Raw genomic sequence first — 56,802 nt, 5'->3', positions numbered from 1 at the left:
CCGCCGCCGCCGACCCCAATAACCTTGATGACTGCTGTCTCGCTACACATATCAATTAATTCGTATTTCATTTTCGCTGCACCTTGTATATGCCAACACTGTTAAAAATTACCCTGAAACCAATTTTTCATTTTAAAGAGCCATCCATAACCTTCAGAATCATTACTTCTGCCCAGGCCCTGATGCTCTTTTCCATAGATTAACAATCCGACCCCGGTAGAATGAATTGGATTTTTTACTACTTCAGTTAATCCTGTAACGTTTTGCGGAGTACCCATTCGAACCGGCATATGGAAAATTTCTTCCGCCAGTTCGATTAATCCCATCACTTTTGCACTACCGCCGGTCAAAACTATTCCGGCAGCAATTAGTTCTTCATAACCGCTGCGCCTGAGCTCCGACTGAACCAGCAGGATCAATTCCTCATAACGCGGCTCTATAATCTCCGCCAGGTTTTGCGTGGAAATCTTGCGCGGCGCTCTATCGCCAATGCTCGGCACTTCGATAACCCCGTCAACACTTGCCAATTGCGTTAACGCACAGGCATATTTGCGTTTAATGTCTTCTGCATTTACCGTAGGCGTCCGCAAGGCCACAGCGATATCATTAGTAACCTGATCGCCGGCTATCGGAATTACGGCGGTATGCTTTATCGCCCCTTCAACAAAAATGGCGATATCCGTGGTGCCTCCCCCGATATCGATCAGGCACACACCCAGTTCTTTTTCATCTTCCGTGAGCACGGAATTACAGGACGCCAGTTGCTCCAGGACAATATCTTCAACCTCCAACCCACAGCGCCGGATGCACTTGATAATGTTCTGCGAGGCGCTGACGCTGCCGGTCACCATATGCACCTTTGCTTCCAGACGAATTCCCGACATGCCGATCGGTTCTTTAATGCCGTCCTGAAGATCGATAACAAACTCCTGCGGCAGAATATGCAAGATTTTCTGATCGGCCGGAATAGCGACTGCACGAGCGGAATCAATAACCCTGTCGATATCATATTGCGTCACTTCCTTGTCCTTGATGGCTACAATGCCGTGAGAGTTAAGGCTTCTGATATGACTGCCGGCAATGCCTGCAAAAACCGACTTAATCTGGCACCCTGCCATTAATTCAGCCTCTTCAATAGCTCTTTGTATGGATTGCACAGTGGATTCAAGATTAACAACCACCCCTTTTTTCAGGCCGCGCGACGCTGATGAGCCAATGCCTATTACTTCAATATTGCCGTCATGGGTGATCTCGCCTACGATAGCTGCGACTTTTGAAGTGCCAATGTCCAGTCCGACAATTAAATTACGTTCTGTTTTTCTTGCCATTTTGCCTACTTTCGGCCGCCTTTTTTAAGTGTGCATCGATTTTATTTTCCGGTTTTGCAATATTTTTCCAGTCAATTTCTTCCGATCCCGGTCTCCATGAAACCGCATAGCCGTTGGGATATCTCAAATCCACTATCGCCATCGTATCAACCCGCTCTTGTCCCAATACCGGCAGCGTTTTCAAAAAACGCTGCAATTTCTTTAACTGATCATTTCTTCCCAACAATATCTCCATGCCGGTTGCCAACCGGATTCGCCATGCCCATCGATCGTTGATGCTAAAATCCGCAAGCTCCAGGGCTTGATCTGCTAATGCTGTTTTTACTCCCTTCATTATTTCGAGCACTTTCTTTGCTTGCAGTGCGGGTCCTGTAAGTAAAGGCAAAGCCTGGAACTGGCTGACATTCCTTGGGCTAAAAATCTCGCCGCGCTCATTTAACAAACTGTGTTCCCCCCAACGTACATAAGGCTTTTTTTCCCGCACCTTGATAACAATCGCATCAGGCCAGATGCGCTTGACCGTAACGGTGTCAACCCACGGCAATTGCAGAACCGCTAACTGTATTGCCTCCATATCTGCAGAAAAAAATCCTGTCTTCACCAAAGGCTGTAAGGCAGTTTTTACTTCATCCTTGCCGAGATATTGAAATACGCCCTCAGTCCTGACATATTTAATAGGGATGGCCCTGGAACCATAATTCTTGAGGTCACTGCCATAAAGCCAAACCAGTCCGATCGCCAGCAAGACCACCACCAAAATTTTTGCTGCCCGCATTACTCATTATCCGAGACTTGTTTCCAATATACGCCAGACCAATTCTTCAAAATCAATGCCAGCCTGTTTAGCCGCCATCGGTACGAGGCTGTGATCGGTCATCCCAGGTACGGTATTAACTTCAATCAGCTGATACTGCCCCAGGTTATCGATAAATACATCCACTCTTGCCCAGCCTTTAACGCCCACGACCTCGCCGGCTTTTACAGCCAGTTCCCTTAATTGCAGTTCGCGGTTCTGGCTCAAGTCGCACGGACAATGATATAGAGTAGTCGTAGCATGATATTTTGCTTCGTAGTCATAAAACACGTGAGGCGTTTCCAGACCTATGACCGGCAACGCTTCGCCATTCAATAGCGCCACGGTATACTCCTTGCCCGATACCCAGGCTTCGGCATACACATCACAGTGATAGTCTGCCGCCACCTCCAGAGCCTTCAGCAATTCCTCGCGATTAGTCGCCTTGCTCATGCCTATGCTGGAGCCTTCCTGGGCCGGTTTGACAATCACCGGAAAACCCAGCTTTTCCATACAGGCATCGAGATCATTTTCATCTTTCAATAAATACCATTCAGGCGTAGCCAATCCATAGCCCAGCCAGCACAGTTTGGTGCGAAGCTTATCCATAGTCAGCGCAGAGGCCATCACACCGCTGCCGGTATAAGGAAGCCCCAGGACTTCGAGAACTCCCTGAAGTACGCCGTCTTCACCACCGCGTCCGTGAATGATATTAAATACCCGGTCGATTTTTAAGCCGTTTAGGGCTTCAATTGGACTGCCGGTAACATCAATGGCAACAGCATCCACGCCTTTGTTTTTTAAGGCGTTATAGACCGCCATGCCGCTTTTTAAAGAAATTTCCCGTTCAGCAGAGCCACCGCCCATCAACACAGCAACTCGCCCAAATTCTTCCGGTTTTTTAAGCACTGATGACCTCACATGTTTCACCTACTATACAAACCTCAGCCTGCAACTCCACACCTTTGTGCTCTTTAACCTTCATCTGAACATAATTTATTAAGGCTTCAATATCCGCCGCCGTAGCCTTGCCGACATTCACAATAAAATTTGCATGTTTTTCAGATACTTGAGCTCCGCCAATAGTAAAACCTTTCAAACCGGTCTGTTCTATTAATCTTGCCGCATAATCGCCTTCAGGATTTTTAAATACCGATCCGCAACTGGGCTGATTTGTCGGCTGTGTTCTTGCCCGTTGTTCCAGTAACTCCCTGATTTTTTGCTGGCTTGCCGCCACATCTCCACTCTGAAGCGTTAAGTGCGCAGCCAAAAACCATTCTTTCACCATACCTTTTACCGAACGGTAACTTATTTTAAAATCCTGCGGATTTCGAACAGTTACCTTGCCCGATGCATTTATCATCTCTACCTGATTGACAATATTCCAGGTTTGTCCGCCAAAAGCGCCGGCATTCATTTTTAATGCTCCGCCCATAGTCCCCGGTATCCCTGCCAAAAATTCCGCACCGGTTAATCCGTGCTCTCCGCAAAACCGGGCGACATGGGCGCACGGAACTCCTGCCTCTACATAAACCGATGCATTCCCGGCAAGTCTCATTTCCTTTAATCGACTCCTGGTATTGATTACAGTGCCGCGTATACCGCCATCCCTGATTAATAAATTACTGCCCAACCCCATCCAGAGCACCGGTTCTGACTCCGGCAAGGTCTTGAAAAATTCACACAGATCCAGGCGGTCAAAGGGCATATACAATTGGTCAGCCGGGCCGCCCACCCGCCAGCTGGTATATTTAGCCAGTGTTGCATTTTTTAATAAACGACCTTTCATGTTGTCCGGGTCAGCGGTAGCGTAGCCCGATACTCCAGCGCTTCAGTCAATAATTCCGGCAGCTGCGCCGCGATCTGCCCGACATTTCCTGCGCCCATCGTTAAAATCACATCATCAGCTCTTACTATCCCGGCCAATATGTCGGGTAACTCTTCCCGGTTTTCGACAAATACCGGATCAATCTGTCCACGCATACGGATTGCCCGGCTTAACGCCCGACCATCCGAGCCTGGAATCACCGCTTCCCCGGCTGAATAAACGTCCATCAGAACCAGTACATCAACGCTAGAAAGAATGCGTACAAAATCTTCAAACAAATCCCGGGTACGGGTGTAACGATGCGGCTGAAAAACAACCACGGCGCGTCTGTCCGGCCAGGCTTGACTTAAAGCTTCAAGGGTGGCGGCAATTTCCCTGGGGTGGTGCCCATAGTCATCAACCAGAGGCAGTGAGCCCAGGGTGGGAAGACTAATCATAGTATGTTGAAAGCGTCGGCCTACGCCTTTAAATATGCCCAGGCTTTTTATGATGGCTTTATCATCCACATTCAACTTCGTCGCGATAGCGATAGCCGCAAGCGCATTAAGCATGTTATGCCAGCCTGGCATATTCAAAGTAACCTGCAAATCAGGATAATCCCCTCTTCGAATTACTTTAAAAGAGGTATGCATGCCTTCCTGCCTGATGTCCTCGGCGCGTATGTCCGCCTCTTCATGAATGCCATAGGTAATGACCGGCTTGGATATTTCCGGCAGGATTTCCTGCACGCCTTCATCATCCAGACATAGCACAGCCAGACCATAAAAAGGCAAATGATGTAAAAACTCTATAAAGGTATCTTTCAAGCGCTGAAAGCTGCCTTGATAAGTTGCCATGTGATCCTGGTCGATATTGGTGACCACTGCCATCATCGGCTGCAAATATAAAAACGACGCATCACTTTCATCGGCTTCGGCAACCAGATAATGGCCCAGACCTAATTTGGCATTACTGCCCGCGCTATTTAACCGGCCGCCGATAACAAAGGTTGGATCAAGTCCGCCTTCAGCCAGCATGCAGGCCGTCAAACTGGTCGTTGTCGTTTTGCCATGAGTTCCCGCGACTGCTATGCCAAATCTGAAGCGCATCAATTCCGCCAGCATTTCCGCCCGGGGGATGACCGGGATTCTGTTACGATGCGCTTCATCGATTTCTTCATTGCTGCGATCAATTGCACTGGAAGCAACTACGACATCGACATTAGTGATATTTTCCCGTCTATGCCCGATGGTGATACTCACGCCCAGTTTAGACAGTCTTTGCGTCACCGGACTTTCTTTTAGATCGGAACCGGAAACCTGATAGCCCAGATTTGTTAAAACCTCGGCGATGCCGCTCATGCCGGTTCCGCCTATGCCGACGAAATGTATCCTGTCGATACTTCCTAATACTTCGGTCGGCATCTGGCTATTTGGAAAGTTCATGCGCCCGCCTCGTCTATGCAGTAACCGGCCACAACTTCGGTTGCATCCAGGCGGGCGCATTGTTTTGCCGCTTTACCCATCACCTCCAGTTGTTTAAAGACGCGGGTTATTTCTTCTGCCAGAATTTTTGGATTCATCTCTTTTTGCAGCAAACAGACCCCGGCGCCGGCATCGGTTAAATACCGCGCGTTAGCGACTTGATGGTTATCAATAGCATGCGGAAACGGTATAAAAATTGCCGGGACGCCTATTGCGGCAATTTCGCTGACCGTCATCGCCCCAGCTCTGCAAATTACCATATCCGCCCATTGATAAGCCGCTACCATATCCTCAATAAAGGCGTTAACTTCCGCCTTAATGCCCAAGGCTTTATAGCGACTCTTCACCTGCTCATACATTGCCATACCGGTTTGATGCCTGATTTGCACGTTTTTTAATTGCGCCACTGCTTCCGGAACTATTTCATTTAAAACCTTGGCGCCCTGACTGCCGCCAACGATCAGGATGCTGATATCCTGGCCAGTCTCCCTGCCTGCGCCGCTTGACAGGTTTAAAAACTGCTTTCTTAAAGGATTGCCTGTGCATTTGGCATTTACTGACTTTTTAAAACTGCCTGGAAACGCCTCCAGTATCCGGTTGGCTATTCGCGCCAACAGCCGGTTAGTTGTGCCGGGGATGCGGTTTTGTTCATGAATTATCAGGGGTATGCCTAATAGCTTTGCCATCAATCCGCCAGGGCCTGCAACAAATCCGCCCATTCCCAGCACCACGTCGGGTTTGCGCCGGCGCAATATGCTTGCGGCCTGCAAGCAGGACTTTAACAGCATAAATACGGCCGTTAGTTTCGCTGCCAGGCCTTTGCCGCGCATGCCGGCCACGGATAACCAGTCAATTTCAATACCTTGTTCCGGGATTACCCGGCTTTCCAGACCGTTGTGTGTGCCTAGCCAGCTGACCTGCCACCCTTTTTCCGTAAGTGATTGAGCAACAGCCAGGGCTGGAAATACATGTCCGCCGGTGCCGCCGGCCATGATGACTATGCGCTTGTCCATTCCGATTTTCCTTTTGGCGTATTGGCATTTATCTCGGCGACTTCATTATGCACCCGTAATAACAAGGCCACGGCGCAGCACATAATTATCATGCTGCCTCCGCCGTAGCTCATCAGCGGTAAAGTCAATCCCTTGGTAGGCAAAATGCCCATATTGACGCCCATATTGACAAAGGATTGAAAACCGAACCAGATGCCAAGGCCATAAGCAATAAAAGCGGAAAATCTTTGGCCGGCCTTTTCCGCCGCCGCTGCTATTTCAAAAGCGCGCCATACCAGGAGTGAAAATAAGCCAATGACAGTAATCACGCCCACTAACCCCAGCTCCTCGGCTATGACTGAAAACAGAAAATCGGTATGCGCCTCAGGCAAATAAAACAATTTCTGTATGCCGCTGCCCAGACCTACTCCCAGCCATTCTCCTCGCCCAAAGGAAATAAGCGCCTGTACGAGTTGAAAACCGGTATTTAAAGGATCGGCCCAAGGGTTCATAAAGCTCATTACTCTTACTAGCCGGTAAGGTGAAAAATACACCAGCAATGTGGCCAGCATGGCCACTGACAGCAATAAAATTATAAATTGCGATAACCTTGCTCCTCCTAAAAACATAATGCCCATGGCTATCATTAAAATCACGATTGCTGATCCGAAATCTGGCTCCAGCAATAGCAACACGCAGGCCAGCGAAAACAATAATAAGGGTTTGAGCAATCCGAAAGCGGATTCGCTTATAGACTGGTAATGCCGGTTTACATAACCAGCCATATAAATTACCGCAAAAAACTTGACCACTTCGGATACTTGTATTCTTAATCCGCCTATCGACAGCCAGCGGACGCTGCCGTTAACCTTTATTCCCAAGCCGCGCACCAGCACCCCGATCAGCAGTAATAATCCCACTATAAATAACCAGGGCCCTGCCTTTTCCCAGATGCGCATTGGCACCGTTGTAAGAGCTGCCGCCAAAATCAGTCCAAGGCTGATATGCATTAACTGTTTGAGGGGATAATACAAGCTGTTTCCCGCCATAGTAACGCCTAAATGCATGGACGATGACGCGACCATGACATAGCCGATGAGCAACAAACTGATACAGACTGTAAGCAACAGCCGATCAAAATGAAACTCACTTATTGGGGACAATTTGAGCCGGAAGTTCATAAGGCCAGCCCCAATACGGCCTGGATAAATTTATTGCCGCGATCCTGGTAATTCCTGAATTGATCGAGGCTGGCACAGGCGGGAGAAAGCAGCACACTCTCGCCGGGATCAGCAAGAGCGGCGGCAATCTGTACCGCTTGAGTTATATTTTCAGCAAAAAAAACCGGTACACAACCATTCAATGCCTGTTTTATCAAGCCGGCATCTTTTCCCATAACCACAACGCTTTTTGCTTTTTCTTTTATCGCCGGTATCAGGTCATTCATATCCGCGCCCTTCGCATCGCCGCCCGCAATAAGCACCACTTTACGCTCATAGCCCTGTAAAGCTGCAACACAGGCGCCGATATTGGTTGCCTTTGAATCATTAACCCAGATGACTCCGCGTATTTCGGCAACATGCTGCATCCTGTGCTCCAGGCCTTTAAATTTTCGCAAGGCATTACACATGGCCTGCTCATCCAATTCCACAGCCGCGCCTAAAGCCAATGCAGCCAGAGCATTTGCCGCGTTGTGTTTGCCTTCAAGCGGTAATTCCGCCACCGGCATTAGATAATTTTCCTGGTGCATCAGATATTCAACATTAGCTTTATGAGCCAGGTGAAAATCAGCGTTTGTTTTAATCGAGAATGTCAGAGTATTCCTATCTGCTTTCTGCATCGCCTGGACAACAGGATCATCGATATTAATTACCATAACCCCATTACCCTTAAAAATTCCTTTTTTTTCTTCTGCATACTCTGCCATATTCGCATGCCGGTCCAGATGATCGGGGCTAATATTGAGCACGGTTGCAGCAGTTGCATTCAATGCCGAGGTTCTTTCCATTTGAAAGCTTGAAAGCTCCAGTATATACAGTTCCTTGCGTTCAGAAGAGTTTGCATCCAGTTCCAGCAAATCCAGAGCCGGCGTACCGAGATTGCCGCCAACGCCCGCTTGCCTGCCTGCCGCTTTTGCCATTTCACCGAGCATTGTCGTTACTGTGCTCTTGCCGTTTGAGCCGGTTATGGCAATGACGGGCACATCAACCGAACAGGCAAACAAATCAATATCACTGATAATCCGGGAACCGTTAGCACTGGCTTTGATTATCGATTTTTCATCAAGTGAAACGCCAGGGCTGACAATCAGATGCGTAGCTACCCTGAAAGCAGCTTCATCGAAACCGCCGGTAAAAACCGGTACATCAGGCATTTGCTGAAAAAATTCATCGATTAGCGGCGGTTTATCGCGACTGTCGGTAATGGCGAAATCAAACCCGAGTTTTTGCAAATAACGGGCAGCCGAAAGACCTGTTTTTCCAAGACCCACAACCAACACCTTGGAACTTTTCGGAACCAGAGCAAAAGTCTTTTTTAACAATGCTGTAATTGCTGCATTATCCATTTTATTTCACAACAATATGCCAGACCGGAACTTGCAAAAACTCATTTTTTTACCCTGTATTTTTCTCATCGAAGTTTTAAGGTCGCCAACCCAATCAGTACCAGAATGACGGTAATGATCCAGAATCTCACGATTACGCGAGGCTCAGGCCAGCCTTTTAGTTCAAAATGATGATGAATGGGCGCCATGCGAAAAACACGTTTTCCCGTCATTTTGAAAGAGGCGACCTGAATAATCACTGAGATTGTTTCCATGACAAAAACTCCTCCCATAATCATCAGGACAATCTCCTGCCTGACCAGCACCGCCAAAACCCCTAAAGCGCCGCCTAAGGCCAGCGCTCCGACATCGCCCATGAAGACCATCGCCGGATAGGCGTTAAACCATAAAAAACCTAAGCCGGCGCCTACCAAAGCCGCGCAAAATACAATTAATTCCCCGGCATTGGGCAAGTAGGGAATAGCCAGATATTCTGAAAAAGCGACATGTCCCGACAGATAGGCAAAAATCCCCAAGCCCGATGCCACCATCACGGTTGGCATAATGGCCAGACCATCCAGCCCATCGGTCAGGTTAACGGCGTTGCTGCTGCCGACAATGACAAAATAGGTCAGAACGATATACATCCAGCCCATATCCAGAATAAAGTCTTTAAAGAAAGGCACGATAAACTGTGTCTCTATGGGCAGTACTGCCGTGTTATAAAGAAAAATAGCCACTATCAAGCTTATTGCCGATTGCCAGAAATATTTGGCTTTAGCGGATAAACCGTCACTATTGTGCCGAATGACCTTTCTGTAATCATCAATAAAGCCAATAATGCCGTAGCTTAGCGTTACGACTAAAATGACCCAGATATAGCGATTTCCCAAATCCGCCCATAGCAACGTGCTGATCGCAATCGCAATCAGAATCAGGGCCCCGCCCATCGTAGGAGTTCCCGCTTTTCCATAGTGTGTTTGCGGTCCTAATTGACGTACGCTTTGCCCGATCTTGTTGCTGGTTAACCTTCTGATCATTACCGGCCCGATAATAAAAGAGATAATCAGCGAGGTTAATGCCCCGAGGATGGCTCGAAAAGTCAAGTAATGGAAAACCCTGAAGCCTCCGTCAAAGGTCATTAAATAATCTGCCAGATAAAGTAACATCGTCTAAATCCTGTAGTTCTCAACCAGCGCTTCAGCTATATTTTCCATGCGCTGTACTCGTGACCCTTTGATCAAAATCGTCTCTTTGCCGGTAAGTTCCTGATTAAGCACCTCAATTAAATTCTGCTGTGTCTCAAAAAAAGTTCCTCCCTGGCCAAAGCACTTTACGGTATTCCTGGCATCTGGACCTATAGCCAGCAGGCGAACAATACCCCGCGATTTAATAAGCTCGCCTATCTCTTCGTGTATTTTCAAGCTTTCCGGCCCCAACTCGCCAAATGCCCCTAAAACAAGCCAGGGCTCACCTTCGCAGTCAGCCAAAACATCAAGACCTGCTTTCAGTGAGGCAGAATTAGCGTTATAGGTATCGTCAATAACAATATTTCCGAAGCGGCTTAGCAGCGGCTGCAGCCTCCCGGTTACCGGGACTACCGTTTCCAGTCCCTGTTTAATCTGCTCCAATTCAATGCCCAGCGCCAGGCACGCCGCCGTTGCCGCCAAGGCATTCATCACATTATGCCGGCCCGCCAGGTTTAAGTTCACTGACAGAAAGCCTTGCGCAGTGACTAATTCAAAGGTGGTAACAAACTGTTTATTACAAATTTCGGTTTTAATGGAGCGGGCAGTGACATCAGCGCCATCATTCAAGCCAAAAGACATAAGCTTTCTGCTTCCGGCTACTGATTTCCAATAATCGAAAAAGTCATCGTCCCGGGGAAGAATGGCAATCCCCTGTGCTTTTAGCGTCTGTATAATTTCCCCCTTTGCCCGGGCAACGCCGTCAATACTGCCAAATCCTTCTATATGCGCAGCCCCTGCATTGGTAATGACTACCACATCAGCCTGTGCATAGCTGCTTGTGTATTGAATTTCTCCAGGATGGTTAGCCCCCATTTCAATCACGGCATAAGGGTGTTGCTCATTGAGGCGCAGTAATGTTAAAGGAACGCCAATATCATTATTCAAATTACCCTGGGTAAACAATACGGTGTCATTAATGCCCAGTATTGCCGCAACCATTTCCTTAACGGTCGTCTTGCCGTTGCTGCCGGTAATGCCGACAATTGAAACCGGCATTTTTTTGCGCCAGCTACCGGCCAGTTCAGCCAAAGCCAAATGAGTATCCTCGACCCTGATGTAGGGTATGGCTGCTGCAAAGCCGTTATTAATAATGGCTGCGGTAGCTCCGGCTTGCTCTGCCTCACGGACAAACTCATTGCCGTCAAAGTTTTTGCCCTTAATCCCAATATAAAGCTGGCCCGGCTTTATAGTGCGGGTGTCAATGCTGACCGAAGTGATTACGTCATCTTCCCCGACAAGTTGTCCCTGTACGCATTCGGCAATTTCACTCAGCTTCATATTCACCGGTTCGCAGCCCGCATTTTTAATGCTTCAAGCGCAATCCGTTTATCGCTGAAAGGCAAGCGCACGCCGTTGATTTCCTGATATTGCTCGTGGCCTTTTCCGGCAATCACAATGCAATCATGTTCCGCAGCTTTTGAAATCACTTGTTGGATCGCCTGCTCTCGGTTTTGGATCACTTCAACTTTATCTGAACTGCATCCAGTCAAGATTTCCCTCACTATATCCAACCCGTTTTCAAAACGCGGATTGTCATCGGTGACTATTACATGGTCGGCCCAACGCTCTGCAATTTTGCCCATTTGCGCGCGTTTACCCGTGTCTCTGTTACCACCACAGCCAAAAACCACCCATAAATCCTCATTGCTATGCTTTCTCAAACTGGATAAAACTTTATCCAAAGCATCCGGCGTGTGCGCATAATCAATAAAAATCAGAGGCTCTTGCTCTCCAAACAGCCGTTCCATACGACCCGTAACGGCTTTTATGTGCGTAAGCCTGTTAACGGCATCCTTAAATGAAATACCCATAGCCAGCATGACAGTCAAAACGGTTAAAACATTCTCGCTATTAAAATCGCCATAAAGCGGCACTTTTACCCGCTGCGCATACTCCCGCCAGCGTATGTCAAACTCAATCCCGTCAATTTGGTGCACAATATTTGCTGCATTGACACTCTCCCCTGCTGCCGAGGTTTTTCCCTTAACACTCACACCCCAAATAACGACAGATTCAGGAACTGCGGCACTAATCTGCCGGCTATAAGCATCATCCAGATTTACCACTGCAAAGGCTAAACCGGGCTTTTCCAAAAAGGTTAATTTGGCCTGCACATAGGCGTCCATTGACTGGTGATAATCCAGATGATCACGACTTATATTGGTAAATACAGCGCCTTTAAATACAATGCCATTGACCCGCCCCTGCTCCAGGCCATGCGATGAAACTTCCATTGCCACTGCCGTCTTTTTATTGTTTAACAGTTCCGCCAGTATTTTCTGGATCGTCAAGGCATCAGGCGTAGTATTAAGCGTGTTATGAAGCTTTCCCCGGTCACCCCAACCAAGCGTTCCGATAACGCCGCAATCATCCAGCAGCTGACTTAGAAATTGACTGCAAGAGGTTTTCCCATTGGTGCCGGTAATGCCAATAACATCCATAGTCCGTGACGGGTAGTTATAAAAACGGGCCGCGATTTCTCCTAACTTCAAGCCCAAACCCTCTACTGCAACAAGCGCCACATCATTAATTTGCTCCGCCAACTGCGCGCCGCCACCGGCAGGATCAAAAATAATCCCGCAGGCGCCTTTTTTAACTGCCTGTTCCGTATGCATCAAGCCATGCTGTTTTGCACCATCCAGGGCAATAAACACATTCCCGGACATTACTGTCCGGCTATCCAGGGCCAGGCCAGTAACCCGCATGTCTTTGTCCACTGCCGCCAGTCCTTTCAGTAAATTTTTCAGTTGCATCTAGAACTTAAGGATCCTGCCGCGTCAGCAAAATAGGCATGGTACTTTCCTGATCCGGAGCAATATCGAGTACTCTCAAGGCGCCAGCCATTACTTTGGAAAATACCGGGGCCGAAACTAGTCCGCCATAATACTGACCTGCAGAAGGCTCATCAATCATCACGACAATGATCACCCGAGGCTTGTCGGCAGGGGCCATTCCGGCAAAAACAGCAAAATAATTTTTTCCCGTATATCCTCCTGCGCCGGCCTTTTTTACTGTCCCGGTTTTACCGGCGACACGGTAACCATCAACCCGGGCTTCATAGGCTGTGCCATCTTTCATAATCACATTTTCCAGCATTGCCCTAACGCTCCTGGCCGTTTTAGCTGAAAATACACGTTGCGCATCAATATCTTCATCCCGCTTCAGCAGACTGACTGAATGCAGGAGGCCATCATCTGCCAATGCCGTATAGGCTCTTGCAAGCTGTAAGACCGAAGTGCTCAAGCCATAGCCGAATGACAGGGTAGCCCTCTCAAAATCATGCCATCTTTGATAGTCCAGCAAACTCCCGCTGGCTTCTCCAGGAAATCCGGAGCCTGCTGCCATTCCAAATCCAAGCCGGTGATAAACATTCCAAAAATATTTTGGAGGCATTTTCAAGGCCATCTGACTTACCGCAACATTACTGGATTTTTTCAATACACCCATTAAATCCAGGCTTCCATAATTATGAACATCCTTAACCAAATGGTGGCCGACCCGATAGATCCCATGTGTTTCAAAAACCTCGCCAGGCCGGACATAACCTCCGTCCAAAGCGGCTGCAACAACAAATGGCTTAATCGTGGAGCCCGGTTCAAATACATCAGTTATTGCCCTGTTTCTGTACAAATTTTCCTTTAAACCTTTTCTTGTGTTAGGGTTGAATGACGGTTGATTCACGGCTGCGAGAATTTCCCCATTCTTGGCATCCAGCACGATCAAGGCTGCCGATTTTGCCTTGTTGGCGCTAACTGCCAGCTGTAATTCCCGATAGGCCAGATACTGGATGCGCTGATCAATGCTTAACTCCAGGTTTTTTCCTGCCACAGGCTCTTTTATATTTTCAACATCTGCAATGATCTGGCGTTGTCCATCTCTGATGATCCGCTTGCTTCCTCGAATACCTTTTAATAACTTTTCAAAACCCGATTCCAGCCCTTCCTGGCCAATATCATCAACATTGGTAAAGCCGACCAAATGTGCCGAAACTCCACCGGCAGGATAGTAGCGCTTGAATTCGCGCTCGAAGTAAACGCCTTTAAGTTTTAACGCTTTAACTTGATCGGCAAAACCGGGATTAAGCCGGCGTGCCACATAAGCAAACTGCTTGTGGGAATTTTCGTTAAGTAATGAACTGATTTTACCGGGCTGCAGATCCAGCAGTTTTTCCATTTGCTTAATCCTGGCTTTGCCAGCCAATTTCAGCTCCTGCGGATTCACCCAAATGGATTGAACCGGCGAGCTGATGGCCAAGGGTTCACCATTTCTATCCTTGATCATGCCCCGGTATGCCGAAACAGATACCTCATCTACATGCCTCCTATTACCCTGAGCCTTGAGAAATTGTTTATTCAATACCTGTAAATCAACAGCGCGGCCAATCAGCACAACCATACATGTCATCATAAAAATCACCAGAAATTTTCTTCTGTCAGAAAAATCCCCTGCCGGCTTTCTGGTTTTAGGTTTATTACGAAAATCCAACATTTACGGTTTTATATAAACAATTTTTTCACGTAGCGGCACTCTCAGCTTCAAGTTCTTCCTCGCCACCAGTTCCACCCGATTCTCTTCAGTTAAAGTGGTCAGTTCCAGCTGCAACTGTCCCCATTCCACTTCATACTGATCCAGGGCTCGTTCTTGCTCCTGAATCTTAATAAAAAGCAAACGCGAGTAGTATTTGCTATAAATCACAACCAAAGCCGATATCAGAAGCACTGTCATTAGTCCAGCCACAGTCAAAAAGCGCTTTATTGCCACTCAAATCCTCTCTGCAACCCGCATGATTGCACTGCGTGCTCTTGGATTTTGGATGACCTCCTGCTCACTGGCTTTCAATGACTTGCCTATTTTCTTTAAACAGCCTTTAGCAATATCGTTTTCCCTAACCGGTAACTTGCCGGGGTCATATTTGGCCCCGGACTCATCTTTAATAAATCGTTTTACAATTCGATCTTCGAGAGAATGAAAGGAAATGACTACTAACCGTCCTCCGGGTCTTAAAGCCTGAGCAGATTGTTGTAAGGCAGCCTTCAGTTCATCCAGCTCATCATTAATGTAAATCCGTATGGCCTGAAAAGTACGTGTTGCAGGATGTTTGTGACGATCCCGTGCAGGCACTGCCTTTTCAATCAAGCTGGCCAATTGTTTGGTCGTGGCCAGCGGTGATTCTGATCTGCTTTCAACAATAGCGCGGGCTATGCGTCGTGCAAATCGTTCTTCGCCATACTCAAATAAAATCCTGACCAGCTTCTTCTCATCAATAGTAGCCAACCATTGTTCTGCCGAAATCCCTGCCTGAACCTCCATACGCATATCCAACGGGCCCTCCCGCAAAAAGCTAAAGCCCCGTTCGGGATTATCCAGTTGTGGTGACGAGACGCCCAAATCCATCAAAATACCGTCTATTTCTCCAGCCAGGCTTTCGCTTGCGACAAGGCTTTGTAATTGGGAAAAACGACCCTGCTTTAATAGGCAGCGCTCGTCTTTAAGTAGCGTCTGGGCATAATCAGAATTAATCGCTTCAAAATCCCGATCAAAAGCCAGTAATCGACCGGATGCATTCAATTGATTTAAAATTCCGCGACTATGCCCTCCCCGGCCGAAGGTGCAATCCACATACACACCGTTCTTTTTAATAGTTAACTGTTGTAGCGCTTCAGCAAGCATAACGGGCAAATGTTCCACTGACGATCTCCCGTATTAAAAAGTTAGTGGCCCCAGATCTTCTAATCCTTCACTATCGCCATCGAGCCAATTATTTTCTTTTGCTGCCCATGCCTCTTCATTCCAGATTTCAAATTTATTAAGTTGACCGACCAATTCAACTTTTTTTTCTAACTTCGCAAATATTCTCAACTTTTCCGGCAACAGCAAGCGGCCTTGGCCATCCATCTCGCATTCGGACGCATTACCAATGACAAATCGTCTCAACTTGCCAGCCATTTTATTCAATGTAGGTAACTTGCTAATAGTCTGTTCAAGTTTCTCCCATTCAGGAAGCGGGTAAAGCCATAAACAACCGTTCTCTCCAACACAGCGTTCATTTACAGTAACCGTAACGACCATCTGACCTTCGCAACATTCCTGTAATTCATCCCTATAGCGAGTGGGAATGGCAAGACGTCCTTTATCATCCAGATTGACTAAACGCCTGCCTCGAAACAAGTTCTACTCCAAATTCCCAAAAAACCCATTTTTTACCACTTTTCACCACTAAGATTCACTATAGTTTTCAAATACCCCTGAGTCAAGGGTGATTTCATTTAAAATTTTTCTTTTCTAAGATTGCCCTGTATCAACGCGGGCAATCCTAATGAAGATCAGGATTCATAAAAATAAATTATTTTAAGGTCAATAACTTATTTATTGTTTTTGATAGGGTACTTTAAAAAATACGGTAAAAAATATCGATCTTTTCAGGTATCAGAAAGAATAAAGAAGAAGATAATGGGGCAATATTTACCGGACAGATTTGATGAGGGGTCAAAACCGGAATATCTTTAGCAGTTATCATCCAATAATAATGAATAACTCTAAAATATATAAATATCTGGAAAGGAGTGGGAAGAAAGAGTCGGCCTGTAAGCCGGGTTCTGTCGAGAACAGCCATTCATCTAGGCTGCAAGTCACCTTGCAGCTCAAGCAATCTACCCGGGAACCGCGCGGGCCGCGCGTCTGTTCCTCTATTTGATCTTGCTCCGGGTGGGGTTTACCATGCCACTTCTGTTACCAGTTGCGCGGTGCGCTCTTACCGCACCTTTTCACCCTTACCCAACCTCTGAATCATCTGGCAACCATAATCCATTATCCATATGATCTTATGGCACTAAATATCCAGGGGTTGGGCGGTATATTTTCTGCGGCACTTTCCGTAGGCTCACGCCCCCCAGGCGTTACCTGGCACCCTGCCCAATGGAGCCCGGACTTTCCTCCATTTTATCGTGGCGATAAAACAGCGACTGCTCAGCCGACTCTTTCACTGATCAGTATACTGTATTCATCTAGTCAACGCCATTCTAGAAAATATTAACGTCAATTCTAAGCACCTTATTCTTTATCGAGCGCCAACGCCGCCTGATACAATAGCTTCTTTTTAACTCCGGTAATTTCTACAGCCATTGTAACAGCAGTTTTAATCGAACACTCTCGTAACAAAACACGGAGTAAATTTCCCTGCTCAGCAGTAATAATTTGCGCTTTTTTATCCGCAACCGCCGCCCCATCAACAAGAACAACAAACTCGCCCTTCCTCATGTTCTCGTTTTGCTCTACCATTTCAAGCGCATTCCCCAAACTGGTTTTCACAATAGTTTCATGCAGCTTTGTCAATTCCCGGGCAATAACAATTGAGCGGCCTAATGGTATTATTTCCCCCATGTCTTGTAAGGAAGCCAGAATGCGATGACAGGATTCATAAAATATCCATGTTCTTGTAGACATGACTTTTTCACTAAAAAAGGCCTTTCGCGCCGATGAAGTTCTTGGTAAAAAACCTTCAAATGAAAACCGGGTAACCGGCAGTCCCGCGGCCGACAATGCAGCAATGAATGCGCAAGCTCCCGGTATTGGTACAACATCGAGACCTGCATCCTTAACCATTTTTACCAGCGGCATACCAGGATCACTTAAGAGCGGCGTTCCTGCATCGGAAACCAGGGCAACGGATTGCCCCGCTAGCAATTTTTTCAGCAAAACAGATGAGGCTTTATCTTCATTTTGCTGGTGTAATGACACCAGCTTATTGGTAATGCCATAATGCTGCAGCAGCTTTTTTACATGTCGAGTATCTTCCGCCGCAATCAAATCGACCTGTTTTAATATGTCTACCGCTCGAAAACTAATATCAGCTAAATTACCAATTGGCGTAGCAACTACGTATAATTTACCGCATTCACTTGACATTCAATGTTCTCATATGGGTAACCTTTTAAACAGTAGGTTCGAGCAAAGCTGTAAGCAGCTATTACTTTGCGCTTTGCCTTTGGGTGTGGCGATTTTTTCCGGTTGCAGTCCGGGGCCGGTCAAACGTGTTCCTCATCAAGGCGATAGCATCTTGACAAAGCCGTCTATACAAAGTACTCAGCCTGAGCAGACACCCGGATTGTACCAGTCAGTTCCTCCTGCGCTGTCTCTCGAACAAATCAATCACCGCTTGCAGAGTATCGATTCCCTAATCCAGGCTGGAGAGAGCGAAGCTGCTAAAAACACTGCGGATACTTTAGATCCATTTTACCTGGCTCCGCAGCAACGTGATCAGCTGAATTTACTTTTTGTCCAAATTATGCTCAGTTCCGGCGATGCCGAGCAGGCAATTGACAAACTGGCGTTAATACAACCTCAGCAATTAAACCTCGATAATAAAATCAAATACTTTCAATCCCAGGCATTTGCTTTTTCATTAACTGGAAATTTATTAGACAGTGCCAAAGCGAGAATAGAACTCAATTCGTTACTAACATCAGTTGAACAACGCCAGAAAAACCAAGCAGCTATTTTAGAAACATTAGGCCTGTTGTCAGACTCATCCCTGCAAGAAAAGCAACTTTTATCAATCCCTACTTTAGATGGATGGATATCATTAGCGCGAATTTTAAAGTTAAAAGGCCAGCCCGATTTTAACACTCAACTCCTGCAATGGCGTGCAGCTTACCCCGGACATCCGGCAAATTCTGCTTTTTTAGAAAATCTCCTGGAGAAGCCGGGAAGTATTCCCTTTAACTCAATCGCGATTTTTTTGCCCGAATCCGGTCCTTTTACCCAGGCAGGGAAAGCTGTACGGGCAGGGTTTATGGCCGCTTACAACTATACGGCCGGCAGGTCCCCTAAACCCGTCCTTCGCTTTTATAACAGCGAGCATGCACTGCCGGCCTTATTTAACCAAGCCGTTTCGGAAGGCGCCCAGCTGATTATCGGCCCACTCAGCAAAGAAAGCATCCAAGGCCTTGCCGATTCCGTCATATTTACTATACCCGTGCTTGCATTAAACCATATACCGGATTTGCAAAAAGATAACCTCTATCAATTTGCCCTTAGCCCCATTGACGACGTTGAAGAAGTGACCCATAGAGCGTGGGCAGATGGCTATCAGAAGGCGCTATTACTAATCCCTGATACCGCTCAAGGTAAACGCATTGCCGATTATTTTACTGAAAGCTGGCAACGAACCGACGGCACCATCATGGAAATACAAGCCTATAATCCAAAGAAAAATGACTTTTCGTCTCCCATTAAAAAACTGCTTAATTTGGATGAAAGCGAAAACCGTTACAATAAAATGCTTGAACTGGTACCGTCGCTAAAATTCACTCCCAGAAGAAGGCAGGATGCCGATGTTATATTGTTAAGCGCTTATAGCACTGAGGCACGCTCCATCAATCCTCAGCTACAGTATTATCAAGCCGGCAAACTACCTGTTTATGCGCTGCCTAATATATATACCGGTCAGCCCAATCCATCACTTGATTCCGATCTTGACAAAATAACTTTTTGTGATATGCCCTGGCTGCTTGACAAAGCCTATCTAGGAAACCTCAGCATGGAGGCTCTGCGGGACATCTGGCAACAATTCCCCAATGCTTATTTACGGCTGATTGCAATGGGTATTGATGCTTATAACCTGGCCACCCAACTATCCGATCTGAATATTAATTCCTATCCCGGCGCTACTGGCAATCTTTCTCTAACCGATGACAATCGCATCAAACGCAAACTGATCTGCGCCACATTTACAGCAGGATTACCTGAAGTTACAGGCGTTATCAATAATCCGGTTGAGAGTCCCGATGACACGGATTCTTCAGCCATTAACAATGAAATTAGCCCAGATAAAAAACCCAAACCGCCAGAAATGATGATTAACAATGTTGCTGACTAAGCTCAAAACAAAAGCGGCTCACCTGCTCCGGGGTGAAAGCGCTGAACAGCAGGCGCAAAAATTCCTTATTAGCAAAGGGCTTAAGCCAGTCTGCCGGAATTTCCGCTGTAAACAGGGCGAGCTCGATTTAATCATGACCGATAATAAAACCCTGGTTATCATAGAAGTCAGGTTCCGTAAAACAAATAAATACGGCAGCGCCCTGGAGAGCATTACCCATACAAAACAATCCCGTATAATATCAGCCACGCATATTTATTTATCGACTCTAAAAAGAGACGATCCCATCCGCTTTGATGTGGTGGCCATCTCCGGGAATGGCGATATTGACTGGATTCAAAACGCATTTCCAACCTAGAATTTACTTGCCATGAGCTTACAAGACAGAATAATCAATCACTTCTCTGACAGCATCCAAACCCAGCAGGATGCATTGACCCATCTTTCCGAGTTCATAGAGGTCGCTTCGCAACGATTGGTGGTAACCTTACTGAACGATAAAAAAATATTATCTTGCGGCAATGGCTGTTCAGCCACGAGTGCCCAGCTTCTATCATCCGTACTGCTCAACCAGTTCGAACGCGAACGACCCTCCTTGCCCGCTTTTGCATTAACTACAGATACGGCAACCATTACAGCAATAGCAAATGATTACAACTTTGATGACATTTTCTCTAAACAGCTCAGAGCGTTAGGTCAAAACGGCGATATATTAGTCGCATACAGCGCTGGCAGTCATTCCGCCAATATCGCTAAAGCTGTCAGATCAGCTCACGATAAAGGATTATCCATCATAGCCTTAACCGGTAAAGACGGCGGCATGATTGCTCCCTTACTTAATGAAAAAGATTTGGAAATTCGCGTGCCGTCAAATTCAAGCGCACGAATTCAGGAGATCCATGTGCTAATTACCCATTGTTTATGTGATTTGATTGATCATCAACTATTTGGCGGATAACCAACAAATAAGAGCAAAACCCCCGTATTTTTGATCTATGCTAAATTTAAAGCAGATTATCGCTATAAATTATACTGCTGCCATCCATATCGCCCGTCTGGTTATACAATAAGGGTTGTCCCTGGTTAAGCTTGGCCGCCCCTATCACTTTGCAGACAGCAATTTTATGATCGCCAGCATCAGTATAGTGACTGACCTGACACTCAAAATAAGCCAGACTTTCGGTTAAAATCGGTGCCCCGGTTTTGTCTTCCTGCCATTGAAAACCCATCATCTTATCTTTAATGTTTGAGCAACCAAAATGCTCTGCTACTCGGAACTGATCCTGGCCTAACACATTGACGGTACAAATACCCCCGGCCTGCAATAATTTATAAGAGTAGTGCTCTGGATTTATACTGAATGCCAGTAGTGGTGGATTGAATGATACTTGCATCACCCATGCTGCAGTAAAAGCATTTTGATGGATGCCGTCACTTACCCCTACTACATAAACTCCATGACTGATTTGCTTGAATAGCGCATCACAATTTTCGATCATTTACTTGACCAGGTTAATACGCATTGACAGATCCACTGCTTTAATATGCTTGGTTAGGGCGCCGATGGAAATATAATCAACGCCGGTTTCGGCAATTGCCCGTATATTATCGAGGTTGATATTGCCGGAAGCTTCAAGCTCTATATTTTTTTCATTCAAGGCTACTGCAGCGCGTATATTTTGTAGGCTAAAGTTATCAAGCATAATCCGATCGGGTTTGGCTGAGATAGCCTCTAGTAATCCCTTCATATTTTCAACTTCAACTTCGACAGGAACTGATGTTTTTCTCCGCGCTGACTCAATCGCCTTCCGAATGGATCCTGCTGCCATTATATGATTTTCCTTAATTAAGACACCATCATATAAACCCATTCTGTGATTATAACAACCGCCGCAAGTCACGGCATATTTCTGGGCATTTCTCAACCCCGGAATTGTTTTACGGGTATCCAGCACTTTACATCCAGTACCCGCAACTGCATCTGCAAATTGTCTGGCAATAGTTGCAGTGGAGGATAAGGTTTGTAGTAAATTAAGAGCTGTGCGTTCTCCGGTCAGCAGACTTTTGGCAGGGCCTTTTAGTGTGCAAATTATCGAATCTTTATTAGCGGTTTCGCCTTCAGCTACGATCCAGCTAATTTGAATTATATTATCAAGATACCTGAATATAGCCTCAAACCACGCTTGACCGCATAGCACCATATTCTGGCGCGTAATAACTTCGGCTTCCGCTCTTATAGTATCGGAAATAATAGTAGCCGATAAATCCCCTTCCCCTATATCTTCTTCAAGAAAAGTTTTAATTTCTGTAATTTTTAACAGATCAGACATTATAGTAATTTCAATAAATGATTAATCCATTATTAGCTAATATTTTTAAATATATTAATTAGAGCTTTTGCTTTAAGAATTTGAATTTCTGAAAACGCTTAATCAAGAGCTCAAACAGAATAAAAAAAAAGCACATGTTCTATGCTCATACGGGCTGTTTTGCGAAAGCAGCATGAGGAGGAAAAATTATCTTATATCGCTTCAGCCAGCTTTATTAAGACAACGTCAAGAAAGGAAGTTTTTAGCAGAAAAACAAGTGACAATCTTAAGAATTGTCACTCTAAATGATATAAAATGTTGTCAAATATTGCCTGCCTCAGATCGGTCGACTAGTTCGACATAAGCCATTGGCGCATCATCCCCCGGTCTAAATCCGCATTTCATAATGCGTAAATAGCCGCCTGCCCTATTCTTATAACGTGGGCCCAACTCATTAAAAAGCTTAGTTACAACTTCCCTATCTCGTAATCTGGAGAAAGCCTGACGCCTTTTGGCCACATTATCTTCCTTGGATAAAGTAATTAATGGCTCCGCAAAACCTCTTAATTCCTTTGCTTTTGGTAAGGTGGTTTTAATTAGTTCATACTTGAATAACGAATTAACCATATTGCTAAATAAAGCCTTACGATGACTGCTATTTATATTAAATTTTCTACCAGATTTTCGATGTCGCATTGTAAAAATGACCTAAAATGTTAGTTTGCTGAGTGAGCTTGATCAGAAAGGTTTTCAGGCGGCCAGTTTTCTAATCTCATGCCCAGAGATAAACCTTTTAAAGCTAATATATCTTTTATTTCAGTTAAAGATTTTTTTCCAAGATTTGGAGTCTTTAATAATTCAACTTCAGTGCGTTGAATTAAATCACCAATATAAAAAATATTTTCGGCTTTTAAACAGTTAGCAGACCGTACCGTAAGTTCAAGATCGTCGACAGGTCGCAGAAGCACTGGCTCGAATACTTCTTCAACTTGTATTTCTTCTTCCGTAAGCTCATCATTTACTTTTTCAAAATCCACAAAAACGGATAATTGATCATGAAGGATGGTTGCGGCGAGTTTTATAGTTTCTTCTGGATCTACAGTCCCGTTTGTCTCCAGTTCAATGATCAATTTATCTAAATTAGTTCGCTGTTCAACACGGGTGCTCTCAACCTGATAAGCTACCTTAACAATCGGACTGTATGATGCATCTAATTGAAGCGCACCTATCATGGGGTTATGCTCAGGATTTATTTTACGGGCGCTTACAGGCTCGTATCCTCTTCCTCTGCGCACTCTGATCTTCATGTTTAAAACACCAGCTTGCGTTAAATTCGCAATGACTAAATCAGGATTAATGATTTCAACATCATGAGGAACGGCAATATCAGCTGCAGTAACGCAGCCTGCGCCGTTCTTGGTAAGGGCGAGTTCAACCTCATCCCTTGAATGAAGAACCACTGCCAGCTTCTTGAAGTTCAATAAAATATCAATAACATCTTCCTGAACACCTTCTATAGTGGTATATTCATGAAGTACACCTTCAATTTCCACATCTGTAACAGCACAGCCAGGTATTGTAGATAACAAAACCCGCCTCAATGCATTGCCAAGGGAGTGACCAAATCCGCGTTCTAATGGCTCGATAACGATTCTGGAATGATTGTGACTCTTGCTTACAACCTCAACCAGTCGAGGCTTTAATAAGCCAGAAATAGAATTCTGCATGTATATTCCTCAGAACTGTAATTATTTAGAGTAAAGTTCCACAACCAGCTGTTCATTAATATCACTTCCCAAATCAGCGCGATCAGGCAATGAGCTAAATGTGCCAGACATGGTTTTCGAATTAACCTCGACCCAGGCAGGAAAACCGTATTGTTCTGTTACAGTTAAAGCATCAACAATTCTTTGTTGTTTTTTTGCTTTTTCTCTAATAGTCAGCACGTCACCTCGAACCACTTGATAAGAGGGAATATTAATCAGCGATCCATTTACCTGGATAGATTTATGACAGACTAACTGACGAGCTTCGGCTCTGGTAGAAGCAAATCCCATACGATACACAACGTTATCTAATCTTGATTCTAGAAGATTCAACAGATTTTCGCCTGTTGCTCCTTTTTTCATATCTGCAGATTTATAGTAATTTCTAAATTGTTTTTCTAAAATGCCATAGATTCTGCGCAAGCGTTGTTTCGCTCTTAACTGCAGGGCATAATCTGAACTCCTCGTCCTTTTGGTACCATGCTGGCCAGGCCTTTGATCCAGCTTACACTTGTTTTCCAGGGACTTTCCTCTGCTTTTTAAAAACAGATCCGTACCTTCTCTTCGACTTAATTTACAGGTAGGTCCAAGATATCTTGCCATGATGCTACTCCAGATTTTTACACGCGGCGTTTCTTAGGCGGACGGCAACCATTATGAGGAATGGGCGTCACATCAACAATATTATTAATTTTAAATCCTAGATTATTCAGAGAGCGCACCGCCGATTCGCGTCCTGGACCCGGGCCTTTGATCATAACATCAAGGTTTTTCATGCCGAATTCCTGAGCAACTGTACCGGCTTTTTCAGCGGCAACCTGGGCAGCAAACGGAGTACTTTTTCTTGAGCCACGAAAACCAGAACCACCTGAGGTAGCCCATGATAGTGCGTTGCCTTTTCTATCTGTGATAGTTATGATTGTGTTGTTGAAAGAAGCATGCACATGCACAATACCATCAGCTACTTCTTTTTTTATACGTTTCCTAGAGCGGTTTGAACTCGCCATTACTTCGACCTCATAATAAGGAATAACTTATTTTCTTATAGGTTTACGCGGACCTTTCCGAGTACGGGCATTTGTTCTGGTTCTTTGCCCTCTTAAAGGCAAACCTCTGCGATGCCTTATACCGCGGTAGCAGCCTAAATCCATCAAACGTTTGATATTCATAGAAACTTCTCGACGCAGATCACCTTCCACTGTTATCTTTGAAACTACGCTACGAATAGCTTCTAATTGCTCTTCAGTCAGTTCTTTTATTTTTACGAAAGGTAATATTCCTGCCTCGCCGCAAATTTCATTTGCAGTTTGACGACCAATCCCATAAATTGCAGTTAAAGCTATCACTGCATGCTTATGATCTGGTATGTTTATCCCGGCAATGCGCGCCATCTAGATACTCCCCTGAGTAGCATTCTAAAGTTAAGCGTCCAATTATAGCATTGCAGTAATTTTGACGCAATAAATTTTAGCCCTGGCGTTGTTTATGTCTTCCGTCTAAACAGATAACCCTAACAACACCATTTCTTTTTACAACTTTGCAATTTCTACAAATTTTTTTGACAGAAGCACGAACTTTCACAGCTAACTCCTTTGGGTTCTTGCATGATAAATCATTTTTTAAGGTTGGCTTTTTTCATTAAGCCTTCATACTGCTGAGACATAACATGAGTTTGCATTTGCGAAATGAAATCCATTACGACTACTACAATAATCAATAAGGAGGTGCCCCCAAAATAAAATGGAACATTCCAGTATACAATCAAAAACTCCGGCAATAAGCATACCAGGGTAATATAAAACGCTCCGATTAACGTCAATCGGGTCATTACTTTATCTATGTATGAACTTGTTTGAAGACCAGGTCTAATACCCGGTAAAAAAGCCCCGGATTTTTTCAGATTTTCAGCGGTTTCTTTTGAATTAAATACTAAAGCAGTATAAAAGAAACAAAAAAAGATTATCGCTGTTGCATAAAACATCACGTAGACAGGCTGGCCGGGTGACAGCATAGTGGCCACATCTCGAAGCCAGGCAAACCCTTCCGTATTGCCAAACCAGCCTGCAATTGTAGCCGGAAACAGGATAATACTTGACGCAAATATTGGTGGAATTACCCCAGCCATGTTAAGTTTCAAGGGTAGAAAACTGCTTTGCCCAGCATACATTTTTCGTCCTTGCTGTCTTTTTGGATAATTGATTAGAATCCTTCTTTGCCCTCTCTCAACAAAAACAACCAGTGCAGTAACTGAAATCGATAGGACGAACAACAGTATAATGAAAGCACTGTTCATTTCGCCAGTTCTAGCTAATTCCAAGGTACCGCCAATCGCCTTGGGCAATCCGGAAACAATACCGGCAAAAATAATAAGTGAAATACCGTTACCAATTCCCCGTTCCGTCACTTGCTCTCCCAGCCACATCAAAAAAACCGTGCCTGTAACCAGTGTAATCGTCGTAATTAGAATAAAGCTAATGCCAGGATTCAAAACAACTGAAAGTCCACCTGCGGTTTGATTTTGCAATGCCAGTGAGATACCGATGGCTTGGAATGTTGCCAATACCACCGTGCCAAAACGTGTGTATTGGGAAATTTTGCGCCTTCCAGATTCGCCTTCTTTTTTCAGTTGTTCCATTGCCGGTATGACAACAGTCATCAGCTGCATAATAATTGATGCCGAGATATAAGGCATTATTCCAAGAGCAAAAAGACTTAAACGCATCAATGCACCACCTGAAAACATGTTAAACATGTCCAGGATAGAACCGCTTTGCTGTTCAAACATAATCGCAAGCGCTTTAGGATCTATTCCGGGAACAGGAATATGGGCGCCGACTCGGTAAACAAAAAAGGCCCCTAACACGAAAAGCAATCTTGCTTTCAGTTCCGAAAAACCACCGACTTTTCCCGTTGCCTGCGTTCTTGTAGTACTCACCTATGCCTCTACTTTTCCGCCAACCGCTTCAATAGATTTTTTGGCTCCAACAGTAACTTTAATAGCTTTAATAGTGACAGTTTTGCTTAATTCACCCGATTGAATTATCTTTGCTGTTTTTGTGAAAACAGGAACTATATTGGCATCTATTAATGTCTTTAAATCAATCACATCTGTAACTAAACCATTCAATTCGCTTAAGCGAACTTCTGCTGAATATCTGCGTGATTGTGAAGTAAAACCAACTTTTGGTAATCGACGTTGCAAAGGCATTTGACCGCCTTCAAAACCTACCTTATGAAAACCCCCGCTGCGCGCCTTCTGACCCTTATGTCCTCTGCCGCAAGTTTTACCAAGCGTACATCCTATGCCGCGGCCTACACGTTTAGCTTTTTTACGTGACCCGTGGTTTGCCTGGATGGTATTTAGGTACATTATATTTCCTCGACTTTTAGCATGTATGATATCTTGTTGATCATACCTCGATTTTCACGGGTATTGAGCACCTCGACCGTCTGGCCGATCTTTCGTAAACCCAAGCCTTTTAAACACACTTGATGGCGCGGCAAGCGTCCATATTTGCTCTTTGTCATCGTAACACTTAATTTTGTACCGGCCATTGCAACTACCCAATAATCTGTTCAACTGATAAGCCGCGTTTTGCGGCAATCTGGTTAGCATTATGCATTCCGGTAAGACCATTAATTGTCGCTCTTACGACATTAATAGGATTACTCGTTCCAATACATTTTGCCAATACATTATGCACGCCAACCACTTCGAATACAGCTCGCATTGCTCCTCCTGCAATAATACCTGTACCTTCAGAAGCCGGCTGCATATAAACTTTTGCCGCTCCTGTTGTGGCCATAATAGGATATTGTAGGGTATCGCCTTTTAATGAGACTTTGCGCATGTTTTTTCGCGCCTGCTCCAGAGATTTCTGAATTGCAATTGGCACTTCACGGGCCTTACTAATACCGTAGCCCACTCGTCCTTCACCATCCCCTACTACTGTTAATGCTGTAAAACCAAAAACTCTACCACCTTTTACTACTTTTGCAACACGTCTTACATTAACCAGTTTTTCTTGTAAACCGTCAGTACTGCCTTGGGCAGGTGCTGTAGCCATTTTATTCTCCTAAAATTTCAAACCGGCTTCACGTGCAGCATCAGCCAATGCTTTAACACGACCATGGTATTTAAATCCTGAACGATCAAAAGCAACTTCCGTTACTCCAGCAGCAAGAGCTTTTTGGGCAATATGCTTTCCTACTTCTGCGGCAGCAATTATATTGCCTGTGCTTTTTAAAGCTGATTTGATTTCTGCCTCAGTGGTTGACGCACTTGCCAACGTAGCTGCTCCATCACCACTAATAACCTGAGCATAAATGTGTTGTGAAGTTTTATGAATTGATAAACGAATTATGTTTAATTTTTTTATTTTACTACGCGATCTTAACGCGCGCTTTATACGGGATTGCTTCTTGTCCATTACGCTACCTTACTTCTTTTTAGCTTCTTTTCTTACAACATGCTCTTCAGCGTATCTGACACCTTTCCCTTTATAGGGTTCAGGTGGACGATAAGCCCTAATTTTTGCAGCGATTTCTCCTACTTGCTGCTTATCACTTCCTTTAACTACTATATCGGTTGGGCTAGGGGTTTCAACTGAAATACCAGTTGGAATTTCGTAATCTACAGGATGAGAAAAACCAAGCGCCAGATTAAGAATATTGCCCTTTGACTGGGCTCTGTAACCTACACCAATCAGAGTTAATTTTTTTTCAAAACCCGCTGTTACACCAGTAACCATATTATTTATAATGGCCCTGGCAGTTCCAGCTTGAGCAGTAGCGCGCTTATCAGCCTTATTCCACTGCACATGAACTACATTATCAGCAATATCAAGGCTTATAGTTGAATTAAAAAGATATGATAGGATACCCTTGCTTCCTTTCACGGTAACAGTATTCCCATTTAATTTTATATCCACATCACCGGGAATAGTAACGGGGGCTTTTGCAATTCTTGACATAACACGCCTACCTCAGCAAACAGTACAAATAACTTCACCGCCATGTCCAATTGCACGGGCGGCTCTATCGGTCATCACACCGTTAGATGTTGATACAATAGCAATTCCCAATCCGCCAAGTACTTTTGGCAATTCGTCTTTAGATTTATAAATACGTAAACCAGGTCTACTAATTCTTTTTATCTTTTCTATTACAGGAATACCCTTGTAATATTTCAATTCGATAGTCATTTCGGTATGACTGGCGTTGGTTTCAGTAGTATAATCTGTAATAAAACCTTCCTGTTTTAATACCTTAGCAATAGAAATTTTTAATCTAGACGAAGGCTGCTTGATATTTTTTTTGCCAGCAGATTGACCGTTTCTAATACGGGTCAGCATATCGGCTATGGGGTCTGTCATACTCATTTTCTTTTCTCCAAACTTGATCTAACAATCTTACCAACTTGCCTTCACTATACCAGGCACATCACCCCGCATTGTTGCCTTTCTCAGTTTATTTCGACTAAGGCCGAACTTGCGATAATACCCATGCGGGCGACCCGTTAAATTACAACGGTTACGGGCTCTGGTTGCGCTTGAGTCTCTGGGTAATTTTTGCAGTTGTATATGAGCAGATTCTTTATCTTCGTATGATGCTTTAGGATCCCTAATAATTTCTTTCAGTAATTTACGTTTAACATCATACTTTTTAATTAATTTTTTACGCTTGTCTTCGCGTGCAATTATTGATTTTTTTGCCATGTGACGCCGCCCTTCAGTTCTTGAATGGAAAATTGAATAGCTTTAACAAAGCCAAACCTTCTTCATTGGTTTGAGCTGTTGTTGTAATAGTAATATCCATACCGCGTAAAGTGTCAATTTTGTCATAATCAATTTCGGGAAAAATGATTTGCTCTTTGACACCCAGTGAATAGTTACCACGTCCATCAAAGCTTTTAGGGCTCAAGCCTCGAAAATCTCGTATTCGAGGAATAGAAATACTGATTAAACGATCCAGAAATTCGTACATCCTATCGCTACGCAAGGTAACCTTGCAACCGATGGGCATATCGTCACGAATTTTAAATCCCGCAATTGACTTTCTTGCCAAAGTGACTATTGGCTTTTGACCGGAAATTTTCTCCATGTCACTGACCGCTGACTGTAGTACCTTTTTATCAGCTACAGCGCCGCCCACACCCATATTGAGTGTAATTTTGGTGATTCGCGGCGCCTGCATTACAGACTTATAAGCAAACTGCTTTACAAGCACGGGAAGAATTTTTTCTTTATATTCGGTTTCTAGTCTGGCCATGATTTATCTGCACCTTACGTATCAATGACTTCTTTCGTTGACTTAAAATATCTGACTTTTTTTCCGTCTTCCAGAAACTTAAAGCCGACACGATCTGCTTTTTTCGTTTGTGGGTTATATAAACCTACATTTGAAATATTAATCGGCATATCCTTAGTTATAATTCCTCCGGATATCCCCGCATTCGGATTTGGCTTTTGGCTCTTTTTTACCTGATTTATACCTTCAACCAAAACCTTATTGTCTTTTAATACTTTACTAACCCGGCCACTTTTGCCTTTATCCTTACCGGTACGAATTACCACGTCATCGCCTTTTCTAATCTTTTGCATGATCAGCCCTACCTTATAATACTTCAGGAGCCAGCGAGATAATCTTCATAAACTTCTCACCTCTTAACTCACGTGTTACAGGGCCAAAAATGCGCGTACCCAGTGGTTGTAAATTGTTATTGAGAATTACTGCTGCATTGCCATCAAAACGAATCATTGAACCATCAGATCTGCGTACGCCTTTACGGGTTCGAACAACCAATGCATTATAAACTTCTCCCTTTTTTACTCTTCCCCGAGGGATTGCATCTTTAATGCTGACCTTGATGATGTCACCAATGCCGGCATAGCGCCGATGTGACCCGCCTAATACTTTGATACACATGACCCTTTTTGCACCGCTATTATCGGCGACGTCAAGGTTTGTCTGCATCTGAATCATGATTAATTCCCAAATTATCTTCTATATATAAATAGTTTGCATGCTATTTGTCAGCACTTTCCACGACCTGAACCAGCTTAAAGGTCTTATTCTTAGATATCGGCCTGCATGATGTAATCAACACTAAATCGCCTTCCTGACAAATGTTTAGCTCATCATGAGCCATCATTTTTGTAGAGCGTTTAATGTATTTACCATACACCGGATGTTTTACCACCCGCTCTACTAGCACAGTAATGGTTTTATCCATTTTATTACTGACAACCCGACCTGTTGTCGTCCGTAATTTAACTGCATTTTCGGTTACATTTTCACTCATGGTTAGGCGCCTGCCATTTCATTTAATATGGTATGAATACGTGCCACATCCCGTCTTACTTTCTTTATTTGATCCGGCCTGGACAATTGACTTGTACCTTTTTGCATTTTAAGATTAAACTGCTCACGTGAGAGTTCAAGCAATAAAGATCCTAGTTCATCCTTAGTTTTTTGGCGTAATTCACTTGCTTTCATTACATTATCGTCCGAGCGGTGAAAAGTGTTTTCAAAGGCAATTTAGCGGCGGCCAAAGCAAATGCCTCACGCGCTAATTCTTCGGAGACACCCTGTATTTCATACAGCATTGTGCCGGGCCGGATTTGAGCCACCCAATACTCTACACTGCCTTTCCCTTTTCCCATACGAACTTCCAAAGGCTTTTTAGTAATAGGTTTATCCGGAAAAATTCTAATCCAAAGTTTGCCACCCCGTTTTACATGGCGTGTGATGGTTCTGCGGGCAGACTCAATTTGACGGGCAGTGAGTCTGCCACGACTTATGGATTTCAAGCCATATTCACCAAAACTTACTGATGAGCCCCGAACAGCAATACCGGTATTTCTGCCTTTATGTTGCTTACGGAACTTGGTTCTTTTAGGTTGAAGCATGTCTCTATCCCATCAACTATTTTTTAGTTTCTGAATTAATAGATGCAATATGTGCATCCATGTCGAATACTTCTCCTTTGAATATCCACACTTTAATGCCGATAATCCCATAAGTCGTATTTGCTTCTGCAGTTGCGTAATCAATGTCGGCTCTTAAGGTATGCAAAGGTACGCGCCCTTCCCTATACCATTCACTTCTGGCAATCTCCGCGCCGTTTAAACGACCACCGACATTGATCTTTATACCTTCAGCACCTAAACGCATTGTATTTGTAACAGCACGTTTCATTGCTCTACGGTACATGATTCTTTTTTCAAGCTGCTGAGCAACGCTTTCAGCGACCAATTGTGCATCCAATTCAGGCTTTCTAATTTCTTCAACATTAAGCTGAACAGGAATACCCATAATCTTTGATACCTCCTGCCTCAAGAAATCAATGTCTTCCCCTTTCTTACCAATAACTATCCCCGGACGAGCAGTATGGATAGTTATTTGCGCATTGTTGGCAGGCCGATTAATCTGGATATGACTCACAGAAGCGTGAGCTAACTTTTTCCTGATATAATCTCGAACGGTTAAATCCTGATGCAAAAAAACAGAGTAATCTTGACTATTTGCATACCACCTTGAATTCCAATCCTTAACAATACCAAGGCGTATGCCCGTGGGATGTACCTTTTGACCCATTTTCTGCCCCTACTCGTGTTCTGCGACTTTAATTGTAATGTGGCAGGTTCTTTTAAGGATATGATTTGCACGTCCTTTAGCTCTTGCCTTAAATCTTTTTATGGTCACCCCTTCATTAACATAAACGGTAGACACTTTTAATTCATCAATATCTGCACTTTCATTATGTTCGGCATTTGCTATAGCAGATTCTAAAACTTTTTTGATAATCGAAGCCGCTTTCTTTGAGCTGAATTTCAATATATTCAGCGCCTTTTCGACGGGAAGACCTCGAATCTGGTCACCGACCAGCCGCGCTTTTTGAGCCGATAAAGGGGCATTGCTTAATTTTGCTGAAATTTCCATCATTCGCCCTATCTAGATTTCTTATCAGCCACATGGCCTTTATAAGTCCGCGTGGGTGCAAATTCCCCTAATTTGTGCCCGACCATATTCTCGGAAATGAGCACTGGAATGTGCAACCGCCCATTATGGATGGCAATAGTCAAGCCCAGCATATCGGGGATAATCATTGATCGTCTTGACCAAGTTTTAATTGGCTTCCGATTATGGTTGCTTACAGCATCATCCACTTTTTTAAGTAGATGATGGTCAATAAATGGACCTTTTTTGATTGAACGCGGCACGTTGTCCTCTCTATTTCTGCTTACGACGTCTGATGATCATATTATCAGTACGTTTATTTTTTCGTGTTTTATACCCTTTGGTTGGCATACCCCAAGGAGATACGGGATGTCTTCCACCAGAGGTACGCCCTTCACCACCTCCATGCGGATGATCTACAGGATTCATGGCCACACCGCGAACGGTTGGGCGAACTCCTCGCCACCGCGATGCCCCTGCTTTTCCAAGAGATGCAAGATTATGTTCAGAATTTGATACTTCACCTATCACAGCTCGGCAATCCGCCATAACCTTACGCATTTCACCTGAACGCATACGGATTGTTGCGTGAATTCCATCCTTGGCAACCACCTGTACGGAGCTACCCGCACTTCTAGCTACTTGCGCACCCTTGCCCGGCTTTAATTCCACACAATGAACAGTCGTACCCATGGGTATATTCCTTAATGACATACAATTACCAGGTTTAACCGCAGCAGTTTCCGAGCAAATAATTTCCTGACCAACTTCAAGCCCTTTAGGGGCAATGATATATTTACGATCACCATCTTTGAACAAAATCAAGGCAATATGGGCTGTCCTGTTCGGATCATATTCCAGGCGTTCAACAACAGCAGGTATATCTGTTTTATTTCTTTTGAAATCAATAATACGGTAATAATGCTTATGTCCACCGCCGATATGACGAGTTGTTATACGCCCCTGATTATTACGACCGCCACTTTTGCTATTTTTACTTAGCAAAGGCGCAAAAGGCTTGCCTTTATGCAAATCTTCATTTTTAATGCGCACTACAAACCGTGACCCGGGTGACGTCGGTTTTGCCTTTACAATCGCCATGCTTTCTACCGTTTTCCTATTGATCTTTTGATTTATATAATCAAGCAGCCGAGAAATCTATGTCATGCCCAGACTTAAGTTTTACATACGCCTTTTTCCAATCGGATCGCTGGCCTACAGAACGGCCAAATCTTTTTTGCTTGCCTTTTACGTTCAAAACCCGAACTGAAGCAACCTCGACGTTAAACATGAATTCTACTGCACCTTTCACTTGCTTTTTAGTAGCTTGTTTTTGCACTTTAAAAACAAATTGTTTGTTTTTTTCCGCCGCTATAGTGCTCTTCTCAGATATAAGCGGAGCCTGCACTATACCCGCCAATTGATATTTATTAATACTCATGCCAAGCGCTCCTCTATTTGTTTCAACGCAGCAGGTGTAGCAATAACTTTATCAGCCGAAACCAATAGAACCGGACTTAAATGGACTGCTGCAATCACTTCGACATAGGGAATGTTTCTTGAAGCTAAGGCCAGATTTGCATCTATACTATCAACAACAATTAGTATTCGCTTGGCATCAATTTTTTTTAGCTTTTCACTTAACTCTTTGGTTTTAGGCGTAGCAGGAAAAATATCGCTGCTAACCACCAGGCGATCCTGTCTCAGCAACTCTGACAATATAGACCGTATGCCCACACGAAACATTTTCTTATTCAGTTTTTGATCGTAAGATCTCGGTCTTGCTGCGAAGGCTACACCACCTGTCCGCCAGATAGGACTGCGTATTGTACCAGATCTTGCTCGGCCTGTCCCTTTTTGTCTCCACGGCTTTGACCCTCCGCCGCTTACGTCAGAACGAGTTTTCTGAGCCTTTGTGCCCGCCCGGGCTCCAGCCAGATATCTAGTCACCAATTGATGTACCAATGTTTCATTAAAAGGCTGACCGAAAATAGCCTCGGCTACTTCTATCTGCCCGGCAGAGTCTTGTTCATTTAAAGCAGATATATGCAAACCCATGGCTTAACCTTTATGTCGCATTTTCATCGCGGGTGTAATAATTACATCACCGCCTTTAGCTCCAGGAACAGCACCTTTTACTAAAATTAAATTTCTTTCTTTATCAATTGAATGGATAGTCAGATTTTGAACAGTTGTTTTCACAGCCCCCATGTGACCGGCCATTTTTTTGCCTTTAAACACTCGACCCGGCGTCTGACACATACCGATAGAACCCAGCACCCTGTGCGATAGTGAATTACCATGTGTTGCATCTTGCATTCTGAAATTGTAACGCTTTACGCCGCCAGCAAAACCTTTGCCAATACTTTTACCTTGCACATCAATCACTTGACCTTCAGTAAAAATGTCCAATGATAATTGGGAGCCAGCAGATAACTCAACGCCCTCGCCGTCTTCGAGTCTAAATTCCCAAAGATCGCGTCCGGCCGTCATATTTGCAGCCGCATAGTGTCCCGCCATGGCTTTATTAACCCGTGAAGATTTTTTATCCCCAGCGGCTACTTGAATAGAACGATAGCCATCAGTTTCAATGCTTTTAACCTGGGCAACCCTGTTTGAGTCAATCTGAAGAACAGTAACCGGCACTGACAAGCCATCTTCATCAAACACTCTGGTCATACCACACTTACGACCTATAAGACCTATTGACATCTGTCAATCCCTCTATTTTTAATTCAGCTTTATTTGAACATCAACCCCAGCTGCAAGATCCAATTTCATCAGTGCATCAACGGTTTTCTCGGTGGGTTCCACGATATCCAGTAATCTTTTATAGGTTCTTAACTCATACTGATCCCGCGCATCCTTGTTAACATGCGGAGAAATCAAAATCGTGAATCGTTCTTTTTTAGTAGGCAGAGGAATAGGACCTTTAACTTGCGCACCTGTTCTTCTTGCCGTTTCTACTATCTCACCAGCCGATTGATCGATCAATTTATGATCAAATGATTTCAATCGTATCCTGATAGTTTGATTAGACATAGTTATTACTCGATTATAGATGCGACCACGCCGGCGCCGACGGTACGACCGCCTTCGCGGATGGCAAAGCGCAGGCCCTCTTCCATAGCAATCGGCGCGATCAGTTTCACCTGCACGGATATATTATCCCCAGGCATGACCATTTCCACGCCTTCCGGCAGATCCACAGCGCCGGTCACATCGGTGGTGCGAAAGTAGAACTGTGGGCGATAGCCGTTAAAAAACGGCGTATGGCGGCCGCCTTCTTCCTTGGACAACACATAAATTTCAGCAGTGAAATGGGCATGCGGCTTGATCGTGCCCTTATGGGCCAATACCTGGCCGCGCTCGACGTCATCGCGCTTGGTGCCGCGCAGCAGGATCCCGACGTTGTCGCCGGCCTGACCCTGTTCCAGAAGTTTACGGAACATTTCGACGCCGGTACAGGTGGTGGTCACGGTCGGCCGGATGCCGACAATCTCGACTTCCTGACCCACCTTGATGACGCCGCGTTCAATACGGCCGGTGACTACGGTGCCGCGGCCGGAAATCGAGAACACATCCTCGATGGGCAGCAGGAAGGGTCCATCCACCGCCCGTTCCGGCAGCGGAATATAGCTGTCCAGGGCCTCGACCAGTTTCACAACTGAGGGCACGCCAATCTCGCTGGTATCGCCTTCCAGCGCCTTTAACGCGGAGCCCACGATAATCGGGGTGTCATCGCCGGGGAATTCGTACAGGTCCAGTGATTCCCGGATTTCCATTTCCACCAGTTCAATCAGTTCAGGGTCATCGACCATATCGGCTTTATTCAAAAATACCACGATATAAGGCACCCCGACCTGACGCGACAGCAGGATGTGCTCGCGGGTTTGCGGCATCGGCCCGTCTGCGGCCGAACAGACCAGGATGGCGCCGTCCATTGGCGCCGCCCCGGTAATCATGTTTTTCACATAATCGGCATGGCCCGGGCAATCGACATGGGCATAATGGCGGGTCGCGGATTCATATTCGACATGCGAGGTGGCAATCGTGATACCGCGCGCCCGTTCTTCCGGGGCATTGTCAATCTGATCGAAGGCTTTCACTTCGCCGCCCTGCAACTCCGCCATCACTTTCGTTAACGCCGCCGTCAGGGTGGTCTTGCCGTGATCCACGTGACCAATAGTGCCTACGTTGACATGCGGCTTACTGCGGGAAAATTTTTCTTTGGCCATGAGTTAATACCTTTATGTTATATTCAATTTATGAAGATTTTTTAATAATCGCTTCTGCAATACTTGCAGGTGCTTCATTGTATTTTTCAAACTGCATACTGTAAGTAGCCCGCCCCTGTGTTGCAGAACGCAAATCAGTTGCATAACCAAACATTTCCGCTAACGGTACTTCGCAGCTAACTGTCTTACCTGATGGCGTATCTTCCATGCCCTGGATCAATCCGCGACGCCTGTTAATATCGCCCACTACATCGCCCATGTATTCTTCAGGGGTAACAACCTCAACTTTCATTATCGGCTCAAGCAATACAGGATTTGCCTTTCTTGCGCCTTCTTTAAAACACATGGAGCCGGCGATTTTGAAAGCCATCTCGTTCGAATCAACATCATGATACGACCCATCAAACAAAGACACTTTGACATCAACAACAGGGAATCCGGCAAGTACACCACTCTTCAACTGCTCTTGAACACCCTTATCCACCGCTGGTATGTATTCCTTAGGAACAACGCCGCCAACAATTTCATTAACAAATTCATAGCCTGAACCAGTCTCTTTTGGCTCAATTCGCAACCAGACGTGCCCATATTGTCCTCGCCCGCCAGATTGTCTTATAAATTTACCTTCCTGTTCTACCGATTTATGAATTGTTTCCCGGTATGCTACTTGTGGCGCCCCTACATTAGCTTCAACATTAAATTCTCTCTTCATTCGATCAACAATTATTTCAAGGTGCAACTCACCCATTCCGGATATAATTGTTTGACTCGATTCTTCATCCGTATGCACTCGAAATGAGGGATCTTCCTGAGCCAACTTACCTAAAGCGATCCCCATTTGCTCCTGATCAGCCTTGGTTTTTGGCTCAACTGCGACCGAAATCACAGGCTCAGGAAACTCCATCCGCTCAAGAGTAATAATCGCCTTGGGATCACATAGCGTATCACCGGTTGTAACATCTTTAAATCCAATGGCGGCCGCTATATCCCCCGCATAAACCTCTTTAACTTCTTCCCGACTATTGGCGTGCATTTGTACTATACGACCAATACGCTCTTTTTTCCTTTTAACTGAATTGTAGAGAGTGTCTCCGGATTTTAACACACCCGAGTAAACTCTAAAAAAAGTCAAGCTGCCAACAAAGGGATCTGTAGCAATTTTAAATGCCAGCGCTGAAAAAGGCTCATTATCATTGGCTGGCCGCCGTGCTTCAGTAACTTCATCCTCAAGTACGCCTTTTATTGCCTCAATATCAGTTGGCGCCGGCAAATAGTCAATCACTGCATCCAGCATTGCCTGCACACCTTTATTTTTAAAGGCTGAACCGCAAAATGCAGGTACAACTTGATTGGCAATTGTCTGAATACGAATACTCTGTTTTATTTCTTCGTTGCTTAGATCACTCTGCTCAAGGTATTTCTCCATTAACTCTTCGCTAACTTCGGCAGCTGTCTCGATCATATGCTCTCTCCATTTCTCACAGAGCTTTTGCATGTCGTCCGGAATTTCCTTTTCAGTGAAAGTCGTGCCCATATTGGTTTCATCCCAATATATTGCTTTCATTTTAACGAGATCCACAACCCCTTCAAAAGTATCTTCAGCGCCAATAGGTAACTGCATGGGCACAGGGTTATTGCCTAAACGAGTTTTAATCTGATCAATTACCCGCAAGAAATCAGCCCCTGAGCGATCCATTTTGTTGACAAAAATCAACCTGGGGACCGTATATTTATTAGCCTGACGCCAAACAGTTTCAGATTGAGGCTCAACGCCCCCTACAGCACAGAAGATAGCGCATGCCCCATCTAATACGCGTAATGAACGCTCAACCTCGATAGTAAAATCAACATGCCCTGGAGTATCAATAATATTAATTCGATGCTGAGAAAATTGCTTTTCCATGCCGCTCCAAAAACAAGTTGTAGCCGCCGAGGTAATTGTTATGCCTCGTTCCTGTTCTTGCTCCATCCAGTCCATGGTAGCTGCCCCATCATGCACCTCACCTATTTTGTGAGATACCCCTGTATAGTAAAGCACACGCTCTGTAGTAGTCGTTTTACCAGCATCGATATGCGCCATGATCCCGATATTTCGATAACGATCTATTGGTGTTTTACGCGCCACGAGCCAAGACCCTCAGTTTAACGGATCTACTTACCAGCGATAGTGTGAAAAAGCTTTGTTAGCTTCCGCCATTCTATGAGTATCTTCACGCTTCTTAGCTGCAGAACCTCTATTTTCAAAAGCATCCATTAACTCACCTGCCAACTTGACAGGCATGCTTCTTTCATTTCTTTTACGTGAAGCGTCAATCAACCAGCGCATTGCTAAAGCCATACGCCTTGAAGGGCGGACCTCAACAGGCACCTGATAGGTTGCACCACCAACACGACGGGATTTAACCTCAACTCTGGGCTGAACATTCTCCAAGGCCTTGGACAATACTTCCAGCGGTTCTCCGTGGCCTTTGCTTTCAATCACATCCAAAGCACCGTAAACAATCCCTTCGGCTACTGATTTTTTGCCACTTTCCATTATCATATTCATAAATTTGGTCAACATTATGCTGCCAAATCTGGGATCTGGAATGATTTCTCTTTTTGTAGCAACTCTTCTTCTAGACATTCTGCACCAACCTACCTATGCTTAGCTTTTAGGCCGTTTTGTTCCATATTTGGAGCGACCGCACTTTCTATTTGTTACACCTGAAGCATCCAGGCTACCACGAACAACATGATACCTTACACCCGGTAAATCTTTAACCCGTCCTCCTCTTATCAAAACGACAGAGTGCTCCTGAAGATTATGGCCTTCACCTCCAATATAACTACTAACTTCAGATCCGTTAGTTAATCTAACCCTGGCTACTTTTCGTAAAGCAGAGTTAGGTTTTTTAGGAGTGGTTGTATAGACGCGGGTACATACACCTCTTCTCTGCGGGCATGCTTCCAGTGCCGGGACATTGGTTTTTTCCAGTTTTTTAGCTCGCGGCTTCCGAACCAATTGGTTAATGGTGGCCATATTTTAGTTTACTCCGATATATTAATTGTCAGCCGCTGAAATAATTACTATCTTTATAATTGCCATGATAGCTTTTCAACCTGACCTACGAGCGCTAGCTCATGTTAGCAGACCATAATACTTATTAAGGCCCTGCAGGTCAAGCACATTTTATAAACTTTAACTTAAGCTAGATTGTTAATTATAAAAGTCTGCTAGCCTTTTAGTCCTTTTCCTCATCCTGAACATAAAGAGAAAATGAATATGATTGGCAGATTTGTGATCTCTTATATTTATTTTTACATTTTCAAAATTGTCTAAATCGGCTCTATTGCATTATCATTTTGTTTCTAAATGTTTAGAGCTTGTTTAAGAGCTTCTTCCACGTCTCCTGCCTGGACTACAGCAGACGGTTCGCTTTCCACTATCTGTTGTTGGGCAAGCCTGTTCTTCCTGCTTTCATGGTAGGCCAAGCCGGTGCCCGCCGGTATTAAACGCCCAACAATCACATTTTCTTTTAAACCTTGCAGGCTATCACTTAATCCTCTGACGGCAGCATCGGTCAATACCCGCGTGGTTTCCTGGAAGGATGCGGCTGAGATAAATGACTCTGTAGCTAACGATGCCTTGGTAATGCCTAACAAAATAGACTCATAACTGGCGGGAATCTTGCCTTCGGACTCCATCTTGTCATTTTCCATTCTCAAGGCTGCACGTTCAACCTGATCCCCTTTAAGGAAATCGGTATCACCGGAAGCCGTAATTTCCACTTTCCTGAGCATTTGGCGAATTATAGCCTCAATATGTTTATCATTAATTTTTACCCCTTGCAGTCGGTAAACATCCTGAATTTCCTTAACAAGATAATTAGCGAGTTCCTCAATCCCTCTTAGTCTAAGGATATCATGGGGCGTTAACTCTCCTTCAGCAATGGTCTCTCCCTTTTCAACATATTCCCCTTCAAAAACTGTAATATGGCGCCATTTTGGTATTAATGTTTCAATCTGCTCACCTGCTGTATCAGTAATAATGACACGCTGTTTACCTTTGGTTTCCTTTCCAAATGAAATCGTGCCGCTATTTTCTGCAAGAATTGCAGGGTCTTTAGTCTTACGCGCTTCAAATAAGTCTGCAACGCGCGGCAAACCGCCGGTAATATCCCGCGTCTTACTGGATTCCTGGGGAATTCTGGCTAAAACATCGCCTACTTTAACTTCGCCTCCATCCTTAATACCGGCGATCGCTCCTGCGGGCAAGAAATATTGCGCAGGAATTTCAGTTCCGGGCAGATAAATGGTATCTCCGGAGATATCGACCAGCTTAACCATGGGCCGTAATTCTTTACCAGCACTACCTCGCTGTTTAGGATCAATCACTACCAGAGAACTCAAACCAGTTACTTCATCAGATTGTTTTTGTACCGTTACACCATCTAAAAAATGGATCATCTGTACAATGCCATCTACCTCGGTGATAACCGGGTGAGTATGAGGATCCCACGTGACAATAATGTCCCCGGCATTAATACGGCTGCCTTCCTGGACAGAAAGTACAGCGCCATAAGGAATTTTATAACGTTCTCTTTCCCGTCCATAGTCATCCACTACGCCCACTTCCCCGGATCTTGACACCGCAACAAGGTTGCCTTCACGGTTAACTACTGATTTCAGGTTGCTTAGGCGAACAATACCGGCAGATTTTACCTGTACATTACTGATTGCCGCCGATCTGGATGCAGCACCGCCAATATGAAAAGTCCGCATGGTTAGCTGGGTACCAGGCTCACCAATTGATTGCGCAGCAATAACGCCGACCGCTTCACCGGTGTTTACGAGATGGCCGCGACCCAAATCACGCCCGTAGCAGGCAACACAAACACCATGTCTGTTTTCGCAGGTAATGATTGAACGCACTAAAACCTGATCAATGCTTTGGTCGTCAAGAACAGAAACCCAGTGTTCATCCAGTAAGGTACCTCCGGGCACTACGATATTCTCCCCGGAGGTATCCATTACGTCATTTACAGCAACCCGCCCCAATACCCGTTCGGATAACGGCTCGACAACATCACCGCCCTCAATAATAGGCGTCATAATCAATCCATTAGAAGTACCGCAGTCATCGCCGGTAATTACCAGGTCCTGAGCTACATCCACTAGCCGGCGGGTCAAGTACCCTGAATTTGCAGTTTTTAGCGCCGTATCTGCCAAACCCTTACGAGCACCGTGAGTGGAAATAAAATATTGCAGTACATCCAGCCCTTCTCTAAAATTCGCGGTAATAGGAGTTTCAATAATTGAACCATCCGGTTTAGCCATTAAGCCACGCATACCGGCTAATTGGCGAATCTGCGCAGCAGAACCCCGCGCGCCTGATTCCGCCATCATGAAGATGGAATTGAACGATTTCTGTTTTACCACCTTTCCATCCGCATCAACTACCGCTTCCTCTCCGAGTCCATCCATCATAACTTTGGCTACTTGATCATTGGCATGCGACCAAATATCCACAACCTTGTTATACCGCTCACCATCAGTTACCAGTCCAGAGGCATATTGACTTTGAATTTCATTAACTTCCGCATAGGCAGCTTTGATAATATCGGCTTTTTTAGCAGGTATCGCCATGTCTTCGATACCGAACGATACACCCGAGATGGTGGCATAGCGGAAGCCTAAATACATAAGCTGGTCAGCCAGAACCACGGTATCCTTGTTACCGAGGTAACGATAACTATAGTTAATTAGCCGTGATATATTCTTTTTGGTCATATCACAGTTAACCAGTTCGAAAGGCATGCGACGAGGAACTGCTTCCCAGATTAATGCCCGACCCACCGTAGTTTTTACGCGATAGGTTTTTTCCTGGGTATCGCCTTGATCATTCACTATTTGCTCGGTGATGCGTAATTGAATTTTAGATTGCAATTCAACTGTTTTAGCAAGCAGAGCCTTGTGGACTTCGCCGACGCTGACAAATATGCTGCCATCGCCTTTTGCATTAATTTTTTCACGGCTGATATAGTAAAGACCCAAGACTACATCCTGGGAGGGATTAATGACAGGTTCACCATTGGCAGGCGACAATATATTATTTGTCGCCATCATTAAAGTTCTTGCTTCCAGTTGAGCTTCAATTGACAACGGAATGTGAACCGCCATCTGGTCGCCGTCAAAGTCAGCATTAAAAGCGCTACAGACCAAAGGATGCAGCTGGATTGCTTTACCTTCAATCAGGGTGGGCTCAAATGCCTGAATTCCAAGCCGATGCAAGGTAGGAGCACGATTTAACAAGATCGGGTGTTCCCGAATAACTTCTTCGAGAATATCCCAGACTTCCGCACCCTCCCGCTCAACCATTTTTTTGGCGGCTTTAATGGTAGTCGCAAGACCACGAAATTGTAACTTACTGAATATAAATGGCTTGAACAACTCCAGTGCCATTTTTTTCGGCAGGCCGCACTGGTGCAATCTTAAAGTTGGACCGACAACGATAACCGAACGCCCGGAATAATCGACCCGTTTTCCCAGCAGGTTTTGTCTGAATCGCCCCTGCTTGCCCTTAATCATATCAGCCAGCGATTTGAGCGGCCTTCTGTTGGTTCCGGTAATAGCACGGCCACGACGGCCATTATCCAGCAACGCATCCACCGATTCCTGCAGCATGCGCTTTTCGTTGCGAACAATAATATCGGGTGCATTCAAATCCAGTAAGCGATTCAAACGGTTGTTTCTGTTAATAACACGACGATACAAATCATTCAAATCCGAAGTGGCAAAACGGCCTCCGTCCAGCGGCACCAATGGGCGCAGTTCAGGCGGCAACACCGGGAGCACCTTGAGAATCATCCATTCCGGCCGATTCCTTGAACTCAATAAAGCATCCATGACTTTAAGCCGCTTTGAGTACTTCTTGATTTTGGTTTCTGAATTGGTAGAGTTTATTTCTTCACGAAGTATATTTACCTGCTCTTTCAAATCTATGGCTTTCAATAATTCATAGATGGCTTCAGCGCCCATTTTGGCTACAAAATCATCGCCATGTAGCTCAACAGCATCCAGATACTCATCATCGGTAAGCAATTGCCCTTTTTCTAAAGGCGTCATCCCCGCATCTAAAACTACAAAGGATTCAAAATATAAGACCCGCTCAATCTCGCGCAGCGTCATATCCAGTAACAAGGCGATTCTGGAAGGCAGCGATTTTAAAAACCAGATATGCGCAACCGGACTGGCTAAATCGATGTGCCCCATCCTTTCGCGGCGAACTTTCGACAGCGTTACTTCAACGCCGCATTTTTCGCAGATTACGCCACGATGCTTAAGTCTTTTATACTTGCCGCACAGGCACTCATAATCGCTAACAGGACCAAAAATTTTGGCGCAAAACAAACCATCACGCTCGGGTTTAAAGGTGCGGTAGTTTATTGTTTCGGGTTTTTTTACTTCGCCGTAAGACCACGAACGGATCATATCCGGCGATGCCAAGCCGATACGAATGCCGTCGAAATCATCAGCCCGACCTTGGCGTTTTAAGAAATTCATTAAATCTTTCAAGAGCTTGTCCTCATTAAATACTTTCTGGCGGGTCCCAGAACAGACTATCAGGTAGTTTCATTCAGACAGAACACTATTCCCGCTCTAATTCTATATTGACAGCCAATGAACGGATTTCTTTAATCAGAACATTAAACGATTCCGGCATACCCGCTTCCATTTTATGCTCACCGTCAACAATATTTTTATACATACGTGTTCTACCCGTTACATCATCGGATTTAACAGTCAACATTTCCTGCAATGTATAGGCCGCGCCATAAGCCTCAAGCGCCCAGACCTCCATCTCACCAAATCGTTGGCCGCCAAATTGTGCTTTTCCGCCCAATGGCTGCTGGGTAACAAGGCTATAAGGTCCCGTTGACCTTGCATGCATTTTGTCGTCAACCAAATGATTCAGCTTCAACATATACATATAGCCAACTGTGACTTTCCGCTCAAACGGCTCACCCGTCAAACCATCATAAAGGGTAATTTGACCATGTTCAGGCAAATCCGCCAACTTTAACATAGTGCGGATTTCCTCTTCGCTCGCACCGTCAAACACCGGCGTAGCCATAGGCACTCCCTCAACCAGATTAGCCGCCATCTCCAGAATCTCTTTATCGGAAAACGAATCCAGATCTTCTTTGCGTCCACTGCCATTATAGATTTTATCGAGATAGTCTCTAATCACCGTAACTTTGGCCTTTTCTTCCTCATACTTGGCCTCAAGCATTTTGCCTATCTTGATGCCCAAGCCTTTGGCTGCCCAGCCTAAATGCGTCTCCAAAACCTGTCCCACATTCATCCGCGACGGTACGCCCAAAGGATTTAAAACAATATCCACCGGATTTCCATCCGCTGTATAGGGCATATCCTCGATTGGCCTGATCATGGAAATAACGCCTTTATTACCGTGCCGGCCTGCCATTTTATCCCCCGGCTGAATACGCCTTTTAACCGCCAGGTACACCTTGACCATTTTCAGAACGCCGGGCGCCAAATCATCACCCATGGTGATTTTTTTACGCTTGACTTCAAATTTCTCATCGAAGGCTTTTCTTTGCTGCTCAACTTGTCCAACCACTGTTTCCAGCTGAAGATTGATATCTTCATCTTTCATTCGGATTTTTAGCCAGTCTGAATGTTTCAAACCATTCAGGTAAGCGCGCGTTATCTCTGTGCCAGACTTCAATTGACCCGGACCTGATTGCGCGACTTTTCCAACCAGCAGCCTGGCTACGCGCGTAAAAATATCTTCTTCAAGAATTTTAAGCTGGTCATCGAGATCTTTTCTGTAACGTTTAATTTCTTCCTCTTCAATATCAATGGCCCGCTTATCTTTCTTGACTCCGTCCCGGGTAAACACCTGGACATCAATAACCGTACCTTCAATACTGCCGGGAACACGGAGCGATGTGTCTTTTACATCCGCCGCTTTCTCGCCAAAAATTGCCCGTAATAATTTTTCTTCCGGCGTTAATTGAGTTTCACCTTTTGGTGTAACCTTGCCAACGAGAATATCGCCGCCCTTGACTTCAGCTCCCACATACACTATTCCGGACTCGTCAAGTTTTGATAATGCTTCCTCGCTAACATTCGGAATATCGGCCGTAATTTCTTCCGGACTGTGTTTGGTATCCCGTGCGACGCAGGTTTTTTCTTCGATATGAATGGTAGTAAAACGGTCTTCTTTCACGACACGCTCGGACACTAAAATTGAATCTTCGAAGTTGTAACCATTCCATGGCATAAACGCAACCAGCATATTCTGCCCCAGCGCCAACTCACCCATATCAGTGGAGGGGCCGTCCGCCAAAATATCGCCGGCATTTACCACATCCCCTGGTTTTACCAATGGTTTTTGGTTGATACAGGTATTCTGATTGGAACGGGTATACTTGGTAAGATTATAAATATCAACTCCGGGCGCGCCTGTTTCTGTTTCTGTATCATTTACGCGCACTACGATTCTTGCGGCGTCAACCGTCTCAATACTTCCACCCCGCGCAGCTATGACGGTTACCCCAGAATCCTTGGCTACTGTTCTTTCCATTCCCGTGCCGACCAAAGGCTTTTCAGCTCTTAAGGTAGGTACAGCCTGGCGCTGCATATTCGAACCCATCAATGCACGGTTAGCGTCGTCGTGTTCAAGAAACGGGATAATGGAAGCTGCCACCGATACAATCTGTTTGGACGACACATCCATATACTGCACTGTATCGGACATTGCCAACGTAAATTCATCCTTATACCGGCATGACACCAATCCTTCCACCAGCTTGCCGTTTTCATCAACGGCGACGCTGGCCTGAGCAATAACAAACTCTCCCTCCTCAATAGCGGATAAATAATCAACCTGATCAGTTACTTTGCCGTCGATGACTTTTCTATACGGGGTTTCCAAAAAGCCGTAATTATTGGTGCGTGCATAAACTGACAACGAGTTTATCAAGCCAATATTGGGTCCTTCCGGAGTTTCAATAGGACAAACGCGTCCATAATGTGTAGTATGAACATCCCTGACTTCAAAACCCGCGCGCTCTCTAGCCAATCCCCCGGGTCCCAATGCCGATACCCGGCGCTTGTGGGTTACCTGGGACAACGGGTTATTCTGATCCATGAACTGCGATAACTGACTGGAGCCAAAGAATTCCTTTACTGCAGCAGAAACGGGTTTCGCATTGATGATTTCTTGCGGCATCAAGCCTTCGGAATCCGCCAATGTCAAGCGTTCTTTAACGGCCCTTTCAACCCTTACCAGCCCTACTCGAAATTGATTTTCGATCATTTCCCCGACTGAGCGGACGCGTCGGTTGCCCAAATGATCTATATCATCAACGTTGCCATTGCCGTTGCGGATACTAATCAATTCTTTAAGTACATCGATTATATCATCCTTGGTCAAGGTACCGGGGCCGGTTATTTCTTCGCGCCCCAAGCGACGATTAAATTTCATTCTGCCAACCGCAGACAGATCGTATCTTTCTTCGGTAAAAAACAGGTTTTGAAAAAGATTTTCGGCCGACTCTTTAGTAGGGGGCTCGCCGGGACGCATCATTCTGTATATTTCAACCAGGGCTTCTAGCGTATTCGTAGTCGTATCCAGCCTCATTGCATTTGAAATGTAGGGGCCTTTATCCAGATCATTAACAAATAGCGTATATATTTCAAGAATGCCTTTCTCGATAATGCGCTCTATCAAGGCCGGAGTGAGTTCCTCATTAACATTGGCTATCACTTCGCCTGTGGATTCGTCTATCAGGTTATGAGCGAGAATCTTTCCAGTCAGGTACTCTTTGGGCACTTCAACTTCCGTCAATCCGGATTTATTCATTTCCCGAATATGCCTGGCGGTAATGCGGCGCCCTTCTTCAACCAGAACCTGGCCATCATTTTTTATGTCGAAAGCAGCAAGTTCACCGCGCATTCTCTCCGGCACAATATGGAACAAGCATTTTTCAGAATTGAGAGTGAATTTATTGGTCTCGAAGAAAATATTAATCATTTCTTCGTTATCAAATCCTAATGCCCGCAGTAGAATAGTCGCCGGTATTTTCCGGCGTCGGTCAATACGAACAAATACGCAGTCTTTGTGATCAAATTCAAAATCCAGCCATGAACCGCGATACGGTATGACCCGTGCATTAAACAGTAATTTTCCTGAAGAATGAGTCTTGCCCTTATCATGATCAAAGAACACCCCAGGAGAGCGATGTAGTTGGGACACAATAACGCGCTCTGTACCATTGACAACAAAAGTTCCATTATCGGTCATCAAAGGCAACTCACCCATATAAACTTCCTGTTCTCGGACGTCCTTGACTACTTTAGCATTGGCGGGGGTCTCTTTATCATAAATAATCAGGCGCACCAGTACTCGTAAAGGGGCGGCGTATGTCGCACCTCTTTGCTGGCATTCCCTGACATCAAAAGTAGGCTCCCCCAACCGGTATTTTACATATTCCAGCACGGCGTAGCCGGAATGGCTTTCAATAGGAAAAACACTGGAAAATGCTGCATGCAATCCACTGTCCAGCCGTTTTTCAGGCACGACACCGGCTTGTAGAAAACCGGCATAGGAATTGATTTGAGTTGCCAGAAGATAGGGAACTTCAAGTACTTCAGTACTTTTCCCAAAGTTATTACGAATACGCTTTTTTTCGGTAAAAGAGTAGGACATATCGCTTCCAAACCTTTTCGTCATGAATAATTTTTTACTGTGCAATTATTGCAAACAGTAAAAGGCCGATGACATTGTGCCACCAGCCATACTTAAAAGGCGTGAGCCTTATATTTTATATTTTGAATCAAAAAGTGTTATTTAATTTCGACGGTGGCGCCGGCTTCTTCAAGCTGCTTTTTAACGGTATCAGCTTCGGCTTTAGACACCCCTTCCTTAAGCAGGGTAGGTACACCTTCCACTGCATCTTTAGCTTCCTTCAAGCCTAAGCCGGTGAGACTGCGAACGGCTTTAATGACAGAAACCTTGTTTTCGCCAAAAGATGTCATAACAACATTGAATTCAGTTTGTTCCTCAACAACGGGTGCCGCTGTTGCAGGAGCTGCTGTTGCAACCGCGGCCGCAGACACGCCGAATTTTTTTTCCATTGCTGAAATTAAATCAACAACTTCCATAATGCTCATGTTTGAGACAGCTTCCAAGATATCTTCTTGTGCTAGTGCCATTGTGTATTCCTCTAAAATTTATTTAAAACTGGTTAAGTATGAAGCTTATGCGGCCTGTTTCTGATCTTTGATCGCTGCCAGCGTGCGGACAAGTTTTTCTACTGGCGCTTTCATTGCCGACATTAGCAAACCGATACCCTGGTCGCGGGTAGGCAGACTTGCCAATCGGTTAAGTTCAGACCCATCAAATGACTGGCCGCCAATAGCCACAATTCTGGTAATTAGCTTGTCATGGCCTTTGTAAAAATTACTGATTAAACGGGCTGCGGAACCAGGGTCTTCCATCGAAAATGCAATTAATAGAGGACCTACAAACGCACTTTGCATACATTCAAATTCGGTTCCGGCAATTGCTCGCTTTGCCAATGTATTTTTTACCACGCGCAAATAAACTCCCGTCTCTCTCGCCGTCTTGCGCAATTCAGTTAATTCCGTAACTGTTAATCCGCGATATTCTGCTGCAACGGCGGAATGAGCTTTAGCGGCGATTTCAGCGACTTCTTCTACGACAGCTTTTTTGCTCTCTAAATTTAGTGCCACAGCTTACCTCCGATTTTTCTGAATGTGACATCCAGAATGAATAAAACGTATCCGCTTGGATACCCTTACGGTCCTTTCCCCAGTTTTCAGGTTCCAGCTCCCGTCTGCGCAGGAAAATTAAGTTTTACAACACCTGCGGTCTTTGACGGTTGTCGATGATTCGGCAACTCAAAGTTTTTTGTAGCACTTTTAAGCAGCCAGACTATTCGGGTCTAGCCACAACCCTGGCCCCATGGTCGATGATAAAGTTATCTTCTTGATATATATACCTTTCGCTGCGCTTGGCTTGGCCTTTCTCAAGTCGGCGAGCAATGCTTCCAGGTTGCCCTGAATAGCATCTGCATCAAATGTGATTTTGCCCAGCGTACAATGGATAATTCCTGCTTTATCAGTGCGGTAACGCACTTGACCGGACTTTGCATTGTTGACTGCAGTGGCGACGTCAGCCGTCACTGTGCCTACCTTGGGATTAGGCATTAATCCTCTGGGACCTAAAATTTGACCCAGTTGGCCCACTACTCTCATCGCATCAGGAGAAGCAATCACCACATCAAAATTCATTTCGCCTTTTTTAACAAGATGGCCCAGATCATCCATGCCTACAATATCTGCGCCTGCCGCTTTTGCAGCCTCTGCGTTGGGCCCTTGAGTAAAAACAGCTACTCTGACCGTTTTACCCGTGCCATTAGGCAAAACTGTTGCACCGCGAACATTCTGATCCGATTTGCGCGGATCTACCCCGAGATTAACACTGACATCTATGGCTTCATTAAACTTTGCCGTGCCCAGCTCTTTCAATAGTTGAATTGCTTCAACCAGGGAATACTGCTTGGTTCTATCAACTTTACTTTTAATAATTTTTGCTTTTTTTGATAACTTGGCCATTACAATCCCTCCACATTCAGACCCATGCTATAGGCACTGCCTGCAATTGTCTTTATTGCCGCTTCCAGATCTGCAGCATTCAAGTCTTCCATTTTCGTTTTAGCAATTTCTTCTAATTGGGCTCGAGTTACTGTACCCACTTTTTTAGTATTGGGATTACTACTGCCACTTTTTAAACCCGCTGCTTTTTTCAAAAGAATGGAAGCCGGAGGGGTTTTGGTAATAAAAGTAAAGCTTCGGTCACTATATACTGTAATAACAACAGGTAAAGGCAGGCCCTTTTCTGTATCCTGGGTTTTAGCATTGAATGCCTTGCAAAATTCCATAATATTTACACCCCGCTGACCCAAAGCCGGACCTACTGGTGGACTAGGGTTTGCTTCGCCTGCCTTTACCTGAAGTTTTATATATGCGGTTATTTTTTTGGCCATTTTTACTTTACCATTTTAACTTAATTATGGGTGCGAACGCTTTTCAGCTCCCCCTAGACACAAAAATCCCTGCCTTTTCAGACAGAGATTCAGTAAATACCAACTGCAAAAATACAATTAGCTTTTTTCAACCTGCCCAAAACCTAATTCTACAGAAGTAGAACGGCCAAAAATGAGTACTGATATTTTTAGCTTATTTTTTTCGTAATTAACTTCTTCAACCACACCATTAAAATCTTTAAAAGGTCCGTCAATTACTCTGACTACTTCGCCGGCTTCAAATAAAATCTTCGGACGAGGTTTATTCACGCCCTCCTCCACTCTATTAAGAATAGCCATGGCTTCTTTTTCCGATATGGGCGCAGGGCGATCGGAAGTGCCGCCTATAAAACCCAATACCTTGGGAACATCCCGGACCAAATGCCAGGTCTCGTCAGTTAACTCCATTTGCACCAGTACATAGCCGGGAAAGAATTTTCTTTCACTCTTGCGTTGCTGGCCCATACGCATTTCCACTATCTCTTCGGTAGGCACCAAAATCTTTCCAAAATACTGCTCAAGACCTTCTCTTTTAACGCGCTCTTCCAATGCTTGCTTAACTTTACTTTCAAAGTTCGAGTAGGCGTGAACCACATACCAACGTAGCGTCATTTCCTTATTCCCCTTGACCGGTCAATAGACGTACACCCCAAAACAGAAACATATCCAGCAGCCATAGAATCAGCGCCACAACAAATACCATAGCAAATACCAGCATTGTTGTGCGCATGGTTTCTTCGCGAGTAGGCCAAATAACTTTCCTTACTTCCTGCTTTGATTCCAGTATAAAATACCATGCACTACGACCTGCATCGGTAGTTAGCATCATGCCCACTACTATCAAGACAATTGCCAGCAAGCCCAGTACGCGGTATAAGAGTTGAATTTCGGAGAAATAATAAAATGCAGCGACGCCACCCACTACAAAGACAAGAGAAAAGACTTGCTTTACAATATCAAAAACCGATGTCCTAGCTTCTGCCTGAGTATTCATGAGTTATTTTTACTATGAGCAATAGATTATTTTGAAATGTTTCGATCTGAATGGCAGGCCAGGAGGGTCTCGAACCCCCAACCCGCGGTTTTGGAGACCGCTACTCTACCAATTGAGCTACTGACCTATTCAGACTAATCTTACGGAATCGAATATTATATATTAATTAAAATTATTATTCAACTATAGATGCGACCACGCCGGCGCCGACGGTACGACCGCCTTCGCGGATGGCAAAGCGCAGGCCCTCTTCCATAGCAATCGGCGCGATCAGTTTCACCTGCACGGATATATTATCCCCAGGCATGACCATTTCCACGCCTTCCGGCAGATCCACAGCGCCGGTCACATCGGTGGTGCGAAAGTAGAACTGTGGGCGATAGCCGTTAAAAAACGGCGTATGGCGGCCGCCTTCTTCCTTGGACAACACATAAATTTCAGCAGTGAAATGGGCATGCGGCTTGATCGTGCCCTTATGGGCCAATACCTGGCCGCGCTCGACGTCATCGCGTTTGGTGCCGCGCAGCAGGATGCCGACAATCTCGACTTCCTGACCGACCTTGATGACGCCGCGTTCAATACGGCCGGTGACTACGGTGCCGCGGCCGGAAATCGAGAACACATCCTCGATGGGCAGCAGGAAGGGTCCATCCACCGCCCGTTCCGGCAGCGGAATATAGCTGTCCAGGGCCTCGACCAGTTTCACAACTGAGGGCACGCCAATCTCGCTGGTATCGCCTTCCAGCGCCTTTAACGCGGAGCCCACGATAATCGGGGTGTCATCGCCGGGGAATTCGTACAGGTCCAGTGATTCCCGGATTTCCATTTCCACCAGTTCAATCAGTTCAGGGTCATCGACCATATCGGCTTTATTCAAAAATACCACGATATAAGGCACCCCGACCTGACGCGACAGCAGGATGTGCTCGCGGGTTTGCGGCATCGGCCCGTCTGCGGCCGAACAGACCAGGATGGCGCCGTCCATTGGCGCCGCCCCGGTAATCATGTTTTTCACATAATCGGCATGGCCCGGGCAATCGACATGGGCATAATGGCGGGTCGCGGATTCATATTCGACATGCGAGGTGGCAATCGTGATACCGCGCGCCCGTTCTTCCGGGGCATTGTCAATCTGATCGAAGGCTTTCACTTCGCCGCCCTGCAACTCCGCCATCACTTTCGTTAACGCCGCCGTCAGGGTGGTCTTGCCGTGATCCACGTGACCAATAGTGCCTACGTTGACATGCGGCTTACTGCGGGAAAATTTTTCTTTGGCCATAGAAATACGCCCTTAACCATCAATATCACTACAACTGGAGCCCATAACCGGATTTGAACCGGTGACCTCTTCCTTACCAAGGAAGTGCTCTACCTACTGAGCTATATGGGCTAATTATAAAAATATGGAGCGGGTGATGGGAATCGAACCCACGTGATCAGCTTGGAAGGCTGGAGTTCTACCATTGAACTACACCCGCAGATTATTTAATTCTGGATGGTGGAGGGGGGAGGATTCGAACCTCCGAAGGCAGAGCCGGCAGATTTACAGTCTGATCCCTTTGGCCGCTCGGGAACCCCTCCAATACCGGATAAGCCCTTTATTATCTTTTATTGAATAAACATATGTCAACTAATACTTCACATTATGTTAACAATAAAAGACCTAGAACTGTCCTATTCTGCAGCAAATGAATTGTCGGCTTTTTTAATTTTCGGGGAAACGGGGTATGGCGGTAGCCCGAAGCCATTTCCCGAAGCAGTCGTGCGTAGCAGAGTTACAGGGCATTCTTAAGTTCGGGTTGCCGATATGCCCTTGCATTAGCCAAATACCTCTTTAGTCTCATGAACAGCAACAAAGTGGCGTCGCGGCTTTTGCTCAGGAACTTCGGGATAATATTGCTTCCGAGAAAGCGGTTGTTACCGCGCATCATATTGCCATCCTGATCGACGCCCAATACCTCGAGCAAGCCGGGATAGAGTTTTAACCAGTTACTGGACTTTTTTAATTTCCCTGGGGCGCGAGTCATGGTCAACTGCAGGTAAGCCAGAGTAAATTCATGCAAAAGAGCTGGCAGGAAATGATCGGTATTTCGGCAGCACTTCCAGCAAGGGTACGCAGCACCGGCAGTTCCTGCTTGACGGACTGAGAGTTAAGGTTTTACTAATTAGTCTGAGGTTATTGAACAACGACTCCGTGTGGCCTGTGGCTTGTCCAGCAGCGTATCAAGTTGTTGATGCAAGTATGTCAAGAGTCCGTGTTTGACGGTTTGGGGCATAGGGATAACAGGTCAACGCCGTTATATTCCGATTTAAAAGGCATCCAGGCGAGTAATCTCTCCTGCATCACCTTCAAAACTCACAGGTCTGAGTTTGCTTGAGCCTTTTTTACAAGCCAGGCGCAAGCGGAATTGGGAAATAATACATTGAAAAATTTTATCCTTTTTCTTCTAAGCGGGTATTGTTATAAATAGTAATGCGGTTCAATGTGTAAAAATCAGATGTTACTTTCTCTAAAACATAGAATCGGATAGTATCAGAAGACCGTCCAGCATTCGTGTTAAGGGCAAGTTTTGCCATTTCGACCTGTTCGAACAAAAAAAACAGTACCCCTAGAATTTTTATTGCTTCGGTTGCTCTACTCGGGTAGGTCAGTCGCTGTTGATCATCAGACATACATGCAATTTTTTAGTCATTTAAATGCTGCGTTTCTCAAGCTGTTAGCTTTTCGCATCCTCATCGTACTCGCCTACCAAATAATGGCGATCGTGGTCGGCTGGCATCTTTACGAGCTGACGCATGACACCCTGGCACTGGGTTTAATTGGACTGGCCGAGGCGATCCCCTACTTTTGCTGCGCGCTGTTCGCAGGCTATGCGGTAGATCACCACTCCCGTCGCCTGTTTGGTGTAGGTGCCTGCCTGATGCTATTTCTCAACGCCCTGGTCCTGGTTGCAGTGGCGGCAGGCTGGATAGACAGCAATCCTTCGGTATGGATCTATGTCGCTATCGCCTTTACCGGGGCGGCACGCGCCTTTATCGGCCCCTCCTATAACGCCATGTTCGCCCTGATTTTGCCGCGTGCTCAATATGCTCGGGCCTCCGGAATCGGCAGTTCCGTATTCCAGTTCGGGCTTGTGGTAGGCCCTGCATTAGGTGGTCTCCTGGTCGGATGGGCGGGCAAGACGGCGGCCTATAGCATGTCCACCGGCCTGTGCCTGGGGGCCGCCGTGGCACTGCTGTCGCTGCGTGTTGAGGAACCTCCGCCAGCAGCCAGTGCTCCACTCTTTACCAGCATTGCTGAAGGCCTGCGTTTCGTGTTCAGCAACCAGATCATCTTCGGCGCCCAGTCGCTGGATATGTTCGCTGTGCTGTTCGGAGGCGCGATTTCTATGCTGCCTGCATTCATTCACGACATCTTTCATTACGGACCTGAGGGACTTGGAATTCTTCGCGCCGCCCCCGCAATCGGCGCCGTGACGACCGGTTTATTGCTCACCCGCCATCCCATCAGTCGGCATGCCGGTTGCTGGCTATTGAGCGCCGTGGCAGGGTTCGGCTTTTGCATGATTTGCTTTGCCCTATCCACAAATTTCTGGATCGCCGGGCTATTGTTGATGCTCTCGGGGGTTTTCGATGGAGTCTCGGTGGTCATGCGCACGACCATTCTGCAATTGGCGACACCTGATGTAATGCGCGGCCGGGTTTCCGCTATTAATGGCCTCTTTATTGGTTCCTCCAACGAGCTGGGAGCTTTTGAATCGGGGATAATGGCTCGCTTGATGGGGCTAGTGCCGTCAGTGGTTTTCGGTGGAATGATGACTTTGGCTGTGGTGGGCGCAACGGCAAAACTGGCACCGAAACTGCGCCGGCTGGAACTTCACCAACTGCATTGATTGATAACGCGGCGAAGAAATATCAATGGTTTTTAGCAAATGGCCCAAGCTAAGCCACTCAACCCCCTGACAGAAGCTGATCCTCACTCTCCTGTCAACCTTATCAGTTGTGTAGCCATAACACAGTACCTATCCCAACGGTTTAAGCAATCATTTAGATCAAGTTGATAGCCCTTGTTAAAGCTAATATACTTGGCTATGAATAGGCATTATTATTTCTTCAATTTACTGAGATTTTCAGTAACTCCTTATCGGAATCAACCGCTTACCGCGCATGAATGGGTAGACACCCGTGTAGGGGCAAGTTGTTTATTCGGCATTGCTAAATAAATATAGACAATGTATAAGTTTTGCAACATTCAGATGCCTTGGGAGGGCGTGATGGATTGTCCAAAATGCGGCAAGCAAGCGAACTGCAAAGACGGCCGAGCGAATGGCCGTC

Annotated in this window: 66 protein-coding genes, 4 tRNA genes and 1 other RNA gene (1 of these 71 only partly in view); 4 read left to right on the top strand and 67 right to left on the bottom strand. The window is 45.3% G+C overall.

Annotated elements, in window-relative coordinates; all coding sequences use genetic code 11:
- The 18 genes from ftsZ to rsmI all read right to left on the bottom strand — a co-directional run.
- Positions 1-71 carry the 5' portion of a cell division protein FtsZ gene (ftsZ, locus tag HUX64_RS04370; RefSeq protein WP_174625016.1) on the bottom strand. The gene continues 1,084 nt to the left of window position 1, outside the view, so the window shows 71 of its 1,155 coding nt (coding positions 1-71); its start codon is at positions 69-71; the stop codon falls past the left edge of the window.
- 30 nt (positions 72-101) lie between these two features.
- Positions 102-1,328 (bottom strand): cell division protein FtsA, encoded by a 1,227-nt coding sequence (gene ftsA / locus HUX64_RS04365; protein ID WP_174625015.1) that lies wholly within the window; start codon positions 1,326-1,328, stop codon positions 102-104.
- Entirely contained in the window at positions 1,306-2,103 is a 798-nt protein-coding gene (locus HUX64_RS04360; RefSeq protein ID WP_174625014.1) for a cell division protein FtsQ/DivIB, read from the bottom strand. The genes ftsA and HUX64_RS04360 overlap by 23 nt, the downstream gene beginning before the upstream one ends.
- 6 nt (positions 2,104-2,109) lie before the next feature.
- A complete protein-coding gene (locus HUX64_RS04355; RefSeq protein ID WP_174625013.1) occupies positions 2,110-3,030 on the bottom strand; it encodes a D-alanine--D-alanine ligase in 921 nt (306 codons plus the stop codon).
- Complete coding sequence (murB, locus tag HUX64_RS04350; RefSeq protein WP_174625012.1) at positions 3,023-3,910, bottom strand: UDP-N-acetylmuramate dehydrogenase; 888 nt, start codon at positions 3,908-3,910, stop codon at positions 3,023-3,025. Before murB ends, HUX64_RS04355 begins: the two co-directional genes overlap by 8 nt.
- A complete protein-coding gene (murC, locus tag HUX64_RS04345) occupies positions 3,907-5,373 on the bottom strand; it encodes a UDP-N-acetylmuramate--L-alanine ligase (protein ID WP_174625011.1) in 1,467 nt (488 codons plus the stop codon). The genes murB and murC overlap by 4 nt, the downstream gene beginning before the upstream one ends.
- Positions 5,370-6,425, bottom strand: coding sequence for an undecaprenyldiphospho-muramoylpentapeptide beta-N-acetylglucosaminyltransferase (gene murG / locus HUX64_RS04340; protein ID WP_174625010.1), 1,056 nt, complete (start codon positions 6,423-6,425; stop codon positions 5,370-5,372). The genes murC and murG overlap by 4 nt, the downstream gene beginning before the upstream one ends.
- Positions 6,410-7,585: a putative lipid II flippase FtsW gene (ftsW, locus tag HUX64_RS04335; RefSeq protein ID WP_174625009.1), complete on the bottom strand. Its 1,176-nt coding sequence runs from the start codon at positions 7,583-7,585 to the stop codon at positions 6,410-6,412. Before ftsW ends, murG begins: the two co-directional genes overlap by 16 nt.
- Entirely contained in the window at positions 7,582-8,970 is a 1,389-nt protein-coding gene (gene murD / locus HUX64_RS04330; RefSeq protein ID WP_174625008.1) for a UDP-N-acetylmuramoyl-L-alanine--D-glutamate ligase, read from the bottom strand. Before murD ends, ftsW begins: the two co-directional genes overlap by 4 nt.
- A 65-nt stretch (positions 8,971-9,035) precedes the next feature.
- On the bottom strand, positions 9,036-10,118 hold the full coding sequence (gene mraY / locus HUX64_RS04325) for a phospho-N-acetylmuramoyl-pentapeptide-transferase (RefSeq protein ID WP_174625007.1): 1,083 nt from the start codon (positions 10,116-10,118) through the stop codon (positions 9,036-9,038).
- Between the two features lie 3 nt (positions 10,119-10,121).
- Positions 10,122-11,483, bottom strand: coding sequence for a UDP-N-acetylmuramoyl-tripeptide--D-alanyl-D-alanine ligase (locus HUX64_RS04320; protein WP_174625006.1), 1,362 nt, complete (start codon positions 11,481-11,483; stop codon positions 10,122-10,124).
- Complete coding sequence (locus tag HUX64_RS04315; protein ID WP_174625005.1) at positions 11,480-12,952, bottom strand: UDP-N-acetylmuramoyl-L-alanyl-D-glutamate--2,6-diaminopimelate ligase; 1,473 nt, start codon at positions 12,950-12,952, stop codon at positions 11,480-11,482. The genes HUX64_RS04320 and HUX64_RS04315 overlap by 4 nt, the downstream gene beginning before the upstream one ends.
- Before the next feature lie 7 nt (positions 12,953-12,959).
- Positions 12,960-14,687: a peptidoglycan D,D-transpeptidase FtsI family protein gene (locus tag HUX64_RS04310; protein WP_174625004.1), complete on the bottom strand. Its 1,728-nt coding sequence runs from the start codon at positions 14,685-14,687 to the stop codon at positions 12,960-12,962.
- Positions 14,688-14,936 carry a cell division protein FtsL gene (gene ftsL / locus HUX64_RS04305; protein ID WP_281355255.1) on the bottom strand — a complete coding sequence of 83 codons (249 nt, stop codon included), beginning with the start codon at positions 14,934-14,936 and terminating at the stop codon, positions 14,688-14,690.
- 24 nt (positions 14,937-14,960) lie between these two features.
- Complete coding sequence (gene rsmH, locus HUX64_RS04300; RefSeq protein WP_174625002.1) at positions 14,961-15,887, bottom strand: 16S rRNA (cytosine(1402)-N(4))-methyltransferase RsmH; 927 nt, start codon at positions 15,885-15,887, stop codon at positions 14,961-14,963.
- A gap of 15 nt (positions 15,888-15,902) precedes the next feature.
- Positions 15,903-16,367, bottom strand: coding sequence for a division/cell wall cluster transcriptional repressor MraZ (gene mraZ, locus HUX64_RS04295; RefSeq protein WP_174625001.1), 465 nt, complete (start codon positions 16,365-16,367; stop codon positions 15,903-15,905).
- Positions 16,368-16,768: 401 nt separating this feature from the next.
- Positions 16,769-17,177, bottom strand: an RNA gene (gene rnpB / locus HUX64_RS04290) — RNase P RNA component class A.
- Positions 17,178-17,249: 72 nt separating this feature from the next.
- Positions 17,250-18,104, bottom strand: coding sequence for a 16S rRNA (cytidine(1402)-2'-O)-methyltransferase (gene rsmI, locus HUX64_RS04285; protein WP_174625000.1), 855 nt, complete (start codon positions 18,102-18,104; stop codon positions 17,250-17,252).
- 151 nt (positions 18,105-18,255) lie between these two features.
- On the opposite strand from rsmI, the gene HUX64_RS04280 reads away from it, so the two are divergent.
- Genes HUX64_RS04280 through HUX64_RS04270 form a run of 3 tightly spaced genes read left to right on the top strand, consistent with a single transcriptional unit; the run spans position 18,256 to position 21,034 of the window.
- On the top strand, positions 18,256-20,076 hold the full coding sequence (locus HUX64_RS04280) for a penicillin-binding protein activator (RefSeq protein ID WP_246246892.1): 1,821 nt from the start codon (positions 18,256-18,258) through the stop codon (positions 20,074-20,076).
- Positions 20,063-20,434 carry a YraN family protein gene (locus HUX64_RS04275; protein WP_174624998.1) on the top strand — a complete coding sequence of 124 codons (372 nt, stop codon included), beginning with the start codon at positions 20,063-20,065 and terminating at the stop codon, positions 20,432-20,434. The genes HUX64_RS04280 and HUX64_RS04275 overlap by 14 nt, the downstream gene beginning before the upstream one ends.
- A 12-nt stretch (positions 20,435-20,446) precedes the next feature.
- Entirely contained in the window at positions 20,447-21,034 is a 588-nt protein-coding gene (locus HUX64_RS04270; RefSeq protein ID WP_174624997.1) for a phosphoheptose isomerase, read from the top strand.
- Between the two features lie 46 nt (positions 21,035-21,080).
- On the opposite strand, the gene HUX64_RS04265 is transcribed toward HUX64_RS04270, so the two are convergent.
- The 49 genes from HUX64_RS04265 to HUX64_RS04025 form a co-directional block, all read right to left on the bottom strand.
- On the bottom strand, positions 21,081-21,575 hold the full coding sequence (locus tag HUX64_RS04265; RefSeq protein WP_174624996.1) for a flavin reductase family protein: 495 nt from the start codon (positions 21,573-21,575) through the stop codon (positions 21,081-21,083).
- Entirely contained in the window at positions 21,576-22,406 is an 831-nt protein-coding gene (gene nadC, locus HUX64_RS04260) for a carboxylating nicotinate-nucleotide diphosphorylase (RefSeq protein WP_174624995.1), read from the bottom strand.
- Positions 22,407-22,706: 300 nt separating this feature from the next.
- The gene (rplQ, locus tag HUX64_RS04255) at positions 22,707-23,081 is read right to left on the bottom strand and encodes a 50S ribosomal protein L17 (protein ID WP_174624994.1); all 375 of its coding nucleotides are present in this window, start codon (positions 23,079-23,081) and stop codon (positions 22,707-22,709) included.
- Between the two features lie 20 nt (positions 23,082-23,101).
- Complete coding sequence (locus tag HUX64_RS04250; RefSeq protein ID WP_174624993.1) at positions 23,102-24,112, bottom strand: DNA-directed RNA polymerase subunit alpha; 1,011 nt, start codon at positions 24,110-24,112, stop codon at positions 23,102-23,104.
- Between the two features lie 21 nt (positions 24,113-24,133).
- Positions 24,134-24,754 carry a 30S ribosomal protein S4 gene (gene rpsD / locus HUX64_RS04245; RefSeq protein WP_174624992.1) on the bottom strand — a complete coding sequence of 207 codons (621 nt, stop codon included), beginning with the start codon at positions 24,752-24,754 and terminating at the stop codon, positions 24,134-24,136.
- Between the two features lie 17 nt (positions 24,755-24,771).
- Complete coding sequence (gene rpsK / locus HUX64_RS04240) at positions 24,772-25,158, bottom strand: 30S ribosomal protein S11 (protein ID WP_174624991.1); 387 nt, start codon at positions 25,156-25,158, stop codon at positions 24,772-24,774.
- 27 nt (positions 25,159-25,185) lie between these two features.
- A complete protein-coding gene (gene rpsM, locus HUX64_RS04235) occupies positions 25,186-25,542 on the bottom strand; it encodes a 30S ribosomal protein S13 (protein WP_174624990.1) in 357 nt (118 codons plus the stop codon).
- Between the two features lie 76 nt (positions 25,543-25,618).
- Positions 25,619-25,732 carry a 50S ribosomal protein L36 gene (rpmJ, locus tag HUX64_RS04230; RefSeq protein ID WP_174624989.1) on the bottom strand — a complete coding sequence of 38 codons (114 nt, stop codon included), beginning with the start codon at positions 25,730-25,732 and terminating at the stop codon, positions 25,619-25,621.
- A 31-nt stretch (positions 25,733-25,763) separates the two neighbouring features.
- Positions 25,764-27,086, bottom strand: coding sequence for a preprotein translocase subunit SecY (secY, locus tag HUX64_RS04225; RefSeq protein ID WP_174624988.1), 1,323 nt, complete (start codon positions 27,084-27,086; stop codon positions 25,764-25,766).
- Positions 27,087-27,521: a 50S ribosomal protein L15 gene (rplO, locus tag HUX64_RS04220; protein WP_174624987.1), complete on the bottom strand. Its 435-nt coding sequence runs from the start codon at positions 27,519-27,521 to the stop codon at positions 27,087-27,089.
- The gene (rpmD, locus tag HUX64_RS04215) at positions 27,521-27,706 is read right to left on the bottom strand and encodes a 50S ribosomal protein L30 (protein WP_174624986.1); all 186 of its coding nucleotides are present in this window, start codon (positions 27,704-27,706) and stop codon (positions 27,521-27,523) included. Before rpmD ends, rplO begins: the two co-directional genes overlap by 1 nt.
- A gap of 5 nt (positions 27,707-27,711) precedes the next feature.
- Positions 27,712-28,218, bottom strand: coding sequence for a 30S ribosomal protein S5 (gene rpsE / locus HUX64_RS04210; RefSeq protein WP_174624985.1), 507 nt, complete (start codon positions 28,216-28,218; stop codon positions 27,712-27,714).
- Positions 28,219-28,227: 9 nt separating this feature from the next.
- The gene (gene rplR, locus HUX64_RS04205) at positions 28,228-28,581 is read right to left on the bottom strand and encodes a 50S ribosomal protein L18 (protein WP_174624984.1); all 354 of its coding nucleotides are present in this window, start codon (positions 28,579-28,581) and stop codon (positions 28,228-28,230) included.
- A 9-nt stretch (positions 28,582-28,590) separates the two neighbouring features.
- Positions 28,591-29,124: a 50S ribosomal protein L6 gene (rplF, locus tag HUX64_RS04200; protein WP_174624983.1), complete on the bottom strand. Its 534-nt coding sequence runs from the start codon at positions 29,122-29,124 to the stop codon at positions 28,591-28,593.
- Between the two features lie 12 nt (positions 29,125-29,136).
- Positions 29,137-29,532 (bottom strand): 30S ribosomal protein S8, encoded by a 396-nt coding sequence (rpsH, locus tag HUX64_RS04195; RefSeq protein ID WP_174624982.1) that lies wholly within the window; start codon positions 29,530-29,532, stop codon positions 29,137-29,139.
- A gap of 30 nt (positions 29,533-29,562) precedes the next feature.
- Complete coding sequence (gene rpsN, locus HUX64_RS04190) at positions 29,563-29,868, bottom strand: 30S ribosomal protein S14 (RefSeq protein ID WP_174624981.1); 306 nt, start codon at positions 29,866-29,868, stop codon at positions 29,563-29,565.
- A 13-nt stretch (positions 29,869-29,881) separates the two neighbouring features.
- Positions 29,882-30,421 (bottom strand): 50S ribosomal protein L5, encoded by a 540-nt coding sequence (gene rplE / locus HUX64_RS04185; RefSeq protein WP_174624980.1) that lies wholly within the window; start codon positions 30,419-30,421, stop codon positions 29,882-29,884.
- A 14-nt stretch (positions 30,422-30,435) separates the two neighbouring features.
- Positions 30,436-30,753: a 50S ribosomal protein L24 gene (rplX, locus tag HUX64_RS04180; protein WP_174624979.1), complete on the bottom strand. Its 318-nt coding sequence runs from the start codon at positions 30,751-30,753 to the stop codon at positions 30,436-30,438.
- A 13-nt stretch (positions 30,754-30,766) separates the two neighbouring features.
- On the bottom strand, positions 30,767-31,135 hold the full coding sequence (gene rplN, locus HUX64_RS04175) for a 50S ribosomal protein L14 (RefSeq protein ID WP_174624978.1): 369 nt from the start codon (positions 31,133-31,135) through the stop codon (positions 30,767-30,769).
- Between the two features lie 43 nt (positions 31,136-31,178).
- Positions 31,179-31,454, bottom strand: a complete 276-nt coding sequence (rpsQ, locus tag HUX64_RS04170; RefSeq protein ID WP_174624977.1) for a 30S ribosomal protein S17 — start codon at positions 31,452-31,454, stop codon at positions 31,179-31,181.
- A gap of 2 nt (positions 31,455-31,456) precedes the next feature.
- Positions 31,457-31,648 (bottom strand): 50S ribosomal protein L29, encoded by a 192-nt coding sequence (gene rpmC / locus HUX64_RS04165; protein ID WP_174624976.1) that lies wholly within the window; start codon positions 31,646-31,648, stop codon positions 31,457-31,459.
- Positions 31,648-32,061 (bottom strand): 50S ribosomal protein L16, encoded by a 414-nt coding sequence (rplP, locus tag HUX64_RS04160; protein WP_174624975.1) that lies wholly within the window; start codon positions 32,059-32,061, stop codon positions 31,648-31,650. The genes rpmC and rplP overlap by 1 nt, the downstream gene beginning before the upstream one ends.
- Positions 32,062-32,077: 16 nt before the next feature.
- Positions 32,078-32,749, bottom strand: a complete 672-nt coding sequence (gene rpsC, locus HUX64_RS04155; RefSeq protein ID WP_174624974.1) for a 30S ribosomal protein S3 — start codon at positions 32,747-32,749, stop codon at positions 32,078-32,080.
- Between the two features lie 9 nt (positions 32,750-32,758).
- Positions 32,759-33,094, bottom strand: a complete 336-nt coding sequence (gene rplV, locus HUX64_RS04150; RefSeq protein ID WP_174625021.1) for a 50S ribosomal protein L22 — start codon at positions 33,092-33,094, stop codon at positions 32,759-32,761.
- An 8-nt stretch (positions 33,095-33,102) separates the two neighbouring features.
- Entirely contained in the window at positions 33,103-33,375 is a 273-nt protein-coding gene (gene rpsS, locus HUX64_RS04145) for a 30S ribosomal protein S19 (RefSeq protein ID WP_174624973.1), read from the bottom strand.
- Between the two features lie 10 nt (positions 33,376-33,385).
- Positions 33,386-34,213, bottom strand: a complete 828-nt coding sequence (rplB, locus tag HUX64_RS04140; RefSeq protein WP_174624972.1) for a 50S ribosomal protein L2 — start codon at positions 34,211-34,213, stop codon at positions 33,386-33,388.
- Positions 34,214-34,253: 40 nt separating this feature from the next.
- Positions 34,254-34,547: a 50S ribosomal protein L23 gene (rplW, locus tag HUX64_RS04135; protein ID WP_174625020.1), complete on the bottom strand. Its 294-nt coding sequence runs from the start codon at positions 34,545-34,547 to the stop codon at positions 34,254-34,256.
- Positions 34,548-34,549: 2 nt separating this feature from the next.
- Complete coding sequence (gene rplD / locus HUX64_RS04130; RefSeq protein ID WP_174624971.1) at positions 34,550-35,170, bottom strand: 50S ribosomal protein L4; 621 nt, start codon at positions 35,168-35,170, stop codon at positions 34,550-34,552.
- Positions 35,171-35,173: 3 nt separating this feature from the next.
- Complete coding sequence (gene rplC / locus HUX64_RS04125) at positions 35,174-35,824, bottom strand: 50S ribosomal protein L3 (RefSeq protein ID WP_174624970.1); 651 nt, start codon at positions 35,822-35,824, stop codon at positions 35,174-35,176.
- A gap of 18 nt (positions 35,825-35,842) precedes the next feature.
- Entirely contained in the window at positions 35,843-36,154 is a 312-nt protein-coding gene (gene rpsJ, locus HUX64_RS04120; protein ID WP_006890490.1) for a 30S ribosomal protein S10, read from the bottom strand.
- A 5-nt stretch (positions 36,155-36,159) separates the two neighbouring features.
- Positions 36,160-37,350 (bottom strand): elongation factor Tu, encoded by a 1,191-nt coding sequence (gene tuf / locus HUX64_RS04115; protein ID WP_174624969.1) that lies wholly within the window; start codon positions 37,348-37,350, stop codon positions 36,160-36,162.
- Positions 37,351-37,378: 28 nt separating this feature from the next.
- The gene (gene fusA / locus HUX64_RS04110) at positions 37,379-39,475 is read right to left on the bottom strand and encodes an elongation factor G (RefSeq protein WP_174624968.1); all 2,097 of its coding nucleotides are present in this window, start codon (positions 39,473-39,475) and stop codon (positions 37,379-37,381) included.
- Between the two features lie 30 nt (positions 39,476-39,505).
- Positions 39,506-39,976 carry a 30S ribosomal protein S7 gene (gene rpsG, locus HUX64_RS04105; protein ID WP_174624967.1) on the bottom strand — a complete coding sequence of 157 codons (471 nt, stop codon included), beginning with the start codon at positions 39,974-39,976 and terminating at the stop codon, positions 39,506-39,508.
- Between the two features lie 21 nt (positions 39,977-39,997).
- Complete coding sequence (gene rpsL, locus HUX64_RS04100; protein ID WP_174624966.1) at positions 39,998-40,372, bottom strand: 30S ribosomal protein S12; 375 nt, start codon at positions 40,370-40,372, stop codon at positions 39,998-40,000.
- Between the two features lie 329 nt (positions 40,373-40,701).
- A complete protein-coding gene (rpoC, locus tag HUX64_RS04095) occupies positions 40,702-44,895 on the bottom strand; it encodes a DNA-directed RNA polymerase subunit beta' (protein ID WP_174625019.1) in 4,194 nt (1,397 codons plus the stop codon).
- Between the two features lie 85 nt (positions 44,896-44,980).
- Positions 44,981-49,072, bottom strand: a complete 4,092-nt coding sequence (gene rpoB, locus HUX64_RS04090; RefSeq protein ID WP_174624965.1) for a DNA-directed RNA polymerase subunit beta — start codon at positions 49,070-49,072, stop codon at positions 44,981-44,983.
- 137 nt (positions 49,073-49,209) lie between these two features.
- Positions 49,210-49,578 (bottom strand): 50S ribosomal protein L7/L12, encoded by a 369-nt coding sequence (gene rplL / locus HUX64_RS04085; RefSeq protein WP_174624964.1) that lies wholly within the window; start codon positions 49,576-49,578, stop codon positions 49,210-49,212.
- Positions 49,579-49,623: 45 nt separating this feature from the next.
- On the bottom strand, positions 49,624-50,118 hold the full coding sequence (gene rplJ / locus HUX64_RS04080) for a 50S ribosomal protein L10 (protein ID WP_174624963.1): 495 nt from the start codon (positions 50,116-50,118) through the stop codon (positions 49,624-49,626).
- A gap of 189 nt (positions 50,119-50,307) precedes the next feature.
- Positions 50,308-51,003, bottom strand: coding sequence for a 50S ribosomal protein L1 (rplA, locus tag HUX64_RS04075; protein WP_174624962.1), 696 nt, complete (start codon positions 51,001-51,003; stop codon positions 50,308-50,310).
- Entirely contained in the window at positions 51,003-51,434 is a 432-nt protein-coding gene (rplK, locus tag HUX64_RS04070) for a 50S ribosomal protein L11 (RefSeq protein ID WP_174624961.1), read from the bottom strand. The genes rplA and rplK overlap by 1 nt, the downstream gene beginning before the upstream one ends.
- Before the next feature lie 117 nt (positions 51,435-51,551).
- Entirely contained in the window at positions 51,552-52,085 is a 534-nt protein-coding gene (nusG, locus tag HUX64_RS04065) for a transcription termination/antitermination protein NusG (protein ID WP_174624960.1), read from the bottom strand.
- 4 nt (positions 52,086-52,089) lie between these two features.
- Positions 52,090-52,467: a preprotein translocase subunit SecE gene (gene secE, locus HUX64_RS04060; RefSeq protein ID WP_174624959.1), complete on the bottom strand. Its 378-nt coding sequence runs from the start codon at positions 52,465-52,467 to the stop codon at positions 52,090-52,092.
- A gap of 51 nt (positions 52,468-52,518) precedes the next feature.
- Positions 52,519-52,594: transfer RNA gene (locus HUX64_RS04055), tRNA-Trp, on the bottom strand.
- 48 nt (positions 52,595-52,642) lie between these two features.
- Positions 52,643-53,746: an elongation factor Tu gene (locus HUX64_RS04050; RefSeq protein WP_174624958.1), complete on the bottom strand. Its 1,104-nt coding sequence runs from the start codon at positions 53,744-53,746 to the stop codon at positions 52,643-52,645.
- 35 nt (positions 53,747-53,781) lie between these two features.
- Positions 53,782-53,857, bottom strand: a tRNA-Thr gene (locus tag HUX64_RS04045).
- Positions 53,858-53,871: 14 nt separating this feature from the next.
- A tRNA-Gly gene (locus HUX64_RS04040) sits at positions 53,872-53,945 on the bottom strand.
- A gap of 18 nt (positions 53,946-53,963) precedes the next feature.
- Positions 53,964-54,048: transfer RNA gene (locus HUX64_RS04035), tRNA-Tyr, on the bottom strand.
- 194 nt (positions 54,049-54,242) lie between these two features.
- A complete protein-coding gene (locus HUX64_RS04030) occupies positions 54,243-54,494 on the bottom strand; it encodes a hypothetical protein (protein ID WP_174624957.1) in 252 nt (83 codons plus the stop codon).
- Positions 54,495-54,900: 406 nt separating this feature from the next.
- Positions 54,901-55,140: a hypothetical protein gene (locus HUX64_RS04025; protein WP_174624956.1), complete on the bottom strand. Its 240-nt coding sequence runs from the start codon at positions 55,138-55,140 to the stop codon at positions 54,901-54,903.
- A 2-nt stretch (positions 55,141-55,142) separates the two neighbouring features.
- Between HUX64_RS04025 and HUX64_RS04020 the strand changes: the two genes are divergently transcribed.
- Positions 55,143-56,360: an MFS transporter gene (locus tag HUX64_RS04020; RefSeq protein WP_174624955.1), complete on the top strand. Its 1,218-nt coding sequence runs from the start codon at positions 55,143-55,145 to the stop codon at positions 56,358-56,360.
- The last annotated feature ends 442 nt before the right edge of the window (positions 56,361-56,802 follow it).

The organism is Candidatus Methylobacter favarea (genome assembly GCF_902806695.1).
Lineage (GTDB): Bacteria > Pseudomonadota > Gammaproteobacteria > Methylococcales > Methylomonadaceae > Methylobacter_B > Methylobacter_B favarea.
The sequence above is the reverse complement of the archived record's forward strand: the minus strand, read 5'-3'. Positions and strand labels throughout refer to the sequence as shown.

What these genes read in the sequence shown, in the direction of transcription:
- ftsA (WP_174625015.1), bottom strand. Translation starts at nt 1,328, where the DNA reads ATGGCAAGAAAAACAGAACGTAATTTAATTGTCGGACTGGACATTGGC.
- HUX64_RS04360 (WP_174625014.1), bottom strand. Translation starts at nt 2,103, where the DNA reads ATGCGGGCAGCAAAAATTTTGGTGGTGGTCTTGCTGGCGATCGGACTG.
- murB (WP_174625012.1), bottom strand. Translation starts at nt 3,910, where the DNA reads ATGAAAGGTCGTTTATTAAAAAATGCAACACTGGCTAAATATACCAGC.
- murC (WP_174625011.1), bottom strand. Translation starts at nt 5,373, where the DNA reads ATGAACTTTCCAAATAGCCAGATGCCGACCGAAGTATTAGGAAGTATC.
- murG (WP_174625010.1), bottom strand. Translation starts at nt 6,425, where the DNA reads ATGGACAAGCGCATAGTCATCATGGCCGGCGGCACCGGCGGACATGTA.
- ftsW (WP_174625009.1), bottom strand. Translation starts at nt 7,585, where the DNA reads ATGAACTTCCGGCTCAAATTGTCCCCAATAAGTGAGTTTCATTTTGAT.
- murD (WP_174625008.1), bottom strand. Translation starts at nt 8,970, where the DNA reads ATGGATAATGCAGCAATTACAGCATTGTTAAAAAAGACTTTTGCTCTG.
- mraY (WP_174625007.1), bottom strand. Translation starts at nt 10,118, where the DNA reads ATGTTACTTTATCTGGCAGATTATTTAATGACCTTTGACGGAGGCTTC.
- HUX64_RS04315 (WP_174625005.1), bottom strand. Translation starts at nt 12,952, where the DNA reads ATGCAACTGAAAAATTTACTGAAAGGACTGGCGGCAGTGGACAAAGAC.
- HUX64_RS04310 (WP_174625004.1), bottom strand. Translation starts at nt 14,687, where the DNA reads ATGTTGGATTTTCGTAATAAACCTAAAACCAGAAAGCCGGCAGGGGAT.
- rsmI (WP_174625000.1), bottom strand. Translation starts at nt 18,104, where the DNA reads ATGTCAAGTGAATGCGGTAAATTATACGTAGTTGCTACGCCAATTGGT.
- HUX64_RS04275 (WP_174624998.1), top strand. Translation starts at nt 20,063, where the DNA reads ATGTTGCTGACTAAGCTCAAAACAAAAGCGGCTCACCTGCTCCGGGGT.
- HUX64_RS04270 (WP_174624997.1), top strand. Translation starts at nt 20,447, where the DNA reads ATGAGCTTACAAGACAGAATAATCAATCACTTCTCTGACAGCATCCAA.
- HUX64_RS04265 (WP_174624996.1), bottom strand. Translation starts at nt 21,575, where the DNA reads ATGATCGAAAATTGTGATGCGCTATTCAAGCAAATCAGTCATGGAGTT.
- nadC (WP_174624995.1), bottom strand. Translation starts at nt 22,406, where the DNA reads ATGTCTGATCTGTTAAAAATTACAGAAATTAAAACTTTTCTTGAAGAA.
- rplQ (WP_174624994.1), bottom strand. Translation starts at nt 23,081, where the DNA reads ATGCGACATCGAAAATCTGGTAGAAAATTTAATATAAATAGCAGTCAT.
- HUX64_RS04250 (WP_174624993.1), bottom strand. Translation starts at nt 24,112, where the DNA reads ATGCAGAATTCTATTTCTGGCTTATTAAAGCCTCGACTGGTTGAGGTT.
- rpsD (WP_174624992.1), bottom strand. Translation starts at nt 24,754, where the DNA reads ATGGCAAGATATCTTGGACCTACCTGTAAATTAAGTCGAAGAGAAGGT.
- rpsK (WP_174624991.1), bottom strand. Translation starts at nt 25,158, where the DNA reads ATGGCGAGTTCAAACCGCTCTAGGAAACGTATAAAAAAAGAAGTAGCT.
- rpsM (WP_174624990.1), bottom strand. Translation starts at nt 25,542, where the DNA reads ATGGCGCGCATTGCCGGGATAAACATACCAGATCATAAGCATGCAGTG.
- rplO (WP_174624987.1), bottom strand. Translation starts at nt 27,521, where the DNA reads ATGTACCTAAATACCATCCAGGCAAACCACGGGTCACGTAAAAAAGCT.
- rpmD (WP_174624986.1), bottom strand. Translation starts at nt 27,706, where the DNA reads ATGGCCGGTACAAAATTAAGTGTTACGATGACAAAGAGCAAATATGGA.
- rpsE (WP_174624985.1), bottom strand. Translation starts at nt 28,218, where the DNA reads ATGGCTACAGCACCTGCCCAAGGCAGTACTGACGGTTTACAAGAAAAA.
- rplR (WP_174624984.1), bottom strand. Translation starts at nt 28,581, where the DNA reads ATGGACAAGAAGCAATCCCGTATAAAGCGCGCGTTAAGATCGCGTAGT.
- rplF (WP_174624983.1), bottom strand. Translation starts at nt 29,124, where the DNA reads ATGTCAAGAATTGCAAAAGCCCCCGTTACTATTCCCGGTGATGTGGAT.
- rpsH (WP_174624982.1), bottom strand. Translation starts at nt 29,532, where the DNA reads ATGAGTATGACAGACCCCATAGCCGATATGCTGACCCGTATTAGAAAC.
- rpsN (WP_174624981.1), bottom strand. Translation starts at nt 29,868, where the DNA reads ATGGCAAAAAAATCAATAATTGCACGCGAAGACAAGCGTAAAAAATTA.
- rplE (WP_174624980.1), bottom strand. Translation starts at nt 30,421, where the DNA reads ATGGCCAGACTAGAAACCGAATATAAAGAAAAAATTCTTCCCGTGCTT.
- rplX (WP_174624979.1), bottom strand. Translation starts at nt 30,753, where the DNA reads ATGCAAAAGATTAGAAAAGGCGATGACGTGGTAATTCGTACCGGTAAG.
- rplN (WP_174624978.1), bottom strand. Translation starts at nt 31,135, where the DNA reads ATGATTCAGATGCAGACAAACCTTGACGTCGCCGATAATAGCGGTGCA.
- rpsQ (WP_174624977.1), bottom strand. Translation starts at nt 31,454, where the DNA reads ATGAGTGAAAATGTAACCGAAAATGCAGTTAAATTACGGACGACAACA.
- rpmC (WP_174624976.1), bottom strand. Translation starts at nt 31,648, where the DNA reads ATGAAAGCAAGTGAATTACGCCAAAAAACTAAGGATGAACTAGGATCT.
- rplP (WP_174624975.1), bottom strand. Translation starts at nt 32,061, where the DNA reads ATGCTTCAACCTAAAAGAACCAAGTTCCGTAAGCAACATAAAGGCAGA.
- rpsC (WP_174624974.1), bottom strand. Translation starts at nt 32,749, where the DNA reads ATGGGTCAAAAGGTACATCCCACGGGCATACGCCTTGGTATTGTTAAG.
- rplV (WP_174625021.1), bottom strand. Translation starts at nt 33,094, where the DNA reads ATGGAAATTTCAGCAAAATTAAGCAATGCCCCTTTATCGGCTCAAAAA.
- rplB (WP_174624972.1), bottom strand. Translation starts at nt 34,213, where the DNA reads ATGGCGATTGTAAAGGCAAAACCGACGTCACCCGGGTCACGGTTTGTA.
- rplD (WP_174624971.1), bottom strand. Translation starts at nt 35,170, where the DNA reads ATGGGTTTGCATATATCTGCTTTAAATGAACAAGACTCTGCCGGGCAG.
- rplC (WP_174624970.1), bottom strand. Translation starts at nt 35,824, where the DNA reads ATGTCAATAGGTCTTATAGGTCGTAAGTGTGGTATGACCAGAGTGTTT.
- rpsJ (WP_006890490.1), bottom strand. Translation starts at nt 36,154, where the DNA reads ATGTCTAATCAAACTATCAGGATACGATTGAAATCATTTGATCATAAA.
- tuf (WP_174624969.1), bottom strand. Translation starts at nt 37,350, where the DNA reads ATGGCCAAAGAAAAATTTTCCCGCAGTAAGCCGCATGTCAACGTAGGC.
- rpsG (WP_174624967.1), bottom strand. Translation starts at nt 39,976, where the DNA reads ATGTCTAGAAGAAGAGTTGCTACAAAAAGAGAAATCATTCCAGATCCC.
- rpsL (WP_174624966.1), bottom strand. Translation starts at nt 40,372, where the DNA reads ATGGCCACCATTAACCAATTGGTTCGGAAGCCGCGAGCTAAAAAACTG.
- rpoC (WP_174625019.1), bottom strand. Translation starts at nt 44,895, where the DNA reads ATGAATTTCTTAAAACGCCAAGGTCGGGCTGATGATTTCGACGGCATT.
- rpoB (WP_174624965.1), bottom strand. Translation starts at nt 49,072, where the DNA reads ATGTCCTACTCTTTTACCGAAAAAAAGCGTATTCGTAATAACTTTGGG.
- rplL (WP_174624964.1), bottom strand. Translation starts at nt 49,578, where the DNA reads ATGGCACTAGCACAAGAAGATATCTTGGAAGCTGTCTCAAACATGAGC.
- rplA (WP_174624962.1), bottom strand. Translation starts at nt 51,003, where the DNA reads ATGGCCAAGTTATCAAAAAAAGCAAAAATTATTAAAAGTAAAGTTGAT.
- rplK (WP_174624961.1), bottom strand. Translation starts at nt 51,434, where the DNA reads ATGGCCAAAAAAATAACCGCATATATAAAACTTCAGGTAAAGGCAGGC.
- nusG (WP_174624960.1), bottom strand. Translation starts at nt 52,085, where the DNA reads ATGACGCTACGTTGGTATGTGGTTCACGCCTACTCGAACTTTGAAAGT.
- secE (WP_174624959.1), bottom strand. Translation starts at nt 52,467, where the DNA reads ATGAATACTCAGGCAGAAGCTAGGACATCGGTTTTTGATATTGTAAAG.
- HUX64_RS04050 (WP_174624958.1), bottom strand. Translation starts at nt 53,746, where the DNA reads ATGGCCAAAGAAAAATTTTCCCGCAGTAAGCCGCATGTCAACGTAGGC.
- HUX64_RS04030 (WP_174624957.1), bottom strand. Translation starts at nt 54,494, where the DNA reads ATGACTCGCGCCCCAGGGAAATTAAAAAAGTCCAGTAACTGGTTAAAA.
- HUX64_RS04025 (WP_174624956.1), bottom strand. Translation starts at nt 55,140, where the DNA reads ATGTCTGATGATCAACAGCGACTGACCTACCCGAGTAGAGCAACCGAA.
- HUX64_RS04020 (WP_174624955.1), top strand. Translation starts at nt 55,143, where the DNA reads ATGCAATTTTTTAGTCATTTAAATGCTGCGTTTCTCAAGCTGTTAGCT.